Origin of the sequence: Piscibacillus sp. B03, from assembly GCF_052246295.1 — a bacterium.
Classification (GTDB): Bacteria; Bacillota; Bacilli; order Bacillales; family Alkalibacillaceae; genus Piscibacillus.
Map to the genome: position 1 here is coordinate 114,149 of NZ_JBQQCO010000003.1, position 56,954 is coordinate 171,102.

63 protein-coding genes, 1 pseudogene, 1 riboswitch and 2 other annotated features (2 of these 67 running past the window's edge) are annotated in these 56,954 nt (G+C 38.9%); of the genes and pseudogenes, 27 read left to right on the forward strand and 37 right to left on the reverse strand.

Annotated features, from left to right (window positions below; translation table 11 throughout):
* Positions 1-52, forward strand: partial view of a hypothetical protein gene (locus ACTWQB_RS03525; RefSeq protein ID WP_443137799.1) — the 3' portion only. The gene continues 122 nt to the left of window position 1, outside the view; only the last 52 of its 174 coding nucleotides appear in the window; its start codon lies off the left edge, out of view; the stop codon is at positions 50-52.
* A 144-nt stretch (positions 53-196) separates the two neighbouring features.
* On the opposite strand, the gene ACTWQB_RS03530 is transcribed toward ACTWQB_RS03525, so the two are convergent.
* The 5 genes from ACTWQB_RS03530 to ACTWQB_RS03550 form a co-directional block, all read right to left on the reverse strand.
* Positions 197-841 carry a permease prefix domain 1-containing protein gene (locus ACTWQB_RS03530; protein WP_443137800.1) on the reverse strand — a complete coding sequence of 215 codons (645 nt, stop codon included), beginning with the start codon at positions 839-841 and terminating at the stop codon, positions 197-199.
* On the reverse strand, positions 831-1,181 hold the full coding sequence (locus ACTWQB_RS03535; RefSeq protein ID WP_443137801.1) for a PadR family transcriptional regulator: 351 nt from the start codon (positions 1,179-1,181) through the stop codon (positions 831-833). Before ACTWQB_RS03535 ends, ACTWQB_RS03530 begins: the two co-directional genes overlap by 11 nt.
* 232 nt (positions 1,182-1,413) lie before the next feature.
* Positions 1,414-1,491 (reverse strand): putative holin-like toxin, encoded by a 78-nt coding sequence (locus tag ACTWQB_RS03540; protein ID WP_377327574.1) that lies wholly within the window; start codon positions 1,489-1,491, stop codon positions 1,414-1,416.
* Between the two features lie 105 nt (positions 1,492-1,596).
* Entirely contained in the window at positions 1,597-2,235 is a 639-nt protein-coding gene (locus tag ACTWQB_RS03545; RefSeq protein ID WP_443137802.1) for an HD domain-containing protein, read from the reverse strand.
* A 104-nt stretch (positions 2,236-2,339) separates the two neighbouring features.
* Positions 2,340-2,444, forward strand: a riboswitch (TPP riboswitch).
* Positions 2,445-2,525: 81 nt separating this feature from the next.
* A complete protein-coding gene (locus ACTWQB_RS03550; RefSeq protein WP_443137803.1) occupies positions 2,526-2,699 on the reverse strand; it encodes a hypothetical protein in 174 nt (57 codons plus the stop codon).
* Positions 2,700-2,810: 111 nt separating this feature from the next.
* Between ACTWQB_RS03550 and ACTWQB_RS03555 the strand changes: the two genes are divergently transcribed.
* The 4 genes from ACTWQB_RS03555 to ACTWQB_RS03570 are packed head-to-tail and all read left to right on the forward strand — an operon-like array spanning position 2,811 to position 6,343.
* Positions 2,811-3,398, forward strand: coding sequence for a YkoF family thiamine/hydroxymethylpyrimidine-binding protein (locus ACTWQB_RS03555; RefSeq protein WP_443137804.1), 588 nt, complete (start codon positions 2,811-2,813; stop codon positions 3,396-3,398).
* Positions 3,399-3,413: 15 nt separating this feature from the next.
* Positions 3,414-4,019 (forward strand): ECF transporter S component, encoded by a 606-nt coding sequence (locus ACTWQB_RS03560; RefSeq protein WP_443137805.1) that lies wholly within the window; start codon positions 3,414-3,416, stop codon positions 4,017-4,019.
* The gene (locus tag ACTWQB_RS03565) at positions 4,003-5,580 is read left to right on the forward strand and encodes an ABC transporter ATP-binding protein (RefSeq protein ID WP_443137875.1); all 1,578 of its coding nucleotides are present in this window, start codon (positions 4,003-4,005) and stop codon (positions 5,578-5,580) included. The genes ACTWQB_RS03560 and ACTWQB_RS03565 overlap by 17 nt, the downstream gene beginning before the upstream one ends.
* On the forward strand, positions 5,564-6,343 hold the full coding sequence (locus ACTWQB_RS03570) for an energy-coupling factor transporter transmembrane component T family protein (RefSeq protein WP_443137806.1): 780 nt from the start codon (positions 5,564-5,566) through the stop codon (positions 6,341-6,343). The genes ACTWQB_RS03565 and ACTWQB_RS03570 overlap by 17 nt, the downstream gene beginning before the upstream one ends.
* A 60-nt stretch (positions 6,344-6,403) precedes the next feature.
* On the opposite strand, the gene ACTWQB_RS03575 is transcribed toward ACTWQB_RS03570, so the two are convergent.
* The 3 genes and pseudogenes from ACTWQB_RS03575 to ACTWQB_RS03585 form a co-directional block, all read right to left on the reverse strand.
* Positions 6,404-7,051, reverse strand: a complete 648-nt coding sequence (locus tag ACTWQB_RS03575; RefSeq protein ID WP_443137807.1) for a class I SAM-dependent methyltransferase — start codon at positions 7,049-7,051, stop codon at positions 6,404-6,406.
* A 150-nt stretch (positions 7,052-7,201) separates the two neighbouring features.
* Positions 7,202-7,549 (reverse strand): nuclear transport factor 2 family protein, encoded by a 348-nt coding sequence (locus tag ACTWQB_RS03580; protein ID WP_443137808.1) that lies wholly within the window; start codon positions 7,547-7,549, stop codon positions 7,202-7,204.
* A gap of 2 nt (positions 7,550-7,551) precedes the next feature.
* Positions 7,552-8,506 (reverse strand): annotated as a pseudogene (locus ACTWQB_RS03585) (threonine ammonia-lyase).
* Between the two features lie 174 nt (positions 8,507-8,680).
* On the opposite strand from ACTWQB_RS03585, the gene qoxA reads away from it, so the two are divergent.
* From qoxA to qoxD, 4 genes are read left to right on the forward strand one after another with little or no spacing between them, the layout of a single operon-like run.
* Positions 8,681-9,613, forward strand: a complete 933-nt coding sequence (gene qoxA, locus ACTWQB_RS03590; RefSeq protein WP_443137809.1) for a cytochrome aa3 quinol oxidase subunit II — start codon at positions 8,681-8,683, stop codon at positions 9,611-9,613.
* Positions 9,603-11,555 carry a cytochrome aa3 quinol oxidase subunit I gene (gene qoxB / locus ACTWQB_RS03595; RefSeq protein ID WP_443137876.1) on the forward strand — a complete coding sequence of 651 codons (1,953 nt, stop codon included), beginning with the start codon at positions 9,603-9,605 and terminating at the stop codon, positions 11,553-11,555. Before qoxA ends, qoxB begins: the two co-directional genes overlap by 11 nt.
* On the forward strand, positions 11,539-12,141 hold the full coding sequence (gene qoxC, locus ACTWQB_RS03600; RefSeq protein ID WP_443137810.1) for a cytochrome aa3 quinol oxidase subunit III: 603 nt from the start codon (positions 11,539-11,541) through the stop codon (positions 12,139-12,141). The genes qoxB and qoxC overlap by 17 nt, the downstream gene beginning before the upstream one ends.
* Positions 12,142-12,441, forward strand: a complete 300-nt coding sequence (gene qoxD / locus ACTWQB_RS03605) for a cytochrome aa3 quinol oxidase subunit IV (protein ID WP_443137811.1) — start codon at positions 12,142-12,144, stop codon at positions 12,439-12,441.
* A 46-nt stretch (positions 12,442-12,487) separates the two neighbouring features.
* Here the strand turns inward: qoxD and ACTWQB_RS03610 are convergent, their stop codons facing one another.
* Positions 12,488-12,760 (reverse strand): hypothetical protein, encoded by a 273-nt coding sequence (locus ACTWQB_RS03610; protein ID WP_443137812.1) that lies wholly within the window; start codon positions 12,758-12,760, stop codon positions 12,488-12,490.
* A 146-nt stretch (positions 12,761-12,906) separates the two neighbouring features.
* Between ACTWQB_RS03610 and ACTWQB_RS03615 the strand changes: the two genes are divergently transcribed.
* From ACTWQB_RS03615 to ACTWQB_RS03660, 10 genes are all read left to right on the forward strand, one after another.
* Complete coding sequence (locus tag ACTWQB_RS03615) at positions 12,907-13,116, forward strand: hypothetical protein (RefSeq protein ID WP_443137813.1); 210 nt, start codon at positions 12,907-12,909, stop codon at positions 13,114-13,116.
* Positions 13,117-13,208: 92 nt separating this feature from the next.
* Positions 13,209-13,461 (forward strand) — a binding site (T-box leader).
* 234 nt (positions 13,462-13,695) lie between these two features.
* Positions 13,696-13,951: a binding site (T-box leader), on the forward strand.
* Positions 13,952-14,002: 51 nt separating this feature from the next.
* Positions 14,003-15,325, forward strand: coding sequence for an anthranilate synthase component I (gene trpE / locus ACTWQB_RS03620; RefSeq protein ID WP_443137814.1), 1,323 nt, complete (start codon positions 14,003-14,005; stop codon positions 15,323-15,325).
* The gene (locus ACTWQB_RS03625; RefSeq protein ID WP_443137815.1) at positions 15,326-15,937 is read left to right on the forward strand and encodes an anthranilate synthase component II; all 612 of its coding nucleotides are present in this window, start codon (positions 15,326-15,328) and stop codon (positions 15,935-15,937) included.
* Positions 15,909-16,937: an anthranilate phosphoribosyltransferase gene (gene trpD, locus ACTWQB_RS03630; protein ID WP_443137816.1), complete on the forward strand. Its 1,029-nt coding sequence runs from the start codon at positions 15,909-15,911 to the stop codon at positions 16,935-16,937. Before ACTWQB_RS03625 ends, trpD begins: the two co-directional genes overlap by 29 nt.
* A complete protein-coding gene (trpC, locus tag ACTWQB_RS03635) occupies positions 16,934-17,716 on the forward strand; it encodes an indole-3-glycerol phosphate synthase TrpC (protein WP_443137817.1) in 783 nt (260 codons plus the stop codon). Before trpD ends, trpC begins: the two co-directional genes overlap by 4 nt.
* 122 nt (positions 17,717-17,838) lie before the next feature.
* Complete coding sequence (locus ACTWQB_RS03640; protein ID WP_443137818.1) at positions 17,839-18,474, forward strand: phosphoribosylanthranilate isomerase; 636 nt, start codon at positions 17,839-17,841, stop codon at positions 18,472-18,474.
* Positions 18,453-19,640 (forward strand): tryptophan synthase subunit beta, encoded by a 1,188-nt coding sequence (gene trpB / locus ACTWQB_RS03645; RefSeq protein WP_443137819.1) that lies wholly within the window; start codon positions 18,453-18,455, stop codon positions 19,638-19,640. Before ACTWQB_RS03640 ends, trpB begins: the two co-directional genes overlap by 22 nt.
* An 18-nt stretch (positions 19,641-19,658) precedes the next feature.
* Complete coding sequence (trpA, locus tag ACTWQB_RS03650; protein WP_443137820.1) at positions 19,659-20,456, forward strand: tryptophan synthase subunit alpha; 798 nt, start codon at positions 19,659-19,661, stop codon at positions 20,454-20,456.
* Positions 20,457-20,540: 84 nt separating this feature from the next.
* Complete coding sequence (locus ACTWQB_RS03655) at positions 20,541-21,215, forward strand: hypothetical protein (protein WP_443137821.1); 675 nt, start codon at positions 20,541-20,543, stop codon at positions 21,213-21,215.
* Between the two features lie 151 nt (positions 21,216-21,366).
* A complete protein-coding gene (locus ACTWQB_RS03660; protein ID WP_443137822.1) occupies positions 21,367-22,104 on the forward strand; it encodes a sulfite exporter TauE/SafE family protein in 738 nt (245 codons plus the stop codon).
* Between the two features lie 34 nt (positions 22,105-22,138).
* Here the strand turns inward: ACTWQB_RS03660 and ACTWQB_RS03665 are convergent, their stop codons facing one another.
* Complete coding sequence (locus ACTWQB_RS03665; RefSeq protein ID WP_443137823.1) at positions 22,139-22,720, reverse strand: GNAT family N-acetyltransferase; 582 nt, start codon at positions 22,718-22,720, stop codon at positions 22,139-22,141.
* 93 nt (positions 22,721-22,813) lie between these two features.
* On the opposite strand from ACTWQB_RS03665, the gene ACTWQB_RS03670 reads away from it, so the two are divergent.
* Positions 22,814-23,182 (forward strand): hypothetical protein, encoded by a 369-nt coding sequence (locus tag ACTWQB_RS03670; protein ID WP_443137824.1) that lies wholly within the window; start codon positions 22,814-22,816, stop codon positions 23,180-23,182.
* A gap of 14 nt (positions 23,183-23,196) precedes the next feature.
* Positions 23,197-23,760 carry a DUF7010 family protein gene (locus ACTWQB_RS03675; protein WP_443137825.1) on the forward strand — a complete coding sequence of 188 codons (564 nt, stop codon included), beginning with the start codon at positions 23,197-23,199 and terminating at the stop codon, positions 23,758-23,760.
* 151 nt (positions 23,761-23,911) lie between these two features.
* Here ACTWQB_RS03675 and ACTWQB_RS03680 read toward each other — a convergent pair whose 3' ends face one another.
* A complete protein-coding gene (locus tag ACTWQB_RS03680; RefSeq protein ID WP_443137826.1) occupies positions 23,912-24,967 on the reverse strand; it encodes a C45 family autoproteolytic acyltransferase/hydolase in 1,056 nt (351 codons plus the stop codon).
* Positions 24,968-25,279: 312 nt separating this feature from the next.
* Between ACTWQB_RS03680 and ACTWQB_RS03685 the strand changes: the two genes are divergently transcribed.
* The gene (locus ACTWQB_RS03685) at positions 25,280-26,671 is read left to right on the forward strand and encodes an LVIVD repeat-containing protein (protein ID WP_443137827.1); all 1,392 of its coding nucleotides are present in this window, start codon (positions 25,280-25,282) and stop codon (positions 26,669-26,671) included.
* Between the two features lie 64 nt (positions 26,672-26,735).
* On the opposite strand, the gene ACTWQB_RS03690 is transcribed toward ACTWQB_RS03685, so the two are convergent.
* The 4 genes from ACTWQB_RS03690 to ACTWQB_RS03705 all read right to left on the reverse strand — a co-directional run bounded on the left by ACTWQB_RS03690 (position 26,736) and on the right by ACTWQB_RS03705 (position 30,601).
* Positions 26,736-27,881, reverse strand: a complete 1,146-nt coding sequence (locus ACTWQB_RS03690; protein ID WP_443137828.1) for a glycerate kinase family protein — start codon at positions 27,879-27,881, stop codon at positions 26,736-26,738.
* An 11-nt stretch (positions 27,882-27,892) separates the two neighbouring features.
* Positions 27,893-28,954, reverse strand: a complete 1,062-nt coding sequence (locus tag ACTWQB_RS03695) for a tartrate dehydrogenase (protein ID WP_443137829.1) — start codon at positions 28,952-28,954, stop codon at positions 27,893-27,895.
* A gap of 255 nt (positions 28,955-29,209) precedes the next feature.
* A complete protein-coding gene (locus ACTWQB_RS03700) occupies positions 29,210-29,854 on the reverse strand; it encodes a GntR family transcriptional regulator (RefSeq protein WP_443137830.1) in 645 nt (214 codons plus the stop codon).
* A gap of 261 nt (positions 29,855-30,115) precedes the next feature.
* Positions 30,116-30,601, reverse strand: coding sequence for a GyrI-like domain-containing protein (locus tag ACTWQB_RS03705; protein WP_443137831.1), 486 nt, complete (start codon positions 30,599-30,601; stop codon positions 30,116-30,118).
* An 83-nt stretch (positions 30,602-30,684) separates the two neighbouring features.
* Between ACTWQB_RS03705 and ACTWQB_RS03710 the strand changes: the two genes are divergently transcribed.
* Positions 30,685-31,059: a PH domain-containing protein gene (locus tag ACTWQB_RS03710; RefSeq protein ID WP_443137832.1), complete on the forward strand. Its 375-nt coding sequence runs from the start codon at positions 30,685-30,687 to the stop codon at positions 31,057-31,059.
* Between the two features lie 131 nt (positions 31,060-31,190).
* Here ACTWQB_RS03710 and ACTWQB_RS03715 read toward each other — a convergent pair whose 3' ends face one another.
* Positions 31,191-32,171: a nuclease-related domain-containing protein gene (locus ACTWQB_RS03715; protein ID WP_443137833.1), complete on the reverse strand. Its 981-nt coding sequence runs from the start codon at positions 32,169-32,171 to the stop codon at positions 31,191-31,193.
* 160 nt (positions 32,172-32,331) lie between these two features.
* On the opposite strand from ACTWQB_RS03715, the gene ACTWQB_RS03720 reads away from it, so the two are divergent.
* Positions 32,332-33,894 carry a lipase family alpha/beta hydrolase gene (locus ACTWQB_RS03720; protein ID WP_443137834.1) on the forward strand — a complete coding sequence of 521 codons (1,563 nt, stop codon included), beginning with the start codon at positions 32,332-32,334 and terminating at the stop codon, positions 33,892-33,894.
* Positions 33,895-34,016: 122 nt separating this feature from the next.
* On the opposite strand, the gene ACTWQB_RS03725 is transcribed toward ACTWQB_RS03720, so the two are convergent.
* The 4 genes from ACTWQB_RS03725 to ACTWQB_RS03740 all read right to left on the reverse strand — a co-directional run bounded on the left by ACTWQB_RS03725 (position 34,017) and on the right by ACTWQB_RS03740 (position 38,317).
* Entirely contained in the window at positions 34,017-34,244 is a 228-nt protein-coding gene (locus ACTWQB_RS03725) for a hypothetical protein (protein ID WP_443137835.1), read from the reverse strand.
* Positions 34,245-34,328: 84 nt separating this feature from the next.
* Positions 34,329-34,895 (reverse strand): histidine phosphatase family protein, encoded by a 567-nt coding sequence (locus tag ACTWQB_RS03730; protein WP_443137836.1) that lies wholly within the window; start codon positions 34,893-34,895, stop codon positions 34,329-34,331.
* A gap of 51 nt (positions 34,896-34,946) precedes the next feature.
* Positions 34,947-36,374, reverse strand: a complete 1,428-nt coding sequence (locus tag ACTWQB_RS03735) for a diguanylate cyclase domain-containing protein (protein ID WP_443137837.1) — start codon at positions 36,372-36,374, stop codon at positions 34,947-34,949.
* A 254-nt stretch (positions 36,375-36,628) separates the two neighbouring features.
* Positions 36,629-38,317: a bifunctional metallophosphatase/5'-nucleotidase gene (locus tag ACTWQB_RS03740; RefSeq protein WP_443137838.1), complete on the reverse strand. Its 1,689-nt coding sequence runs from the start codon at positions 38,315-38,317 to the stop codon at positions 36,629-36,631.
* A gap of 183 nt (positions 38,318-38,500) precedes the next feature.
* On the opposite strand from ACTWQB_RS03740, the gene ACTWQB_RS03745 reads away from it, so the two are divergent.
* Positions 38,501-38,851 (forward strand): DUF488 domain-containing protein, encoded by a 351-nt coding sequence (locus ACTWQB_RS03745; RefSeq protein ID WP_443137839.1) that lies wholly within the window; start codon positions 38,501-38,503, stop codon positions 38,849-38,851.
* A 129-nt stretch (positions 38,852-38,980) separates the two neighbouring features.
* Here ACTWQB_RS03745 and ACTWQB_RS03750 read toward each other — a convergent pair whose 3' ends face one another.
* The 8 genes from ACTWQB_RS03750 to ACTWQB_RS03785 form a co-directional block, all read right to left on the reverse strand.
* The gene (locus tag ACTWQB_RS03750; RefSeq protein ID WP_443137840.1) at positions 38,981-40,279 is read right to left on the reverse strand and encodes an alpha/beta hydrolase; all 1,299 of its coding nucleotides are present in this window, start codon (positions 40,277-40,279) and stop codon (positions 38,981-38,983) included.
* A 66-nt stretch (positions 40,280-40,345) separates the two neighbouring features.
* Positions 40,346-41,524: a cation:proton antiporter gene (locus tag ACTWQB_RS03755; RefSeq protein WP_443137841.1), complete on the reverse strand. Its 1,179-nt coding sequence runs from the start codon at positions 41,522-41,524 to the stop codon at positions 40,346-40,348.
* 41 nt (positions 41,525-41,565) lie between these two features.
* Positions 41,566-42,048, reverse strand: coding sequence for a DUF456 domain-containing protein (locus tag ACTWQB_RS03760; protein ID WP_443137842.1), 483 nt, complete (start codon positions 42,046-42,048; stop codon positions 41,566-41,568).
* 16 nt (positions 42,049-42,064) lie between these two features.
* Entirely contained in the window at positions 42,065-43,306 is a 1,242-nt protein-coding gene (locus ACTWQB_RS03765) for an ABC transporter permease (RefSeq protein ID WP_443137843.1), read from the reverse strand.
* Positions 43,303-44,013, reverse strand: coding sequence for an ABC transporter ATP-binding protein (locus ACTWQB_RS03770; RefSeq protein ID WP_443137844.1), 711 nt, complete (start codon positions 44,011-44,013; stop codon positions 43,303-43,305). Before ACTWQB_RS03770 ends, ACTWQB_RS03765 begins: the two co-directional genes overlap by 4 nt.
* Positions 44,014-44,026: 13 nt before the next feature.
* Positions 44,027-44,554, reverse strand: a complete 528-nt coding sequence (locus tag ACTWQB_RS03775) for a DNA topology modulation protein (protein ID WP_443137845.1) — start codon at positions 44,552-44,554, stop codon at positions 44,027-44,029.
* Between the two features lie 14 nt (positions 44,555-44,568).
* Positions 44,569-45,096, reverse strand: coding sequence for a short-chain dehydrogenase (locus ACTWQB_RS03780; RefSeq protein ID WP_443137846.1), 528 nt, complete (start codon positions 45,094-45,096; stop codon positions 44,569-44,571).
* 84 nt (positions 45,097-45,180) lie between these two features.
* Positions 45,181-45,783, reverse strand: a complete 603-nt coding sequence (locus tag ACTWQB_RS03785) for a DUF3889 domain-containing protein (protein WP_443137847.1) — start codon at positions 45,781-45,783, stop codon at positions 45,181-45,183.
* Positions 45,784-45,933: 150 nt separating this feature from the next.
* On the opposite strand from ACTWQB_RS03785, the gene htpX reads away from it, so the two are divergent.
* A complete protein-coding gene (htpX, locus tag ACTWQB_RS03790; protein ID WP_443137848.1) occupies positions 45,934-46,839 on the forward strand; it encodes a protease HtpX in 906 nt (301 codons plus the stop codon).
* Positions 46,840-47,303: 464 nt separating this feature from the next.
* Here htpX and ACTWQB_RS03795 read toward each other — a convergent pair whose 3' ends face one another.
* The 8 genes from ACTWQB_RS03795 to ACTWQB_RS03830 form a co-directional block, all read right to left on the reverse strand.
* Positions 47,304-47,951 carry a VC0807 family protein gene (locus ACTWQB_RS03795; RefSeq protein WP_443137849.1) on the reverse strand — a complete coding sequence of 216 codons (648 nt, stop codon included), beginning with the start codon at positions 47,949-47,951 and terminating at the stop codon, positions 47,304-47,306.
* A gap of 3 nt (positions 47,952-47,954) precedes the next feature.
* Positions 47,955-49,049: an ABC transporter permease gene (locus ACTWQB_RS03800; RefSeq protein ID WP_443137850.1), complete on the reverse strand. Its 1,095-nt coding sequence runs from the start codon at positions 49,047-49,049 to the stop codon at positions 47,955-47,957.
* Positions 49,050-50,312 carry an ABC transporter permease gene (locus ACTWQB_RS03805; RefSeq protein ID WP_443137851.1) on the reverse strand — a complete coding sequence of 421 codons (1,263 nt, stop codon included), beginning with the start codon at positions 50,310-50,312 and terminating at the stop codon, positions 49,050-49,052.
* 12 nt (positions 50,313-50,324) lie between these two features.
* Positions 50,325-51,257 carry an ABC transporter ATP-binding protein gene (locus ACTWQB_RS03810; protein ID WP_443137852.1) on the reverse strand — a complete coding sequence of 311 codons (933 nt, stop codon included), beginning with the start codon at positions 51,255-51,257 and terminating at the stop codon, positions 50,325-50,327.
* Positions 51,258-51,358: 101 nt separating this feature from the next.
* On the reverse strand, positions 51,359-51,994 hold the full coding sequence (locus tag ACTWQB_RS03815; RefSeq protein WP_443137853.1) for a response regulator transcription factor: 636 nt from the start codon (positions 51,992-51,994) through the stop codon (positions 51,359-51,361).
* On the reverse strand, positions 51,982-53,136 hold the full coding sequence (locus ACTWQB_RS03820) for a sensor histidine kinase (RefSeq protein WP_443137854.1): 1,155 nt from the start codon (positions 53,134-53,136) through the stop codon (positions 51,982-51,984). The genes ACTWQB_RS03815 and ACTWQB_RS03820 overlap by 13 nt, the downstream gene beginning before the upstream one ends.
* Positions 53,137-53,216: 80 nt before the next feature.
* Positions 53,217-54,632, reverse strand: coding sequence for a hypothetical protein (locus ACTWQB_RS03825; protein ID WP_443137855.1), 1,416 nt, complete (start codon positions 54,630-54,632; stop codon positions 53,217-53,219).
* A gap of 312 nt (positions 54,633-54,944) precedes the next feature.
* On the reverse strand, positions 54,945-55,511 hold the full coding sequence (locus ACTWQB_RS03830; RefSeq protein WP_443137856.1) for an NADPH-dependent FMN reductase: 567 nt from the start codon (positions 55,509-55,511) through the stop codon (positions 54,945-54,947).
* A 312-nt stretch (positions 55,512-55,823) separates the two neighbouring features.
* On the opposite strand from ACTWQB_RS03830, the gene ACTWQB_RS03835 reads away from it, so the two are divergent.
* Positions 55,824-56,333, forward strand: coding sequence for a sigma-70 family RNA polymerase sigma factor (locus tag ACTWQB_RS03835; protein ID WP_443137857.1), 510 nt, complete (start codon positions 55,824-55,826; stop codon positions 56,331-56,333).
* 369 nt (positions 56,334-56,702) lie between these two features.
* Here ACTWQB_RS03835 and garR read toward each other — a convergent pair whose 3' ends face one another.
* Positions 56,703-56,954 carry the 3' portion of a 2-hydroxy-3-oxopropionate reductase gene (garR, locus tag ACTWQB_RS03840; protein WP_443137858.1) on the reverse strand. Its footprint extends 609 nt past the window's final position, so 252 of the gene's 861 nt are visible here — the last part of the coding sequence; the start codon falls outside the window, past its right edge — the gene reads right to left on this strand; the stop codon is at positions 56,703-56,705.

Sequence of the window (56,954 nt, forward strand, 5' to 3'; positions counted from 1 at the left end):
AAACAAGCGTATTATAGAACTACTCGAAAAACAAAATAATCATATTACATAAAGGCTTCCAGCGGAACTGGAAGCCTTTTTTCATTTATAAGACATTCTTTAGAATTTATGAGACACGAATTTTGTCGAAAAAGGGTATTCAACTCGATTTATGAGACATAGAAGTTATAGGACATTGAATCCAAAATTTGAGACATTACTTCGTACGATCGGCTTTATTCGTTAACATTAACGTAACTAATAAGCCAATCCCGATGACAAGGAAGATCGTGCTTGATGAAAAAGCAATAAACATTTCACCCGTTGCAAGGCCAGACGTCACCCCAACAAAAGCTCCGAATAGCAAGACTCCTACGGCTAATGCATATAACACAGCACGAACTTGGTTCATCGCATATTTTTGAGCTGTTTCTCTAGCTAATATTGAGTAGGTTAAAATCGCTCCACCAATAACGATAAAGATACTCGTTCCGGACTTAGCTGGTCCTGGAACATCCATGAAATTCATACTAATAGTCATCAGAATACCAAACAAAATCAGCATAACGCTAATAACGATGCCACCTGTTGAAATTCGATTTGTCATCGAACTATACACCTCTCCTCTAGCCTCTTCGCGTCCTGCTTCACGCATATCATCAACTAATCCACTTAAATCACCCATTGACACTTTCGCTTCTCTAAAAGCTTCTTCATCTGACATCCCTAGTTTTTGATAGTCTTTAATTCGTTCATGCATATTGGTGATTAACTCTTGTTTTAAATCGAATAATTGCTGACTTTTACCGACATCCTTAAATAAATCATCAACATATTTTCTAACTTCTTCATTAAGATTCATTGGAATCCCCTCCTGTAATTAACTGATCTAACACATCTTTGGCAAAAAGCCATTCTTCTTTGTTTTGTTCATATTTTTTTAGACCTTCTTCAGTTATTCGATAATACTTACGACGTCCACCTTGCGTTTCATCGCCCCAATAGGATGTGATTAAATCATCCTTTTGCAATCGCCTGAATGCCGTATATAACGTGGCTTCTTTTAACTCATACTGTTGTTGGCTTAATTCAATAATCTTCTTGTAAATTTCATAACCATAACTATCGCCTTGTCTTAAAATGTTTAAGATAATCGTGACGGTATGCCCACGAATAAGGTCTGTTGATATGTTTGAACTCATTTTACTTCGCCTCCTGAATTATATCATAATACATATTACTGTGTGTGTCAAAGTAATACGTTAAACAAGTTAACTTTTTTTCATAAATGGTTATAATATATTTAACAGTTCTGTATAAAATAAAAATAACCGTTGGTGCAATCACACCAACGGTTACGTACAATAGCCCTTCTACGGGGCGGCTCGCTTTTAGAATCGTAACGACCCTAACGCTGACCAGGCACGAGGGTGGTTACTTTTTTTCTGACAGGATTAATGCCACCAATGATCCAAACGCAAGCATGATCATCATGGCTTCATACACCGTCATAGGCCTCACCCCCTTCTCATAGGAATAGGGGCGAGCCACCACCCTAAAAGCCTTATTGTACAATGTCTAGTCTACCCATCTTGGGTATGTTTTAGAATGCATCCTCTACTTTTCTCCTTCCCACTCTAAATAAAACTGATCTAAGTAATTTAACATGAATAAATGTCGTTGTTCTGCCATTTGATACCCTGTCTTGGTATTCATTAAATCTTTCAAGTTAAAAAGTTTTTCGTAAAAATGATTTATCGCTGTCCCATCACGCTTACTATATTCTTCTTTTGTCATACCCTCTCGAGGTTCCTCACCCGGGTGATGAATTAAGTTACCCTTTGATCCCGCATAAGTAAAACAACGAGCAATTCCAATAGCACCAATTGCATCCAATCGATCAGCATCTTGTACGACTTTTGCCTCTAAGCTAGTGAGCTCGGGGCCATGTCCTCCTTTATAGGAGATTGACTGAATGATGCTTAATATCTCTTTGCATTGATTTGAATCCACATCGACTTGATCCAACCACTGGTTAACTCGTTTTAAGCCTGCTTCTTCTGACTCATTTAATTTTTCATCCGCTAAATCATGTAAAAGAGCAGCCATTGTACAAATAAATGGATTGGCTCCCTCTTCTTCTGAAAGTCGCTCAGCCATTTTTGTGACGCGTTCAATGTGCCACCAATCGTGGCCTGTTCCTTCATTTTCAAGTTCTTTTTTTACAAATTCCTTCGTAAGATTTATAGGGTCCATATGTAACCCCTCCTTTATCTGTACATTAAATACTAAATGATTTTTTTAACTTTACAAATTATTTTTACATGTTATATTTTAAGTGTAAGAAAACTGCATAACCGAAGCAACACTAGGGGAGCTGCGAGTGAGTGGCTGAGAGGGCAATTGCCCGACCCTTGGAACCCGATCTAGATAATACTAGCGTGGGGAAGTGTAGGAGACTGTCTTAAAGTACAGGTGAAATTCGTACAGGTCAACTGCATTCCCACGGGAGTGCAGTTTTTTTATTATGCTTTGTTAATGGTGTTTTACTTTTGTGAATCGCTATCGGTGGACGCTTTCCGCGGGCACGGCTTCAACTTTCTTTGAATAAAGGATGCTCGGCTAAGTTCGCAACGTCCTGCGCCTGCGATTACTCGGCGCAAACTTAAGCCAAGTAGTAATGCAAGTAGCATTTGTTGCAACGCCGAACTGACCCACATCCTGTGGCCCCTCAGCTCGTGCTGTTCCCGCAGGAGTCGCCACCTTCGCTCTTCACAAAACAACACAGTCACCTTTACAAAGCTAAATATAAAAAATAGGAGGAGATTTTCATGACAAATCAATGCGGAACAAGCCGTATTGCGGGGTGCCAGTTCACCCTCTACCCTATGAGCGACAAATTCGTCGACATTATTTTATCAGCCTTAGAAGAAGTCGACACATCAAAGGTTTGGAAGGATACCGATGATGTAAGCACGTGCATTCGCGGAAAAATGGTTCACATTTTTGATGTGACGGAGGCTATTTTCTTACATGCAGCGAAAACGGGTGAGCATGTTGCAATGAGTGGGACGTTTTCCATTGGTTGCCCAGGGGACTCATCTGGAGATGTTTATATGGATGAAACGGATGAGCCACAGAACCAAGCAAATCTTCAAGACATTAATCAAGAAGCTGGATGTAAGTTTTCGCTATACCCAATGGGACGCGAGGATTATATGGAACAAATCATGAATCAAATTGATCTATCCAAAGAGCGTGGCGTGAAAGTCAGCGCATCTCATTATGCCACTCGATTAGATGGAGATGTAAAAAATATTTTTAAAACATTGCACGAATCATTTGATCAAGTTCAACAAGTCGTGTCACACGTGACCATGACTTTTACGATTTCGGCAAATAGCCCATCCAACCGATAAAGGAGTGTCTGAGAAATGAATCAATGGAAACTTAAAGAAATTGTTTTAATGTCGATTTTAGGTGTCGTTTTTGGGTTTATTTATTTAGCGTTTTTTGGCGTTGGAAAAGTTCTGTATAGCTTTTTTGCTCCGTTCGGTCTAGCTGACATGGGGTATGAAGTGATTTATGGAATTTGGTTTATTGTTTCTGTTATTGCGGCTTATATTATAAGAAAGCCAGGTGCTGCTTTTATGGCGGAAATGGTAGCCGCATTAGTGGAAGTTTTAGCAGGTTCCACAACAGGACCCCAGCTCCTCATTTCTGGTGCGATTCAAGGTCTAGGGGCTGAGCTTGTGTTCGCATTAACTCGTTGGAAGGATTACCGACTTCGCATTCTAATGTTATCAGGGGTTGGGGCGGCTTGTTTAAGCTTCCCATACCACTTCTTCGCAGGTGGATTTGACGCTTATGCAGACTGGGTTGTCGTTTTACTATTTGTAACACGCATCATCAGTGCCATTATCATTACTGGTTTATTAGGTAAATTTATTAGTGATCAACTTGCTAAAACAGGTGTGCTACGTGGTTATGCATTAGGAAGAGAAATGCAGCAAAGAAAACGTGATGATCATGTCGCCTAACCCATTAATTGAATTAATAAATTTCTCCTTTTCTTTTGAAGAACAAGAAAAGCCGGTGATTCACGATCTTAGTATGACCATTAATGAAGGGGATTCGATTTTATTAATGGGAGCAAGCGGCTCAGGTAAAAGTACTCTCGCCTTATGCTTAAATGGTTTATACCCTGAGGCAATTGAGGGATATGCTTCTGGAGAACTTTTCTTTAAAGGGACAAATTTTGTTGAGTTTGAAAAAGGTGAACTGAACCAGCGTATTGGTATCGTTTTTCAAGATCCTGAGAGTCAGTTTTGTATGATTAAAGTTGAAGACGAATTAGCCTTTACATTGGAAAACCTCTCTATCCCTCGTCATGAGATGGTGCGTAAAATTAATCATGTTCTTAACCTTGTTGGGATGTCAGATTTTAAACACAGTAAAATTCATGAGTTATCTGGAGGTCAAAAACAAAAGATTGCTCTTGCGGCAGTCCTTTTAATGGAACCAGAACTTCTGATTTTAGACGAGCCAACTGCCAATCTTGATCCAGTTTCGAGCATGGAGTTCATTGAGTTAATCGGAGAACTTCAACAAACTATTAATATGAGCCTGGTGGTCATTGAACATCAAGCTGACGACTGGATTGAGTTGATCAATCGCGTGATTATCCTTAATAAAGATGGAGAATTGAAGATTGATGACAAACCAGAGTCTGTTTTTCGTGAGCATAAAGAGACATTAAAAAATGAGGGTCTTTTTTTGCCAAAACCATATGATGATGTGTATAAACAAAAACCGTTACCTTCTGTTGTGCCAAACACACAACCTTGCATGACGGTTGAAGGCGTATCATTTTCTCGAAAAAAGAAAAAAGTGCTTACCAATATCTCGCTTGATATTCACACTGGTGAGTTGGTCGCGATTGTTGGTCAGAATGGTGCAGGGAAATCGACGTTACTACAGCTTATGTCAAGACTACTCAAACCTGATGAAGGTAGAATTTCTTTGTTGGATCGACCACTTGATGACTGGAATGAGAAAGACCTTCGTAAGCGAACTGGCTTCGTCTTTCAAAACCCAGAGCATCAATTTATTACAGATACCGTCTACGATGAATTGTCTTTTGGAATGAAGTTAAATGATCAGTCGGAAGACGACATTAAGAAGATCGTTCATCAGCTATTAGATACATTCCACTTAACTAATCATAAATGGAACAATCCATTTTCTTTAAGTGGCGGGCAAAAACGTCGTCTAAGTGTTGCGACTATGTTGGATGAAACACCTGATTTACTTTTATTTGATGAACCAACGTTTGGTCAGGATGCTTACACAACACTTGAACTGATGAACCTCATCATTAACCTAAAACGTAAAGGTACAGCTATCGCGATGATTACGCATGATATGGAATTAGTCGACCAATATGCTGATCGAGTGATTGTTCTAAATGAAGGAAAAGTTGCGCTAGACGGAAAGCCAGATGATTTATGGTCGAACGATCACCTGTTAACCCAAGCGCGATTACGAAAACCTTATCGTATTGAAAGAAATGAGGTGGATTCTGTTGGTATCCTCCATTAATCCAAGTGTCAAAATGATTGCAATCGTTATACCGGGACTAGTGCTAAGCTTAGCATTCGATGTGATGACACCTCTTGTGTTTTTTGTATTTTTATTGATTGTGACGTTGTTTTTCTCAGGCATACGACTTAAAAAATGGCTTATGTTCTTTATCCCCCTATCGTTATTTTCGTTAGGGTTAGCATGGACATCCATGCTTCACACAGATGAAAAATATGCTGGAGGGGAGTTGTTCGTTAACTTTTGGTGGATTGAAATCACAACAGGAAGTTTACAAGTAGGGATCAGCCTAGCATTAAGGTCGATGTGTTTCATCGCACTCACTCTACTATTCGCACTCACAACCGACCCAACGAAATTAATGCTTAGTATGATGCAACAATTAAAGCTTCCACCTAAACTGACTTATGGGATTTTAGCAGGATATCGATTTTTACCGTTATTTAAACACGAACTCGATTTATTACGTCAAGCACATCAGATTAGAGGTGTGAGCAGAACGAAAGGAATTAAAGGACGAATTCAGCGTTTCAAACGCTATATGATTCCGTTATTGGCTAACGCCATTCGGAAATCAGAACGCGTCGCCAATGCAATGGAATCAAAAGGATTTACTGGTAGTCGGGACCGGACACATTATCATGATATAAGGATTCAGAAACGAGATTGGGTGTTCCTGGCATCCATGGTCAGTGCACTAGCTCTAGCATTCTATCTATCTTACACGTTCGGTTATCTAAATATTTTTGGAAGAACCTTTTAGATTGAAAAAACGCGTCCGCGGACGCGTTTTTCCTTTTGGGTATCGGTCGGTTTTTGAGATTTATCGGTCACTTTCTGAAGTTGACTTTTGTGCAATGACTGCCCAATGATAAGGTCCCGTTTGCACCCAACGAACACCTTTGAAGTTAGCACTTCTAAGCACTTGATCCAGCTCGCCGACTATTGGATAATCTTCTGTTTCATCCCAGTACTTTCCTATAGATTGACGACCATCTTCTACAGCCTGAGCTGAAGCAAACATAATATCCAGAATCAAGAGCGTTCCATCTTCAGTTAATAAATTATGGGCAGTTTCTAAAGCTTGTTCTCTCTCAATTGGATCTACTTCATGAAAGCAAAAACTAGACACGATATAATCAAAAGTTAGCCCGTCTATATTAGGGGCTGTAAACGTTCCAACTTGCAGATGATATTGTGGGTGTTTTTCCTGACATTGTTCAATCATCCCTTCAGAAATGTCAACACCCCATACTTCTGTATCTTTATTGCTAAGAAGATTTGCAAATGCACCCGTTCCAATGCCAATATCTAATAACCTAGCATTATCTTTTACAGATAAAATCTCTTTAGCAAAAGCAAGACTCTCTTGGTAACCCAACAATGGACCAGAAGCATTTTCTAAAAACTCATCGTACGATGTAGCCCATTCATTAAATAATTCTTTCGTTTCCTTTGATGACCTTAACAATATATTTTCCTCCACTTTGATTATAATCTGAAAAACTTCTTACCTGTTTCATGGCGTTCACTCCTCTTTATTAATTAAATCTACCATAATAGATTAATAGCTATAATTCAATTTATAAGATAAAAAGTCATCCGCAGTGAATGCGGATGACTACCTTGTCACCGTCCCTTGGTGGAAGAACATTTGCCACTTCCCGTTGTATTCTCGCCAGATTGAACTTCTTAATGAGTACTGTTCTGTCTGTTCATTAAAAACTTTATAGGTTACATGAGCGACGTCAGCTGCCAGCTGCGTCATATCAAAGTTAGACAGTTGATAGACAACATGCCTTTCATGATTGTCACCTTTAAAAGCCGCTAATTGGTCTTCTTTATTATAGGTATTTCCAGAAGACCCGTACTCAAAAAAGTCTTCGGCTAATAACTCTTCAAAATCCTCTTTCTGCTTTAACAACAGTTGTTCCTCTAACCCTTTTAAGTATTTTTTTAAATCAGTCATATTTACTCCCCCGTCTTCACTAATAATTCTCCGAGCTTACTTAAGTCGACATTACCTCCTGAGATGATGCAAACGACTTTCTCACCTTGAATGCCTAGGTCTCTGTACATAGCAGCCGCTACAGTCGTTGCACTTGATGGTTCAATGAGCTGCTTCATTCGTTCCATCACAAAGCTCATAGCATACCTAATCTCATCATCCGTTACTAAGACGAGCTCATCCAAGTAAGTTTGTAATATAGGAAACGTTAAATCTCCTGGTTGGGTCGTTCTTAATCCGTCTGCAATTGTTTGGTCTGTTCCGTCCACAGGTGTAATCACGCCTTTTTCTAAAGAAACTTGCGTATCGTTTCCGAGTTCGGGTTCAACACCAATCACTTGAACACTAGGCTTTTTTTCTTTTATAGCTGTTAATACACCTGAGCTTAAACCTCCCCCACCAACTGGAACGATGACCGTATCTACATCCTTCTAAAATCTCTAATCCTACTGTTCCTTGACCTGCAATGATATCGGGGTGATCATAAGGTGGGATGAAGACCCCATCTAGCTCCTCTGCTAACTCTTTGGCACGAGGTATTCTTTCTTCTGAAGTCGTTCCGCAATATTCAATGGACCCACTGTACTGTTTGATCGCATTAACTTTACTTTCATTCGCATCAGTTGGAACAACAATGGTAGCTGGAATTTCAAGTTGGTTTGCAATGTAGGCAACAGCCTGACCATGATTGCCTGATGATGCAGCTGTCACAAACTTTGCGCCTTCTTCTTTCGCCTGGATAACCCGATTCGTTGCCCCTCGAATTTTAAATGAACCCGTTGTTTGTAAGTGTTCTGATTTTAAAAAAACTTGAGCTTCAACTTTTTCTGACAGCTGGTGTGATTTTAAGATAGGTGTGGTTTTGATAAGATCTATAATGCTCCCTCGTGCTCGCAAAATATCCTCTAATTGAACCATCGACTGCACCCTTCACTTAAGTTTCTTTATAATTTGGCCTTTTGAACATATTATGTCAACTCTTCAACAATATTGTGATGTTTATTTAACAAAAGAGTAAACCATATTTAAACGTGGTATAGCAACTATATACAATAGAGGAAAATTCGAAGCAAAGTCTTGGAGTGATTGCTCATGAAATATAAGAAAGTTTTATTACTGTTATTATCGGGTGTGGTTTTACTCTTAAGTGGGTGCAGTGAATTAACTGTCTTAGACCCTAAAGGTCCTGTTGGGCAAAGCCAAAAGGATCTCATTGTTTATTCTCTATGGTTTATGTTAGGGATTGTCGTGGTCGTTTTTGTACTCTTCGGATACATGATCATAAAATATCGTGACTATCCTGGACGTGGAGACAAAGATTATGACCCAAATATCCATGGAAGTTTGAAAATAGAAATTTTATGGACGGCAATACCTTTAATTATCGTGACGTTATTGTCTATTCCAACAGTTGAAACCCTTTTTGATTTAGAAAAACCACCTGAATCATCAAGTGATCAAGAACCACTTGTAATACATGCAACGTCAGCAGATTGGAAATGGTTTTTTAGCTATCCTGAACAAAATATTGAAACGGTTAACTACTTACACATACCTACAAATCGAGCTATTGAGTTCCGATTAACGTCAGCCGACTCAATGGCTGCGTTATGGATTCCTGCCCTTGGAGGTCAAAAGTATAATATGGCAGGTATGGAAACCGTCCTCTACCTTCAAGCGGATGAAGAAGGCGTTTATGACGGGCGAAACTCTAACTTCACAGGTGAGGGTTTTTCATTACAAACATTTGAAGTCCATGCAGAAAATGAAGAGAACTTTAATGCTTGGGTAGAGGACATTCAGTCGAATGAGCCTAAATTAACGCAAGAGCAATATAACAAACTATTAGAACCTGGCATTGTCGGTGAGATGGCGTTTTCTAATACTCATTTAGATTGGGTAGATCACAGCACGATGATGGATAGCGATTATGCTATACAGCAACATTTAGGTGCTTATGACAAACACCTTCACATCAAAAGTTTGACTGAATACGAGGAAGAAGGTGACGATGATGAGTCTTGATGAGTTTTTCGTAACTGGAGAACCTTTAATCTATGCGGGAATGGTTGCGATTGTATTAGTGACTAGTGCCATTATTTTTCTACTAACCTATTTTAAAAAATGGGGATGGTTATGGCGAGAATGGCTTACAACCGTTGATCATAAGAAAATTGGGATTATGTATATCTTAAGTGCCCTTGCCATGTTATTCCGAGGTGGGGTTGATGCACTGATGATGCGTGTTCAGCTAGCCTTCCCTGACTTAAACTTTTTGAACACACAGCACTACAATGAAATTTTTACAACGCATGGAACGGTGATGATTATATTCATGGCCATGCCGTTTTTAATCGGACTAATGAATATCATTGTGCCGCTTCAAATCGGTGCACGTGACTTTGCGTTTCCGTATGTTAATGCGCTTAGTTTCTGGTCATTCTTTTTTGGTGCGCTACTCTTTAACATTTCGTTTGTCATTGGTGGTTCACCGGATGCAGGTTGGACCAGTTATACACCATTAGCTGGTGCAGCAATGAATCCAGGACCTGGTCAAAATTTTTATCTATTAGGATTACAGTTATCAGGTATTGGTACCTTAGCAACCGGAATCAACTTAATGGTCACGATTCTCAAAATGAGAGCACCTGGCATGAAGCTATTCCAGATGCCAATTTTTACTTGGTCGACACTCGTCACTTCGTTCATTATCATATTTGCGTTTCCAATCTTAACGGTTGCGTTAGCATTCATGACGATTGATCGAATCTTTGGCTCACAATTTTTCACATTAACGGGTGAAGGGTTGCCAATGATGTGGGCAAACCTCTTTTGGATGTGGGGTCACCCAGAAGTTTATATCGTGATTTTACCAGCATTCGGGATCTTTTCAGAAGTCATCGCCACATTTGCTAAGAAACGACTATTTGGTTATAAAGCCATGGTATGGTCGATGATTCTCATTGCTGGGTTAAGCTTCTTAGTATGGGTTCACCACTTTTTTACAATGGGAGCTGGCGCCTTCGTCAACTCGGTATTCTCAGTTTCTACGATGTTAATTGCTGTGCCGACAGGGGTTAAGATTTTTAACTGGCTCGGTACACTCTATAAATCCAAGATTCAATTTACAACACCAATGATGTGGGCATTAGCCTTTATCCCAAGCTTTGTGATTGGTGGTGTCACAGGGGTCATGCTAGGTATGGCTGCCGCAGACTATCAATTCCATAATTCGTATTTCTTAATTGCTCACTTTCACTATGTATTAATTGCTGGTACCGTGTTTGCTTGTTTTGCAGGACTGGAATACTGGTATCCGAAAATGTTCGGTCATAAATTGAACGAAAAATTTGGCAAACTAAGCTTTTGGTTATTTGTAATTGGTTTTCATGTAACCTTCTTCCCTCAGTATTTCTTAGGGTTAGACGGAATGCCACGCAGGATTTTTGACACTGGACCTGAGTGGTTCACACTTAACTTTGTTTCGACCATTGGTGCATTCGGAATGGGACTAGGCTTTGCGATCTTTGTCTTTAATATCTATTACAGCTATCAAACTAGTAAACGTGAAACAACTGGTGATTCATGGGATGGTCGTACACTTGAATGGGCAACACCTACGCCAATTCCACATTATAACTTTGCAACTCTACCAACGATTAGAGACATAGATGCATTTATCGACATGAAGGAACGTGGCGAAACGACTTTTGATCAATCAAAATTAGAACCTATTCACATGCCGAATAACACAGGACAGCCGTTTATCATGATGGCCCTCCTGTTTATGTCTAGTTTTGCATTAGTGTTTGAATGGATTACATTGTCCGTGTTGTTCTTAATAGGCGTGTTAGTTATGATGGTCGTTCGCTCGTTTGATGAAGACGAAGGCCACCATGTTGAGGTAGAAGAAATTAAAGAAACTGAACGTCAATTGAGGGGGGTAGATCATGGAAGCAAAATTTAAAGATGCCCCATTAGAATATCAAACTGAGCATAGTCAAATGAGTATACTAGGCTTCTGGATTTTCCTAGCAGCAGAGGTTGTGTTATTTTCAACCTTATTTGCCACCTATGCCGTGATGTTTGGTCGAACAGCTGATGCTCCATTACCAATTGAATTGTTTGAATTAGATATTGTTCTTGTCATGACGTTCTTGCTGTTAACAAGTAGTTTTACGTGTGGAGTTGCGATTCATCAGATGCGCCAAGGTTCGGCAAAAGGTTTGATTACTTGGTTGATTATTACTCTATTATTAGGGCTTGGATTCTTAGGTTTTGAAATCTATGAATTTATTCATTACACGCATGAAGGTGCAACATTACCTTCTAGTGCCTATTGGTCTAGCTTTTACATTCTAGCTGGAACGCACGGGTTACACGTGACTTTAGGAATTGGTTGGGCGATCCTCCTCATCATACAATTGTTTAAAAAGGGGCTCACGCATGTTACGAGTCGAAAAGTGTTTATTATTAGTTTGTATTGGCACTTTTTAGATGTGATTTGGATTTTCATTTTCACAGGTGTTTATCTAATTGGGATGGTGATTTAAATGGCAAACCACGCTAAAAAAATACCAACACAGCATATCATTGGATTTGTCTTATCACTTGTTTTAACAGTGATCGCAGCTTGGACAGCAGTTGGTTCAGACTTATCAACAAATTGGATCATTATAATTATTATGCTACTTGCGGTTATTCAGGCAGGTATTCAATTAATCATGTTTATGCACATCGTTGAACGCGAGAGTCAAAACGGACATGTCCCTTGGAATATGATGTTTCATGGATTTGTCGCCGCAGCGATTGTTGTGGCAGGATCATTATTTGTGATGGTCTATGCATTCTAATAAATATCAAAAATCCCTCATCTCAGTGAATACTGAAATGAGGGATTTAATAACTTAAAGTTGTTTTTTCTGAAGCTTTTACTTCGCGGATAATAAACATAATCCACGCGACTTCGGCTAAAAGAAAACTTAGATAGAAAGATGACCAAGTTAATGAGAACATACCTGGATTAATCCCGAGCAAATGTGTATTGATCGCATACAACCACATGCCCATGACTAAAATAGTTTGCACGCCAGCAAGCCATCTTTTATTTAATTGGTAAAACAAATACGGTGCAACGCTTGCTAAAATCATGAACATTAAAGCAACACCCATCTGACTCACCTCCGTACTGTATCTTTATGTCCATTGTAACAAATCATCCACAACTTTGACACAAAAAAGACATTTTTAATTATTTTTGATATACGAAATAAAAGTCATTCCGCTTTAGCGAGATCTCAGCCCACTTCGGCGAGATCATGCTCCGCTTTGGCGAAATCTCAGCCTACTTCGGCGAGATCATGCTCTACTTCGGCGAAATCTCACCCCACTTCGGCGAGATCATGCTCCGCTTCGGCGAAATCTCACCCCACTTCGGCGAGATCTCACTCCACTTCGGCGAGATCATGCTCCACTTTAGCGAGAACAGCGCCATTTCGGTTCATTTAAATGGATTTTCATTATACTAATACTTCAAATTGCTGAATATAATTAAGTACATAAAAAAAGTCTTGACATTTTTTCTGTACCGTCATATGATAGTCAATAACAAATTTACAACGGTTCGGCGTTGATGAAGAGGAGTACTTTTACAGAATTCTTCAGAGAGCTAGTGGTTGGTGTGAACTAGCGTAGGACGTGAAAGGAATGGACTTCTGAGCCTCTAGCCCAACGTAACTAAACAGTTATTAGTATGGCTAGCGAAAGTCTCATCGTTATAAGAGACACGTATTCAAGCAACTCGCTTCGATACGACTAAAGTGGACTGTTCAAGCAGTCAACGAAGGTGGCACCACGGGTTTCCCGTCCTTTATGAGGATGGGGAACCCTTTTTTATTTGGGTAAAGAAAAGTGGTGCAAGCGTTACAGGCAAGCGAAGGTGGCGACTCCTGCGGGAACAGCACGAGCTGAAGATCCACTTTTAGAAGAAAGAATTTCTTCTAAAAGTTAGCTGAACTCGTGCCCGCGGAAAGCGTCCACCGAAAGCGAACCACGAACAAAACTAATTTTGGAATCCTTCTAATAAAGTCGAACCAAAACAACAAAAATCTAAATCTACGAGTAAGAGGAGTAAGTATAGCGGATTCGTTACAGAGAGTTAGCATTGGTGAGAGCTAGCACGATACGTTATACCGAATGGACTTACGAGAGGTGACCTGAAAGCTAAGCAAGTATGGGAGCCCGGCCTCCACCGTTATCAGGATAGGGTATCGGAAATTGTCCCCCTTCAGTTTCCCGTACCTGAATGAGAGGGAAAGTCTATACTTTCCAACTGAGGTGGCACCGCGATCAATCGTCCTCTGCATACACAAGAGTTGTGTTTGCAGGGGACTTTTTTTATGAGGAGGAACGATTATGATCCAAATGAGTTACAGAGTCATTGAAGGTGACACGCTGACTCCAATATCAATTTTTTTAAAACTGAATGGCCAAAAGAAATTTTTACTCGAAAGTTCATTAAAACACGAAAAGACAGGACGTTATTCCATCGTTGGCTCAGATCCTTTTTACGAGATTAACGACGAACAATTATCAATAGATGACATTGAATCTTACTTAATGACGGAGCTAGAACTACCGATCGACATTCCCTTTCCAGCGGGTGGGGTTGGCTATGTTGCCTACGATGCGGTTAGACAATTCGAATCAATTGGAGGACCGCTTCAAGATCCGTTAAATATGCCGGATATTCACCTGATGTTTTATGAGAAGGTGGTTGTTTACGACCATTTATTTCAAAAGATATATCTAGTGGCGATGGATCGTTGGATTACTGGTGAAGATTTGGACTTAACCAAAACGTTGGATGAGTTGGAACAACAAGTTACACAAGGCGATGAACAGGACCTGGAAAAATTCCACCTCTCCCCTTTTCAATCAAATATAGATCAGGCTCAATACGAAAAGACGGTTTCACAAATCAAAGAGCGTATTTTAGAAGGTGATATCTTTCAAGCTGTGTTGTCTCAACGTTTATCAGCCAATTACAGAGGAGATCCGTTTAGTTTTTACCGAAAACTAAGAAAAACGAATCCGTCACCTTATATGTTTTACGTCGATTTTGAAGATTACGTTGTTCTTGGAGCTTCGCCAGAAAGTTTAATAAAAGTGCAAGGGCGCTCAGTTACAACCAATCCTATTGCGGGTACCCGAAAACGCGGTGCAACGGCTAATGAGGATCACGAGTTAGAAAAAGAACTCTTAAACGACGAAAAAGAAATTGCCGAACACAACATGCTCGTAGATTTAGGTAGAAATGATTTAGGACGAATTTGCCAGCCTGGCACGATTGAGCTCACCAAGTATATGGTCATTGAACGGTACCGTTATGTAATGCACATCGTCTCAGAAGTATCTGGACAACTAGCAAGTGACCAAACATCGCTTCAAGCCTTGAAGGCGTGTCTTCCAGCGGGAACCGTGAGTGGAGCTCCAAAGATTAAAGCGATGCAAATCTTAAACCAATTAGAGAACGTCAAGCGGGGTGTTTACTCAGGTGCCGTCGGATATATATCGGTCAACGGTAATCTAGATTTCGCCTTAGCTATTCGTACGATGGTAATTAAAGATAAACAAGCGCATGTTCAAGCGGGTGCTGGAGTGGTTCATGATTCCATACCTAGCAATGAATTTGAAGAAACTCTTAATAAAGCACGAGCACTACTGGAGGTGAATTAGATGATTTTGCTCATTGATAACTATGATTCGTTTACCTATAACTTGTTTCAATACGTTAGTGAGTTAGGTGTCAACGTCGTTGTTAAGCGTAATGATGAGATTACCCTTGAAGAGGTTAGAAACCTATCACCTGATGCAATCATCATCTCACCTGGACCTGGAAGACCTGAGAATGCGGGGATTTGCGTATCAATGGTTCAAGCATTTTATAAAACCATCCCTATTCTTGGTATTTGTTTAGGCCACCAAGCGATTGGAGTTGCATTTGGAGCTAACGTAAAAAGAGCTCTACACGTTAAACATGGTAAAACCTCACTTGTTCGCCATAATGGTGCTGGTCTTTTTCAATATTTACCACAGCCAATAAAGGTTATGAGATACCACTCTCTAGTGCTTGACACTGCGACCCTACCTCCAGTGATGAAAAAGGTCGCGACCGCCATGGATGACGGAGAGCTAATGGCTATGAAACACCGTGATTATCCAGTTTATGGCTTGCAGTTCCACCCAGAATCCATCGGTACGTCTGAAGGCAAAAGAATGTTAAACCAATTTATATCAACGTTACGAAAGGAGCAAGACAATGAAAGAATTGTTAATGAAGCTAACTAACGGAAAACAATTAATGAAAGATGAAATGAGGCAAGTCGCTCAAGCACTATTTAATTACGATACATCCGATAGTGAAATTGCATCTGTTTTAACTGCTTTACGTGTTAGAGGTGAATCAGCAGATGAAATAGCCGCCATTGTTGAAGTTTTACGAGAAAACGCGATGACGGTCCACCCTAAGGCCACAAACGTCATGGACAATTGTGGTACAGGTGGCGATGGTTCTAGTAGCTTTAATATCAGTACGACATCCGCATTTGTATTAGCTGGAGCTGGAGCTAGAATTGCGAAGCACGGTAATCGTAGTGTTTCAAGTAAAACAGGTAGTGCGGATGTTTTAGAACAACTTGGAATCGCTCTTGATTTTACAAGTGAGGAAGTTGAAGACCTGCTTGAGTCAAATGGCATTGCGTTTTTATTCGCACCATACGTTCACCCAAGACTCAAACGGATTATGAAGGTGCGTCAAGACCTTGGGGTTCCAACAATCTTTAATTTTATTGGACCTTTAACAAATCCGGTTGAATTAGACACACAATTTCTAGGCGTATACCGTCGTGACATGTTAATGAAGATGGCTGCTGTTCTAAATCAATTAGGACGCTCGCGCAGTATCGTGATCAACGGAGCAGGTTATATGGATGAGGCTTCACTTGCTGGTGAAAACCATCTCGTATTACTTGATCAAGGAGAACTCATTCCGTTTACGCTAAAGCCAGAAGAAGTCGGGCTCAACACTTACCCTAATGAAGCCATTCGTGGTGGAGACGCTAAAGAGAACGCAGAAATTTTGTTAAAAGTCCTTACAGGTGAACCTGGTGCTTATTTAGACACGGTTCTACTAAATGCAGGACTCGGATTATATTCATGTGGCATTGCATCGACCATCAAGGACGGAGTTGAGCGCGCTAGAGAAAGTATTGAGTCTGGCCGTGCACTCGATAAGCTTAATTACCTTGTTGAGTTCAGCCAATCTCGAAAGGAGGCGATGTCTTCATGACTATTTTAGATAAAATTTTAGATAAAAAACGTGAAGAAGTTCGTCAACTTAAGCAAATTGGTTTGAATTACGATGTTGAGACAGTTAAACACGGGGCATCACTTTACAAAAACTTTCTTAACATTAACACATTATCCGTAATCTCAGAAATCAAACGTGCCTCACCTTCTAAGGGCGACATCAATGTTGGAATGGAGCCGAATGAGCAGGCGAAACTTTATGAACTCGGTGGTGCATCAGCAATATCAGTATTAACGGATGCCCCGTTTTTCAAAGGATCGGTAGAGGATTTATCAAGTGTCAGGGAGACGGTTAACCTTCCAATCTTAAACAAAGATTTCATAATTGATGAGATTCAGATTGACCGCGCACGTCAAGCTGGCGCAAAAGTGATTTTACTAATCGCAGCGGCACTTGACCTTGATCGGTTAAAAGAACTTTACCATTATGCGTGTAGATTAGGCCTTGAGGTGTTGTTCGAAGTCCATAACGAAGTTGAACTAGACATGGCATTTGAAGTTGGGGCTAACATCATTGGCATTAATAACCGTGATTTAAAGACGTTCGAAGTTGATCTAGCTGTGACTGAGAAGTTGGCTAGAAAGGTAACGGATCCAAACACAGTTATCATTAGTGAAAGTGGCATAATGACACGAGATGACGCTAAGCGCGTGGCTCAAGCTGGTGCTCATGGAATCTTAGTCGGTGAATCTCTAATGCAAAGCGAGAACGTATTGGAGTCACTGAAGGATCTGCAAGTTGAACTTGCTCGGACGTAGCTTTTTTACTAGACAATTTGGCTGTTTACTAGAAAACTTTGTGTTTTACTAGACAAATCTACTGCTTTACTAGACAAAACTGAAGATTTACTAGAAAAAACTTGGAAAAGGAGGTCACACGAATGACTCAGGTCAAAATCTGCGGCATAAAAACTCTGGAGCATGCCTTAGCTGCAGCAAAATCAGGAGCTGACACGATAGGATTCGTTTTTGCAGAGAGTAAGCGGCAAGTCTCAGTAGAAGAAGCTGCGCGGATCGCAGAGCAACTGCCGAAGCACATTAAAAAAATCGGTGTTTTCGTAAATGCTAGCGAGGTTGAACTAGAGAATACGTTCCATCAAGTTGGCCTCGATTACGTTCAATTACACGGGAGTGAGTCGCCTCAATTTTGCGAACGCCTCTCCCTCCCTTATATTAAAGCATTACGAGTCAAGACGGAGCAGGATTTAGAAGTTTTAGAGTCTTACCGTCAAGCCAGCTACTTTTTACTAGATAGCGCAACGGGGCCTTATCAGGGTGGAAATGGCACGACGTTTGACTGGCGACATTTAAAGCGTGCCAGCATCGACCGCAAAAAGCTTATTCTAGCAGGCGGCTTAAACGAAACGAACATCGAGGACGCAATAATCCAAACAAATCCTGCTATGGTCGATGTATCTAGTGGTGTTGAAACCAACGGAACGAAAGACTCTGAAAAAATTCAACGCTTTATACAAAAAGTAAAGGAGCGATCAACATGTCATACGCACAACCAATAAATGGACATTATGGGCCGTACGGTGGTACTTACATCCCAGAGACGTTAATGGGGGCTGTTACAGAATTAAATGAAGCTTATGAGGAAGCAATCCGTGACCCTGAGTTTCACGAACAACTAAACGACTTACTGAAGGATTACGTAGGGCGCGACAACCCACTTTATTTCGCGAAAAATCTAACCGAAAAACTCGGCGGTGCGAAAATTTATCTAAAACGTGAAGACTTAAATCACACAGGGGCACACAAAATCAATAATACCATCGGGCAAGCACTTCTCGCCGAACGAATGGGTAAGAAAAAAGTCGTCGCTGAAACGGGTGCAGGTCAACATGGTGTTGCAACTGCCACTGTTTGTGCTCTCCTCAACTTGGACTGTGTCATCTTCATGGGAGCTGAAGACATTCGTCGCCAGAAGCTGAATGTCTTTAGAATGGAACTGCTTGGCGCACGTGTTGAGAGTGTTGAACAAGGCAGTGCGACACTGAAGGACGCAGTTAACGAAGCGTTAAGGTATTGGGTGACAAACGTGGAAGACACGCATTACATTATGGGTTCCGTCCTTGGCCCGCATCCTTTCCCGAAAATGGTGCGTGATTTTCAAAGCGTCATCGGCCAAGAGACCAAAGCTCAAATGTTAGAAAAAGAACAATCGTTACCTGATGCCATTGTGGCCTGTGTGGGAGGCGGAAGCAATGCGATGGGCATGTTTTACCCGTTTATTGAAGATGAAGACGTAAAACTATATGGGGTTGAAGCAGCCGGAAGTGGTGTTGATACGGACCGTCATGCCGCAACCTTAACCAAAGGCTCTGTTGGAATTTTACATGGGTCGATGATGTATCTTCTTCAAGATGAAGCTGGTCAGATCCAAGAGGCTCACTCGATTTCTGCTGGCCTTGATTATCCTGGAGTTGGCCCAGAGCACAGCCACCTTAAAGACATTGAACGCGTTGAATATTCCTCCATTACCGATAAGGAAGCTTTAGAAGCTTTTCAACTGCTTTCAAGAACAGAAGGTATTATCCCAGCTTTAGAAAGTTCTCACGCTGTTGCTCAGGCGATTAAACTTGCTCAGGGCATGTCAGAGGATGAAACGCTTGTTATTTGTTTATCTGGACGCGGTGATAAAGATGTCGAATCAGTGAAACAGGCGTTAAATAAGTAAAAAACAGGAGGTTATCTTATGTCTAACATAATCACTAACGGTCGTGATCACCTTGAATCAGCTTTAAACGACACATTAGACCAAGGAGATAAGGTTTTTGTTCCCTACGTCATGGCAGGTGACGGTGGTCTCGATCAATTAATTCCTAGGTTAAAATTTTTAAGTGAATCAGGTGCAACAGCGATTGAATTAGGTATTCCGTTTTCTGACCCAGTTGCTGATGGCCCAACGATTCAAGAAGCAGGCATACGTGCACTTGAAGAGGATGTCACACTAAAGTCTGTTATTGATTTGTTAAAACAAGAACGTCATCAAATTAATGTCCCTATTATTTTCATGACCTACATCAATCCAATTTTTAAATATGGAATTGATTATTTTGTTCAAGATGCAAAGGAAGCAGGCGTAGACGGGTTAATTATTCCCGATTTACCTTATGAACAACAGTCACTAATTTCAGACCAACTAGCTAAAGCCAATATTGCGCTCATTCAACTAGTGTCTCTGACCAGTTCCACAGAACGAATTCAGCAGTTAGCTCAAGCATCACAAGGGTTTACATACGCTATTACAGTAAACGGGATTACTGGTGCTAGGTCGCAATTTGCAATAGAATTAAAAGAACATTTCGAGCAACTTAAAAATGCGAGCAACGTACCTGTGTTAGCCGGCTTTGGTATTTCAACACCCGAGCACGTTAAACAGATGAGTAACATAGCTGATGGCGTCATCGTTGGTAGTAAAATTATCAACCTTTTACAGCAGAAAGATTTAAATTCAATCAAACGTTTGATTGAATCAACTAAATTAAAATAAGTCTAAAGCCTACGTAACTAGTCTCGATATTTTTTCCAAAATGTGTTACCTTTAAGTTGAATATAACTTTAGGTGGCGAGATTAATGAAAAAATGGTTCATAGTAGGACTCATTGGAAGTTTCGTTTTATGGGGAGGCTATCAGTTCTTTTTTTCTTCTGAAGAGGACGTCACCGCTGTACAAGATGAACAAGAAGTTCCTCGTGTCACACAAAATATTGATGCGTTAATTCAACAAGCACTGTTAAACTATGAGGAAATTAAATCTCAACATGATCATCTTACAATCAATCAAGAAAAAGTTGAGATTGAAGACCCTAATGTTAAGAATTGGATCATTCACACGCATATTCAGTCTGCTGTGATTAAAAATGAGGAGCTTGAAGGCATTCAACTAGTGAGTCAAGCAATGGAATATAAGCATAACAATGAAGCTATTATAGAATGGGCAAAGATTGAACACGACATTGAAGTTACTGAAGACGAAATAGATGAATACATTGAAACTCAATTACACTATATTGAAAAAGGCGAACAATCACACCCATTTTTCGTAAAAATTAGCAAAGCACTAGATTTAACAGAAGACGAATACTTATATGAATGGGAGTATGAGCGTTTAAAACAAAACCTCGTTCAAGAAAAATTATTTGCCTATTATAAAGAACAGAACCCACAATTAGAGAATGAGTCGTTAGAAGAATACGAACGACGAATTATATTACTAATGGAAGAAGACTTAATGGAATATGGTCAATAAGAAAAGCGCAAGCGCCTGTTTAACCACGCAGTGATTGGACGCATTGCGCTAGACAAAAATTACCATAATAAAAAACTAAATTTTTTTGTATAAATTATACTTTAAAAAATCCGCCGTGGCGGATTTTTATCATGTTAGAGGGGATGAAGACTTGGAATTTGTATTAATATTTTTTGTTGGTGTCATCGCAACTACTCTCGGCACACTTGCTGGAGGTGGTGGTTTAATCAGCTTACCAGCTATGCTAGCACTTGGCGTACCCGTTCATTCCGCGATCGGTGCTAACAAAGTTTCTAATACGGTCAGTTCATTACAAGGATTTTTACTCGTTTATAGACAAAAAGGCGTTACCATCAAAGAAGGAATAAAAATCATTCCCGTTAGTCTTGCGGGTGGTGTAACTGGGGGACTTGTAGCCGCTTCCCTATCCCCTGACAGAATGTATCAATTGGCTCTAGTACTACTCGTATTAGCATTTATTTTTTCATTCATTGGTAAATCGAACTTCACGGGTAACCAATCCTTCCAATTAACGAAAAAAGGCACGCCATTATTATACGGGATCGGAATATATGATGGCATGTTTGGCCCAGGCCAAGGCACTTTGATGCTTTATTTATTCTCATATCTAAACATTGCCTATTATCGAGCAGTTGGATTAATGCGAATCGCCACATTTTCCAGCTGCTTTGGGGCGGCCATCAGCTATATTTCAACAGGGCAGATCCTGTGGCCACTTACGTTCGCACTTATGATTGGTTCCTTAACTGGATCACAAATGGGCGTAAGAATTGCAGGAAAACTCAAGCCTCACCAAGTCAAGCCATTACTGCGACTCGTTACAGCGGCTTTAATTATTCATATTATTATAGATAATGTCATCATGTAAAAAACCGAGGAATCCACCTCGGCTTTTAGATATTCTAAATAGTTTTGGCATATACACATGTATCTCTTAGTTCTGTACCGTCAGGGTTACGGTCTTCATTTTTAAGAATGCCTTCCAATTCATAACCCAGACGCTCAGGAATGTTTCGTGATTTGGTGTTCTTTGAATCGCAAGTAATCTCAATTCTTCTAAAACCCAGCTCTTCAAGACCATAATGAGTAAGCTTCTCAACGGCTTCAGACATAAACCCTTTACCAGAATAGCGAGTATTGACCCAGTAACCAATTTGAGCCTTCGGAATCGTCCAATTAACATTTTCAAAACTAACCGACCCTACTAATACTTCTGAATCCTTCTCAAAAATTAAGTACTGGAACCTTTCTTTTCTAAAAAATTGAGCAATAGCTTCACGAAGATAAATTTCAGTATCCTCAACCTCTGGTGTGGTCTGAGCAAAATCTAACCATTCCCTCAACTCTAGAATTGAATAACGAACGGCAGAATTCACCTCCACGCCATCTCCTGGCTTTGGTGCACGCAAAAACAAACGCTCCGTTTCTAACACACTATCAACATCATATAAGATCGGATTTACATCACTAATGGTTTTATTCAAACGAAACACTCCTTTCTCCTTATATCTTTTCTAACTCTACCTACCTATTTCCTTTAAATTCCGTTATACTTTTAGAAAAAGGAGGTAAGTTGAATGAGTCAAACCGATTTTCAAGAGATTTTTAATCAGCTTAAACCTTATTTAAAGAAATACGAACAAGAATTAGTCGTTACGACCGACCAAAATCAATTATACTATCTAGATTCCAATAAAATCTTTCCAAGAAATAACAAACCCTACTTTTTCGGCTCTGTATCCGTTAAGAAAAATTACGTTAGTTACTACTTAATGCCTGTCTACATGTTCCTCGACCTCTTAGAATCAATCTCACCATCTTTAAAAGCTAGAATGCAAGGTAAATCATGTTTTAATTTTAAAAAGTTTGATTCCGAATTATTTAATGAACTTGAACGACTGACAGATGAATCTTTTAACAGGTTTAAAATAGAAGAGCTAATATAAATGGAGGACTTAAAGTGTCTATAAATGAGTTAAGATTTGACCTTTCTATTAAAGGTAAAAATGGCATTGGTTTCTTGTTAGCGGGCTCTATCATTTGGATTGTTATAACTATTATATTTTTATTAGATTTGGATATCTTCACTCAAAATATTTCTTTATTCTTTGCATCAGGTGCAATGTTTCCTTTAGCGTTATTGTTTTCTGAATTGATTAAAGCCGATTGGAAAATGGATGATAACCCATTAAGTACTTTAGGGTTAATTCTAAATTTAGCACAACTAATCTACTTTCCACTAGTGTTTTGGGCTTTTGTTCAAGAGCCTACTATTATGATGATGGTATATGCTGCGATTACGGGCGCACACTTTTACCCTTATGGCTGGTTTTATCAAGCAACAAGTTACTACATAATAGCACCTATCTTAACTGTTTTAGTTGTTGTATTTCAAGCAATCCAATTCCCCTTATGGTCCGTTTCACTCTTGATGGTTAGTGGATTACTTATTCTTAGTTGTTTTTTATATGTAGATTATAAAAAGAAGATTAAATTTTATTCAAATACACGACTATCTGCATAAAAAAGTAACCACCTTTTCTTTTTTATAAGGTGGTTACGTGTTAGAAGCGAGTTGCCCCCCTTTATTAAGGGCCTCAACTATGCTTGACTATAAAAGAGTGACCGAACACTCATAGTTATCATATTATATGCAAATTTGAAGAATTTATACCTCATGTACGTAATTTTGCGTCCATATTCGCAAAACCTAGATCTGTATCAACATCACCGTACATGCGCTGTAAAGGAATGTCTTCACCCGTGAACCATTTTTTCGCATCGAATACAACAGGGTCACGGTCTCCACCAAGAGTGAACCAAACTTCCATTTCGTTAGGTAAGTAAAGTGACGTATGAATCGTTCCTGCCCAGCTTTTATACTTATCTGCAAATACACCTGCTTCCGAGTCATTGAAAAATTGAAAAGCCGCTTCAGGTTCTATTAATTGATTGCGATTGTCTTCGATTACATGCTTGCGTTCTAAGGAGTCTTTTAAGTAGCGACGGTTTTCTTCAGTTAAAATTTCGAAATGATTTGTGCAAACATTTGCTTCTCGAACTTCAACCGCTCTCGGCCCCGCTTCAATCACAAAGGTCTTCCCGTGTCTATCTAAAACATTATAACTAAATGCCCCACGATGAGGAACAGACTTGACTAGCTCGATTGCCTCTTCCACCGTTGCACACGTTTCAAGAATCATTCGTCCTACCATATAACAGACAAATCCATCTGCTGTCTTTCTACGATGGGTGAAATTGTATCCCATCACGAGTCCTTTTTCATTCATGCCATCCATTCGTCCCGTTATTCTTGAAGTCGGCCCAATAACCGCGTAACCTTCATCTGTTGGTTGATAAAGACAGAACATACCATCATATGTGAACGGGTGAAAATCATAATTACGAACCATAAAGCGCTCTGTCGTGTAAATCGAGCACCCACTTTTGTCAGGCTCTACTCGGTAGCCACCAAAATCTCGTAGAACCTCTTCCATCGGTAACTGCAATCCATCTCGCAGTCCTTCCATCTCTGACCAGATGGATGGTGCGTAACGTTGAAATTGAACTCTAGCCTCATCAACATCTATTTCAAACCTAGGACGCTTCAACTTCCAACCTTTTTGACGATTACTTACAACAAGTGAATCTCTTAAATTCTTACCCAGTTTATATCCAAAATCATAATGCGAACCTCTAAATTGAACAATATCACTATGTATACGTTTCATGTTTGATCATTCCTTTTTTCATTAACTACAAGGCAATTTTACATAAAAAAAGAGTTAAAGAGAAACTAAAAACTCTTATTACATTAAAACTTTATCTCGATATAGTGATGAAGTAGGAGTCTATTCTATCTGTCTATTCTACTATAAAAATTAAACATAGCCCGGCACAACTTCATTTACAAGTATAGGTTATTTTTACCATAAAAGTTAGTGTGTCGAAATATTAATCCACTATCCCTATTTACCATACTATTTCTCCTTGATTATACTCTTTATAAGAATCTTCTAATAATTTAAAAGGAGGAATGCTAGTTGAATAAGAAAAAATTATTACTAGCGACGACGTTATCAAGTGTACTAGCCTTTTCATCGTTTGCTCCAACCACTTTGGCTCATGATGATCTGGATGATAGCGGAGCAGAAAAAGGTGAACGAACAGTTTTTACACCTGAGCAACTTGAACAATTAGGTGAACCATTAGAGGATGGGTCTAAAAACCTGAATTTCCTATCTGAAACTGCAGCTGTACAAACAAAGGAAATCTATGAAGGGATTCAAAACAATACTGCAGATGTTTACGCTCACAAAGGATTCGCCTACTTAGGAACCCACACTGCTAATGGCGGAAATGGTGGTGTACGCGTTTTCGACCTACAAGATCCGGAGAACCCGGAAGAAGTTGCCGTCTTCGCTCATGATGACGTACCTGGCACTTGGCATGAAAAAGTGATTGTAAAATCAATTAACACACCGCATTTTAGTGGAGACTTGGCGGTTGTGAGTGTTCAGCAGCTTAATAGAAACGCAGATACATCGGGCGGTTTCTTACTATATGATGTTACTGATCCGTATAACCCTGAAAAATTAGGTTTCTGGGAAGTGTACGACAATACAAACGGAACACATGAGCTTTATTTAACTCAACAGGGAAATAAAGCGCTAGTATTAACTGCTAACCCTTATGCTGACTATTACAGCCATGGGGAAGAGAAAGATTTTCAAATTGTAGATGTAACGGATCCAACTAACCCAGAGACAACATGGCAATTCGACCCTCGTGACTTGCCAGAGGTTTCGGATGACTTTAATGGCTATCACTGGGAATCGCCAGACGGTAAGACTCGCCCAGTTTTTTCTCATAGTGTCATAGCCGATAACACTGGTAAATATGCTTATGTCTCCATGTGGGATTTAGGGACGATTTTATTTGATATAAGTGACCCTGAAAACCCTGAGTACTTAGGTCGAACTGACTTCGCCTCTGATCAACAAGGTTCTGCGCACTCTGCAACTCTAGCAAAAGGTGGCAACGTGTTAATTGAAACTCGAGAGGTATATGTACCTGTTCGTGAAGGTTATGAAGAGGCTTATGGTTATACTAGAATCTTTGACATAAAAGATAAATCAAACCCTGAACTTCTAAGCGAGTTCAAAACTGATTTAGTCGATAATGTTGAAGATGGTGTCACGTTCGCTAATACAGTACATGACCCGAAAGTACGTGGTAATACGCTTTACCTATCACATTATGCTGGTGGTGTATATGCAGTAGATATTTCCGATGCTAGCAATCCAGTTCAAATTGGACAATACACTCCAGATCAAGGAAATGTATGGGGAGTTTTTGTGGATCGAAACTACGTACTGGCCTCTGACATGGGACAGGGATTAAAAGTTTTACAGAAGAATAATAAAGGTAAATAGTTTCAATATAAAACCTAAATAGATAAAAGACCGTACTACGACTAAAATATCGTAGTACGGTTTTTTACTTAAATTTTTTAACTTGCAAAACCAAATGAGCGACTTGTCGTGCGGTGAACTTCAAATTTTGGTATGTCCGTTCTCTCTCCATCGCATCTTCTAAAGACAATGGTGATTGTATGATTGAGAAGCAGGCAATTCCTTGGTCATTTAACTGAAACTTTTCTTGCTTAATGGCACCAGCTAAAGCGACGACTGGAACGTCATATTTTTTCGCCAAATTAGCAACTCCAACAGGTGCTTTTCCCATTGATGTTTGACCATCAAGCATTCCTTCCCCTGTGATGACTAAATCGCTTCCGTCTAAATACTTTTCCATTTTTATTAAATCTAATACTAAACCTATTCCTGACTCTAATGTCCCCCCAAGGAACCCAGAAAATGCAGCACCTAATCCACCTGCTGCACCAGAGCCTGGTTTAGAATGCAAATCGATTCCGAGCTCTTTTTCCACAACATCAGAAAAATGTCTTAATCCACGGTCTAATTCAACAACCATCTCATCCGTTGCCCCTTTTTGTGGGCCGAAGATATAAGCAGCACCCTTTTCACCGTATAAAGGATTATTGACATCACAAGCAACTCGAAATACACACTCATGAATTCTAGAATCTACTTCAGATAAGTTGATACCTTCTATTTCATTTAAAACGTGGCCACCTAATCCTACCTCATCACCTTGTTGGTTTAAAAATTTCACCCCTAATGCTTGCAACATTCCAACCCCTGCATCATTTGTCGCACTACCACCGAGGCCGACCACGAAATGTCGGCAACCTTTTTCAACGGCGTCTAAAATTAATTCACCGACACCATAGCTCGTAGTTTTAAGCGGGTTTCTGTTCTCATCAGGCACAAGAGGTAATCCACACGTCTCTGCTACTTCAATGACGGCTGTTTTACCATCACCAGTAAGACCATACTTAGCACGAACATGTTCATGGAGCGGTCCCGTAACCTTTGTTTCAACAATTTTACCAGACGTGGCATGCACAATAGCGTCAACCGTCCCTTCCCCACCATCAGCAAGTGGCAGAGTGACAATCGTTGCATGATGATTAATCTCACGAATACCATCTGATACTGCTTGACTACCTTCTATTGAAGATATACTTCCTTTAAACGAATCCATTGCGATGATGACTTTCATTATTGACACTCCTAAGCCTTAGCTCTAAGGCGTTTAATAATTTCCTGCGTCACATCTGTAGTTGAATGTTGACCACCTAAATCAGGAGTCACAATGCGGTCATTTGTCGTCTCTTCAATAACATCTAATAATACTTGTCCAATTTCTTCCTCACCATGATGATCTAACAACATTTTAGCTGTCCAAATTTGACCGATTGGATTGGCAACCCCTTTTCCAATAATATCAGGTGCTGAACCATGGACAGGTTCAAACATGGATGGGTATTTACCATTCACATTAATATTTCCTGCTGGCGCGACTCCAATACTACCCATAATTCCCGCTCCAACATCTGATAAAATATCTCCGAATAAATTACTTGCTACTACAACATCAAATCGACTAGGGTTCGTCACAAAAAATGCTGACAACGCATCAATGTGTTGCTTATCAGTTTTAACATCTGAATAATCTTTTGAAACATCTTTAAATACTTCATCCCAAAATGGCATGGAGAAGACGATACCATTTGACTTCGTAGCACTCGTTACATGCTTACGACGTTTCGAAGCTAGGTCAAACGCAAAACGCATAGCACGTTCAGTCGCCTTTCTAGAAAATACGTTGTTTTGGATCGCAATCTCATCTTCACCGCGGTAAATTCGCCCACCGACTGAACTGTACTCACCCTCACTATTTTCACGGACGACCATAATGTCAAAGTCATTCGGGTTCACTAATGGTGACTGAATCCCTGGCAACTGTTTGGCTGGACGAACATTTATTGTTTGTTCAAACTCACGACGAATTTTAATGAGAAGTCCCCATAGCGAAATATGGTCTGGGACAAGGTTTTCATTCCCTACCGCACCAAGGAAAATAGAATCAAAGTCTGAGAGCCGTTGCATTCCATCCTCTGACATCATCTCCCCATGCTCTAAGTAATACTCACAGCTATATGGGAATTCCTCAAAATCAAACTTTAATCCACCATGCATATCTGCAACTGTATGTAGGACATCAATCGCTGCAGGAACAACTTCCTTCCCTACTCCATCACCTGGGATCGATGCAATTTTAAGCTTTTTCATAATGATTCCTCCTATTTGAGTCGACAGTCGACTGATTACTAGTTAATTCAAATATACATTATTTTCTGACATATAGCAATTACTCATTTGAGACTCGTTACCACTATATTTATGGGGAAAAATATTGTTTTATGGGGAATTTTTCGATTTTTATGGGGAAAGAATCTGATTTATGGGGAATTTTTTTAATATATGGGGAAAATTTTAAAATTATAGGGAAATCGGTCCCACCGTAAGCTATAGCCAACCGTGAGACTACTCCAATACTTCAAGTAAATGCTTTACATCTAAATCAAGATGCTTCATCATCTCATCCGCAGCTTGATCGGCCTTCCGCTTCTTCATATAACTAAATATCCCTCGATGCTGATCTAGAATATCATGCGCACGGTTAGCACCCGTGAAATTTAAAATTCTAAAATAGTGAACCAAACTGTTTAAGTCTTCTACCTGCTTTTGTAGTCTTGAGTTTTTCGTAAACTCTAAAATTAAACTATGAAACTGTTCATTTAAGGTAATGATTGATTTTGATTCGGCCCCTTCATTTAGAGCCGATTCCGTTTGATCTAAAACATCTTCTATTTTTTGTAACTCGCTATCTGATGCAATCTCGGTCGTTAAGCGAACCGCAAATGATTCAAGCGCTTGTCTACAAAAATAGACTTCTTTAACATCCTTTATATTAGGCTCATAGACGACGACTTTAGATTTTTCTACGACTAGCAATCCTTCTTTTTCTAAAATACGAATGGCTTCACGTATTGGACTTTTACTCACCTGATGTTCACGAGCTAACTGAGTTTCATTAATGCGATCACCTGGTTGATACTTTCCATCGAAAATCATTTGTTTAATCATATGATAAAACTGCACGTAATACGGCGCTTGTTTTTCTAACATATCCTGTACTCCTCTGTGTCTCTTATTGTGGTTTTACTATAAACAAAAACGCTCGAATTATCAAACTTCATTCTAATTAAGCCGATTCAACCAGACGACGAATTTCACTTGTTATTACAGTTTATTTAAGATGAAGGCTTTAAGGTCGCAGGTGATGCAATTGAACGCGCAATTATCGACCACTACATTAGTCATGATGAAAAAGAGCACCTGTCCGAAATACAAGTGCCCGTTTTATCATAACCGCCTATTTTGGGCGGTTTATTTTTTTGTCACTGGAAAATGTACTTCCAATACTGATTCAGGACTGTCTCCTTTAAAACCTTCACCATAATACTCATACTCAAAGGCACCTGATTTCTGGTAGTCAGATTGAGGTAACCATTCATTATAAAAATAATTAAACCCTTTTCCGATCTCTTTTATTTCACCTTGGTAACGAACAATCGCGTACTCCTGCTCTGGAATTTCCTTCACGACCATTCCTTCTGGTACATCATCCACACTCGTTACCACTACTCCAGCTGTATAAAGGAAACGGTTCCCTAGCTGCCAACCTTTTGGAAACTCAATCAACCCATATCCTTCATGCTGATTCTTGACGTTAGGAATGCGTTCCGTAGATTGATTAAATTCCTCCCAAAGACCTGGGATTGAATTCGGTTCACTCTTTTTCATAATGCCGTATGTTTTAATCTCTATTCCAATCAGGGTAACCTTGTCCCTTTTTTCAACACGTACGTCCATAGCTACCTCCTGTGGTCCTTCTTTTTGACTCTATTATAACAGTTCTTTAAAATGTAAGTAATAACCAATAGGAGGTATGGCCAATGGGACTATTTGACGGCATGATGGGTAACGCTTCTGAGATGGACACCCATAAGGTACAGGATGAACTTACCGAATTGCTGGCACCAAGCGAGCAAGTCGAACATGCTTATAAATTGATTCGGGATTTATTTGTTTTTACAAATAAACGACTAATCTTAATCGACAAACAAGGGATGACAGGTAAGAAGACGGAATACCACTCCATCCCTTACAAAAGCATTACCCACTTCTCTATTGAAACAGCTGGCACCTTCGATTTAGACGCTGAACTTAAAATCTGGATCTCCGGCAGCTCAACACCACTCGAGAAGACATTTAACAAGCAACTTAACATCTACAAGGTACAATCCGTATTAGCTGAATATGTTTTATAAATGGTTGCGGGACTTCTGATTGAGGTCCCGCTTTGTTTTATGGGGAATTTTTCTGATATATAGGGAAAAATTTTAATTTATGGGGGAAAATTTCATTTTATAGGGAAAAATCTAATTTTATGGGGAAATTTTTAAATATATGGGGAATTTATTAATTTCCCTATTTGATATTTCATCCCTTTCCCCACTCCTGCCTTTGGAACATTTAGTTGACCTAATAAATACTTAGAAACCTCCCTATTTTCAATCCTTAAAAAGTCCCTTGCCTCCTTATTCGTAATCCACTCATCAACTAGTAGTGCGTAATCCCGGAGTCCTGACAAATGGGCGTCCTTGCTGGTTGCAGAGCACTGACACATCCAAGATGCATGCTTTCGTTCCATCCCCAGTCGTTTACAAACAGGACATCGAACACCTTTCTTGAGGTCGTTTAGCGTTAATCCAAACTGTTTCATGACATCTACTTGTACTGGAGTGTGTTCGCGTAGTAGTAATTCTTGAACTGCTTGTAAATGCGAATCGTTCCATAATGGTTGAGTGTTCGCGTTATTAATTTTTTGGTATTTAAATATAAATTCTTGGATGTTGATGACGTTTCCTAAGTGGAATGTATCGTTAGGCTTGATGTGAAGGATTCCTTTTCGGGTGGCAAAAACGACTAACGTATAAATTGGGATATCGGGAAAGCGGTGCGCTTTTAAGAATTGCTCGAGTTGATGCTTTTGTTGTAAAACTTGAAGTACAGGATTGGGGAATTTTTCGGAGATACCGTTAAGCACTCGAATTATCTGCTTCGTTTCGAGATCAAAATAAATATCTCCAGACAAGTTCTTGACCTCAACTAAGAGTATGAATCTCGGGGTCAATAGCGTGGTATCAATTTGAAAGAAGTAATCACCTCTAGGAAGACGCAGGTCATGGAAACACAGCAAGTCAGGACTTTCGATTAAAACAATGTAATAATCAAGAGACCGCTCGCCTCTGTCGCCAATGCTAACAATCCGGAGTGACTCTTCTATCTCGGGAAAAACCTGCAAACCATTTCGAGCGCGTCCTACGAGTGATTCTAACTTCCATAGTTTTATAGGTTCATCGTGGTCCTTACAGATCAATCATTACACCTTCCTCCAATGAGTGTTTCAAATAAATTATAAAAATTTCTCCAAATTTAGACAAGTACTTTTGACCCACCTAAAAAACACATCATTTGCCTCTAATAATTACTAGTTCAAATCATAGATAATTAGAGTAACTAATATTTAGGAGGTCATTATGTATAAAAAATTTTCTGTATTAACTCTATTAATCTTCTTTATTTTTGGAAGCGTTTCCATCTATGCGCAACCTCAGCCTGATACGCCAAAACTTGTACAGCAAGAAAATAATGGATTTACCATCATGGGGAAAGCAAGTAATGGGAATGAAGAAACTCCTGGTGAATGGTACATTGGTTCTACGCCTACAAACCTCGATCCAAGCAAACCCATTCTACTCTTCGTCCATGGGCTTAACAGTACAGCCCAAGTGTGGTGGGAAGACAATAACATGTACCAAACAGCCTACAACGCTGGCTACCAAACGACTTTCCTTCAATTACATGATGCAGGCGGCTACAACGAAGACCCCTGGGATAACGGTCAACTACTAGCAGAAAAAATCACTGAAATCTCCAACCATTTTAACGGAAAGCCAATCACGATTGTCGCACATAGCAAAGGCGGCGTTGACTCTCAAACAGCACTGACATACTATGGTTCCCACCAACTTGTCGATAACGTCATTACGCTATCAAGTCCGCACCATGGTTCGCAGTTAGCTGATCTTGCTTACAGCTCATGGGCTAGCTGGTTGGCTGATTTAATCGGAGCTAAAGGCGATGGCACCTACTCGATGCAGATGGCAGAAATGGAAGATTTCCGTAACCAAACAGACCCGCAACCACTTGCTTATTATAATGATTATTACACATTAGCTGGTACCTCATGGGGCTCGGCTTTTTCATCCACCTGGTATGGCGGCATGTACTTATCACAGTACGGGTCTAATGACGGTGTTGTGACCGTTGACAGCAGTCGCTTACCCGGCGGAACAGAAGTAGCCGTTGGTGATTGGGATCACTCCTCCATCAGAACAGGCACCACTTTCTCTGTCTTTGAAAATTACTTATCTGACCAGCAAACCTTTAGTACCAACAAACAATCCAAAGGTAAGAAAAACAACAAATTACAATCGAATAAATGGTATCACGGTGGAGAGCTAAGTGAGGGCCAAGATGAAATTAAGATGTCTGTAGAGGATGGTGTTTCTGAGCTCAGTATCAACCTAATGACTTCTCAGCAACCACAATCTATGAAACTAATCGACCCAAACGGTAATGAGTATGAAACATTTTTCAAATCTACTACGATAGACCATGGAGTTTTCAAAAATGCCAAAAGTCATATGACTAGCTTGAAGAATCCACCCCCTGGTGAATGGACTTTAAAAGTTAATTCCAACAAACCAGATTCATATTTACTAATGAATGATTACCGTACAGAGCATAAATTCAACTTAAATAAAACAGTGAAGCGTAATGGGGACTTAAACATTACGTACAACATGCAAGGTAAGAGTCACATAAACCAAACAACATACACAATTACGGAATCTAATAACCCAAATAACAAAATGACATTCTCGAATAAAAAGAACCATACACGTAACATTCACTTAAATCAACCGAACACCACTTATAATGTCACCATCGATATCGAAGGTGTGACAGAAAAAGGTTACCCATTCACACGCACCATTGTAGAATCCGTTAAAGTTCCTGGCCCTCCTCATAGATAATAAGATTATCCCTCGAAAATTTTTCGAGGGATTTTTTGTTATAATTGCAACAATTACATAAGTCGTTCGTTAGATAACCAAAAACCTTCCATTCGAGCTAACTCGCTCTATGGAAGGTTTTTTTAATAGAATATTCGATTACGCTTCTTTAATTTTTTATGTAACGCGTAACCAATGACTAAACCAATTAATCCTATCACCCAAAATCCTCTAGCACCTGATTCAAACAGGGTATAACTCAATGTTTCTTGTAAGCCATTTGTACTAGGGAAGTCAACTAATAGCAAACCAACCCCAATTAAAATGGCAGCAACTCCTAATACAAAACTGATTTTAGCCGCAACTTTCATCATAATCCCCCAAAAATCTTATTATTCCGACTTTTTCCTTATTCTAACACAAATATTTATTTCGGGGTATGATGTTACACAATCTTAAAGATGTTTTGTGCAATTGATTAGCTCAACATCCCAATCGTCACCTTTGTGGCGTAGTATTGTTAGAGAAGTATTATCAAATCGTTGCTTTTTCTCGCTGCCATAGATTTTATCCACTAATTGTCTTATAAATGAACCATGAGACACTACCAAAATTTTGTCTTTTGGATGCTGTTCTATCATATCATTTAAAAAGTCTAATCCCCGACTCAAAACACTCTCATTACTCTCAATACCTAAATCTTCTTCAAACCACTTTTCTCCCCATCGTTCAACACGCTCAGCCTTAGTTGTTCCTTCTATTTGACCACCATAGGCTTCACGTATGCGCTCGTCAGTAATAACTGGAATTTCCAGCTTTGTTGCAATAATTTCAGCTGTCTTATGTGCCCTTTTCAAATCACTAGAATAGACTATATCCCATTCTTCATCTTTTAACCGATCAGCAAGCTTCTCCGCATCATGAATCCCTGTATCATTTAAAGGAATATCAGAACTACCTTGCGCTCTCTTTGCCAAATTCCAATCCGTGATTCCATGCCTAATGATCCCAACGACCGTCATAAAATTCCACCTTTCGATATAATAAAAATGCTGCCGAAAAACAGCAGCATTTTATATACTCATTTTAGAAACGTACCACATTAAGCGGTTCTTGCCTGACTCTTTTGCTTTATATAATGCTCGGTCAGCTTTCCTTATTAAATCATCCACATCTTCACCGTCATCTGGAGCGATTGCCACACCAATACTTAGTGTCACATGATATATCTTCCCACTAATTTCCCATGGTTTTGATGAAGCGCGATCTAATCGCTCCGCAACCTTTAAAACATCATCTTCATCTTCAACATTGGTAAGCAGAACATTAAATTCATCCCCACCAATTCTTGCAATTGTATCTTCTTTTCTTAAGCAATTCCTTAATCGCTTTGCCAGATGTAAAAGAAAATCATCACCAGCATCATGACCTAAATCGTCATTTATTTTTTTGAAATTATCACAATCAACATATAACACAGCTATTTTCTCTTTAGAATCTTTAATTCTTACTAACTCTTTCTCTAACTTTTGCTTAAAATATCGACGGTTCGGAATTCCTGTCAACGGATCGTTATTTGCAAGATAGAATACTTTTTGTTCAGCCTCTTTACGGTCCGTGATATCTATTAGCACACCTTCTATATATGAAATTTCACCGTCTTCATTCCTTGTTACTGTCGTCCGATCGTCAATCCAACGAATTTGTCCATCAGCTGTAATCAGCCTATACTCTTGTTTATATTTATTTACACCACGACTTAAGTAATCATTTACCTCAGCTTCAATACGTGGTAAGTCCTTTGGGTGTACAATCATTGAAAAGTCAATTTGCTCTTTTATAAACCAATCAGAAGTATAACCAAACTGCTTTACGTTATTTGACACGTAGTCAATTGGCCAACCTTGATCAGCACTCCATCTAAAAATGACTGCAGGACTGTTTTCAATTACACGGTTTGCTAGTTGTAATGCTTCTTCAGATTGCTTTTTATTGATGATGACTGCTGCCAACTGACTGAACTGCTCAGCAATTTGAATCTCTTCTTCAGTTGGTTTACGATACTCATTTGGGTAAAAGGCTAATGTTCCAAATAACTCTTCATTTGCTGAAACAATAGGTAGAGACCAACAACCTTTAATATCATACTTTTCAGCAAGATCATGATATTGTTCCCAAAGAGGATCTTTTTTGGCATTTTCAACTGCCACTAACTTATTTATGTATGCGGAAGTCCCACAAGAGCCTGAGTTAGGTCCAACCATTAAGCCGTCCATATTTTCTAAGTAAGCCCTCGGAAACCTAGGGCCTATAGGGTTCTCCAGACTATGTAGTTTCCCATTATATTCAGTGATTGTTGCACGAACATCTGGAAAAACCACTGCTATCGTCTCAGTTAATCTCTCTAATATTTTACATAGGGGCAGGTGATCTGCCGCTAACATCTCTATAATTCTACTTTGTTCTTTTAAAAAGTGTTGGACATTAATCTCTTGACCCATGTAGGTGCCCCCGCTACTAAATTTTAGATATCGCTATATATAAAATATAACGATATTTATATTTTATACTATACCACTCTTTAGAAAAATTTAAAGTAATTCGACAAAATATTTACAAAATTTCCTTAAATATATTTTAATGCCTGTGAGCCCAATTAGATCAAGCTTTTAAACTATTTATATTTGTTAAGTTTTTCAAATTAATAGGAATTAAATTGTAAAAAACTGCTGACCAATTTGGCCAGCAGTTTTCATTAATTATTTTTATTTTTGAACTTACCTTCTTTAGCTAATTCTTTAAGTCTTTCTTTTGCTTTTTCAGATGCATTTGGGTTACCTGTAAGTGGTGTTACTAATTCGACCTCTTGAATACGACCCTCAGCATAATATTCAATTGGTTCATCAAAAGATTTAATGTAATCAACCGTTGCATCTAAGTCTGTTGGTCCGACTTCTGAACTTATAGCTAGATCTTCAATTCCACTATCGTCATCACCAAACATATAATTGTTTACAACAACTGTGTACACTTCATTTGGGTCGATTTCAGTGCCGTCAGGAAGATAAACCTCAATCACTTCCATCGCATCAAAATTCCAAGTGTAATTAAATCCTGCAACACTATAGTCAGGTCCATATGGTTCACTTAACTGATTATTTAATACTTGAATAATAGATTCACCCGTTAACTCTGCTTTCACTAGTGTATTTCCAAACGGTTGGACTGTGAAAACTTCACCGTACGTAATTGGGCCTTCATTAATATCAGCACGGATTCCTCCGCCGTTCATCATGGCCATGTCAGCATCCATTGCCCATTTCATACCATCCGCAATTAAATTACCTAAAGCGTTGTCACCTTGTTCACCACGCTCAGCATATCCACCTTCAAGTGGCATTGCTGCTTCACCAATTACTTCATTTTTAATTTCATCTACTAATGTTTCATATTTTTCTAAAATCGCACCTACCTCTGGATCTGGCTCCATGCCATGTTGAGCCACTGTTACGATTTCAGCTGTTTTGTCTACAATGTCACCAGTTGCTGGATCAATTTTAATATCAACATCTGAAAATGCTGTCCCATAAGCATAAGCTTGTACAATTAATTTACCATCTACTATACCATTATTCTCAACATGGTTGTGACCAGCGAAAATAATATCCACTTCATCGTCTACATTTTCTGCAATGTCAGCTGCATCGCCTGTTATAACATCACCATCCTGGTAACCAGGGTTATGTGCTAACACAACAATAGAACGAACGCCTTGTTCTTTGATTTCAGGAACGTATTTATTGATAGCTTCCGCTTCATCTGTAAATTCAACATTTTCGTTTCCTTCTTTTATTACCATGCTAGGCGTTTCAGTTGTTGCTACACCGATGAAGGCTATTTTTTGTCCGCCTACTTCTTCAATAACATATGGATCTACTAATAGTTCTTTAGTATCTTTATACTGAACGTTTGCTGCTACTACTGGGAAGTTCATGCCATCGTAACCTTCTGTACCATCTGGATGATCGCCACCATGAATCATACGAAGAAGCTCATCAACGCCTTCGTCAAACTCGTGATTACCTAATGTACCTACATCCATTCCCATTGCTTCCATAATTTCAACTACTGGTTCATCTTGGAAAGAAGCTGCAATTAGTGGGCTTCCACCAATCATGTCACCTGCATGGACTAGTAAAGTATTCTCTGGATTAGTTGCTTCACGTTCTTTTAGATATGCTGCTAGATAATCTGCGCGACCAGCCGGGTCATTCTCCCCATCTCCATCAAAGTCTGCAAAATAATCTTCATAATCAATTTGACCATGCCAATCGTTTAAACCTAGTAACTGCACCTCTACTAAATCTTCCTCTGCAGCTGTTAAGCCACTAAATGAAGGGACTAGTAAAGACAAAGATACTAGAATAATAGCTAACTTTCTCATTAGAATTCCTCCTTATGTATGTTTCAATCACAATATATCACAAAAATAGTAGGTACATTTTCTTAAATTACGACATGCTATTATTAAGATTTTGTAAATTGCGAATTTATTCGCAAAAATTGATAGAATTCTCGTTTACGCTTTATAAATAACGGTCATAGTTTTAATAAGAGGTGATCAAGAATGTCCATTCATTTAAAACGCATCTATGATGATGCAAATCATAATGACGGAAAACGTGTGTTAATTGATCGGGTATGGCCAAGAGGGGTCTCTAAAGAACAAGCACAGCTTGATAAATGGTTGAAAGAAGTCGCACCTAGCTCCGACTTAAGAAAATGGTTCAACCACGATCCCGATAAATTTGATGAGTTTAAAAAGAAGTATAAGAAAGAACTAAAAGAGGACGATGAACAAAAAGAAGCGTTGAATCAATTGAAGGACTTGTCATCGGAAGGAAAAGTGACACTGCTATATGCGACAAAAGATGAAAAATACAACCATGCGCAAGTGTTAAAAGAATTGTTAAGTTAAACCCATTTATGAGGAAAAATCTGAGTTTATGGGGAACTTTTTAATTTTATAAGGAACTTTTCTGATTTACAGGGAAATGAACCCAAAAGCAGCAAAAAGCTTGCCCAAGTCATCAGGCAAGCTCTCTTTTTACTTCTCATCACTTAAGAAATCTAAAATTCCATCCATTAACCCTCCTGATAAAGGCAACTCTGGGTTAGTGTAAGTGTCAAAATTACTCATTCTGTCTTCAGGCGCATCTTTCAATACGTGATTCATGTCTTCAATAATTAATTTCTCTGCATCTAAGTTGGCATTAGCTAAGTTATTTGCGTTTGATTCAGCTATTTGTAAATCATTCGTTCCTTGTACGATTAAAATAGGTTTACTGATCTCTCGAATCTCTTCAGTCGGATCATATTGCATCCATGAAATCAAGAATGGTTGAAGCTCTGGTGCAAGCAGGCTTTGGAGTTCTGTACTTACATCCTCAACCGTCTCGCCTTGCTTTAATTGGTCTAGCACGGATTTGGCTTCATTGAATTGTTCTTCATTTAGCTGATCCGTTAATTGATCAATCATGACCTCATCAATCGACTTCCCAGCCCCAGCTAGTGAAACAAAGTAATCAGCACCAGCTTCCTGCATGGCTAGCATACCTACTAAAGAACCTTGACTATGACCAATAACACTCACTTTTGTAAAACGTTCATCTCGATGAATCTTATGCAACCATGCTTTAGCATCATTGACAAAATCTTCAAATCGCAGTTCGTTTTCAGGGATGATGGCTTCCTGATTTTCACCTGCACCACGCTTACTATAACGAATAGAAGCAATTCCATTTTCAGCAAGTGATTCAGCGACCATTTTGAGGCTATTATTTTTACCTGGTAAAGTCGTCGTGTTACCGTCACGATCAGTTGGCCCTGACCCTGGAATAATAAGAGCAATTGGGTAAGGTCCTTCCTCTTCAGGTAATAATAGCTCGCCTTTTAACTCACCATGATCCGTTTCAACACTCAACATATGATCAGGTTGTGCCCTATCACCCGTTTGTCCAGCCAATTGACCACGTTCTAAATAAAACGGATACTCCTCTCCGTCCTGAGTATACGTCCCTTCTATTTGTTCTTCATTTTTAAGTTCACCGTCAAACGCAACCTCTTGTCCAGGAAGACCCATTTCAAAATGAATCTCCTCACCATCAAATTTCAAATTTGTAAGTGGGAATTCATTTAAACCTTGGATAGGGATACTGATATTTCCGGTGAATTCTTCCTCATTGTCTAACTCAATAACAATATTAAGTGGGTCCTCTTCCACTTCGATCGCACCGTTCCATGTTCCAACAACCTTATCTTCAATTGGTGCCCCCTCATTATCGTCAGAACAAGCAACTAAAACCAACAATGACACTGTTAACATTAATAAGATAATTTTCTTCATACCGTACACCCTTCAGTGGTTTTACTAATTAAGACGAAATAACATTCCATCAAGTTTCATATATGATTAAATCCTTTTGGATAGTGGATAAATCGTCAGACTTTGTATGACCATTGATAAAATAATAACACCTATTGAAAGAGATAGAAAAATATCTGCCTCATTTGAATACTGATCTTTAAACATTAGAAGCAAGGCCACTGACATAGTCCCTTTAATTCCTGACCACGTCATAATATGGAGATCTTTACGTTTAAAATGATGGCGAAAGTTAGGAATGATTTGATACATAATAAAAAGAACTACTTCTCTAGCTAGAATTGATAGCATGAAAATGACTAGCATAGCCCACCACTCATTAACGTTAAGTAAATCTCTCGTTTCTAACCCCATAACTATTATCAAAACAGATAATATGACTGGATTTAAGTTTTCCCAAAAACCTTTCAAATAATTTCTTGTGTTATTTTTATTTGTTTTCTCTAATTCAAACGACAACATCAAACCTGATGTAACAGTCGCTAACACACCAGATACACCAAAATGTTCTGCTATAAGAAAACTCCCATAAGCTAAAACGATACTTACCATAACTTGATACTCTCTATGATTAAGCCAAAAAATAACCTTGCTAAATATAAAACCAAAGATTAGCCCTATAAGTATCCCACCAATAGACACGAGTAAGAACTCTTGTATGAAAGATCCTATTTGAAATCCTTGTTGATTTGAATATAAACCTGCAACTACTGTAAATAAAACAACACTCGTCCCATCATTAAATAACGATTCACCTTCTACTACATCTGCTAACTCTTCTTTATTTGTGGACGTCTTTAATATGTTAACAACTGATACTGGGTCAGTTGGCGTTAAAATAGAAGCGATTAATAATGCGCCTAAAAATCCTATAGATAATGTGGGGCCAATTATGGCATAAATCAGTAATGCAAACAGAAAAGCCATTAACAGCATCCCTATTGTACTTAAAGAAACAAAAGTCTTGTAATACTTCTTAAAGTCTTTTAAAGAAAATTCGTATGCTGTTATGAATAATAAAGCAGGTAAAAACCAATGTAAGATCATTTTCTCGGTCAGTACAACGTTGTCATAAAAAGGAGTTAAAGATAAACCTATTCCTGCTAGCAACAAAATGATTGGTACAGGGAAGTATTCTTTCTTTTTATCTATAGCAAATACAATCATTCCTATGAGAATAAAGGAGACGACTTGGTAAGCATTCAACGTTTTCACCTCTTACCAATACCATACCCTTTTTTTCAATACTAAAATGCTACTGTAGCAAAAAACCATACAATCATAACTAACTGAATGACGACTTTAGCAATCGAGCCACTTAGAAAACCAATAAATGACCCTATTGAAGCTCTAACTGCCTCACTTGCTGTTCGTTTTTGAATCAATTCTGTTACAAACACTGCGATAAATGGAACGACCAATATACCAAATGGAGGAATGATAAATGACCCAACAATAACCGCAATAGCCGCTACCTGTTCACCACGTTTGGAACCTCCAAATTTCTTAACAAAATAACTATTAGCAATGACATCAGCACCAATTAAAATAATCGTAAAGATAATCATAGCGGTGTAGAAAACCCAGCCTAGTTCACCACTATCAATAAAGAAATGATAAGCTAAAAAGCCTAGCCATAAAACGAGTACAGAAGGGATAATCGGAAACAAAATCCCTATAAAACTAAGAATAAAAAAGGCTATAATCAAAATCCAAATAATAATATCCATAGTGTCCTCCACTTCTCTAACGTTCTAACTCTATTATAACCTTCTGACTGAGGAGATTGGCAGTTATCCTAGTGAGAGCTAAACCCACCACAATCATTACAATGATTCCCATAAACGAAAACAATGTATACCCTAATATAAGACTTAGGATTAAAAAGCTTGGCAACAAAAAAAGTTTAAACATTTTTTGTGACACATTTGATAGATTCACTACTCTCCATTTGAACAGGTCTAAAAATTGAGCCGACATAATCTGATTCCAATAAGACCTCGCAAGCTGTACAATGATGAAAATGAGTATAAAATAAATAAGTACCTTATACCAACTTGGAAATAATATTAGCAATCCAACACCGACAAATGTAAACTGCAGATACATGAACATCCAATTTCTACGTCTTAAAAACGTCTTTATGATTAGCTCTTGGTATGCATTTTCCGGGGTATAACCAGGGTATATTTTTTGGGATTTTCGATAAATCCATGGTCTACTTGATGATAGACTATTAGATTGTGTCATCCAATCAGGTGCACCAATATGCGCAGCCTGCATTAATACTAGTTGAGACACTTTATTTCGTTGATCAACATCTAGAGAAATTTCACGTTCAAGGTTTTTGCATTTACTTATCATTATGATGAACAAGCTAACCATAACACTAGACACAAACCCTAACACAATCCAAAAATTCAACCATAAGTTTATATAAAGCATCATATATGTGATTGAGATTAGTGTAAAAAAAGTAAATCTAAATTTCCATTTTGATAACCCAACTTTTGCCTTGCGCTTTAAGATTACCATTATAATCAATAATAGATAAACTAACACTGACAATTCAAAGAATGCTTGTAAACTTAAACCAAGATATTTTATAACTAGCGGAGATAAAATAGCTAGAAAGAGACTCATTTTTAACAATTGAACCAATGCCATGTAAACAATACTCATTTTACTTAATGTTTGAATCAGCCGTCTCTTCTGCCATAAGTATAAAACATCTGCAGGGTACAAGAATGAATAATACTGACTTGTAAATATGTAAAGAACAAAAAACATTAACAGATGATTAATCGTAAGGAGTTTCGGCCATGTGGGAACCTCATTCCAAAGGTCGATATAAACACTAGCCCCCACGATAAAGAAAGGAATAATTATATATACCCAAACCGTCCAATCGACCGTGACCGTCTTTAATCTTTTATAAAACCTATAATGTTGATTTAACCTTTTTTGAAACAACTCAAACCCAGTCATGACATTGACCTCTCCATCAATAATTCAAAGCTATCAAGTAACGTCGCTGCCTTCATATTCGACTCTTCATGTATATCATCTAATGTACCTTGAACCATTACCTGCCCATTCATGATAAGCACAAATCGATCACAAATCCGTTCAGCTGTATCTAACATGTGGGTAGACATAAGGACCGCAGCTCCGCTTTTCCGTTTTTCTTCTAACATACGGAGAAAATCTTTCATCGCTTTAGGATCTAGCCCAATAAACGGTTCATCGATGATATATAGATTAGGCTTTGTTAAAAATGCTAAGACCATCATTAATTTCTGCTGCATCCCTTTGGAAAAGGTTATAGGATATTCATGAATGACCTCCTCTAGCCTAAAGATTTTTAATAAAGGCGTAACTCGCTCGTTCATCTCACGCTCGGTAAGTTCACAAATAGAGGCCGTAAACTGAATATGCTCAAGTAATGTCAACTCGTCATAGTAAACAGGTTGTTCAGGGATGTATGCGTAGGTCATCTCGTTATTCTGAAACTGCACGTTACCTTGAATATAATCAATGCTATTTAGAATTGATTTAATGGTCGTGCTTTTACCAGCCCCGTTCGGACCGATTAAACCAATCAATTCGCCTTCATTGATCGTAAAATGAATGTCTTTAATAACAGGCTCGTTTTGATGATAACCCGCTTCTTCTAATCTAACATCCAAAATCATAACTCACCCCTCCTTAACTCGCTTGATAGTTATGTTTTTCTTGGCTGATTTGTTTCATAAAAGCTGCTACCTCTCGCCTAATCTTAAGAATAATAATTTCTTTTTTAGGATACTGTTTAAGTTTTTCATAGATTGACGGACGATTAGATTTTCGAAAATCCCATACGTACTTGACAAATTCCCAATTGAATTTCTCAGTACCAGCATTAAAATCAGGACGCTTTTGATTACGATACTGAATCATTCTCTTAAAAATCCTTACCATACATAACCACCTTGGAAGATCAAAGAACACAACAAAATCAGCACGTTCCAACCTTAGTTCCAACGTGCCATTATAGTTCCCATCAATCATCCATTCTTCTTTTTGAATAAGGTCCTTTGTGATGCTTATTTGTTCTTCTTTAGATGCCATAATCCAACCCGGACTCCAAAACAAGTTGTCCAAATGATACAGTTCAAGATTTAGTATTTGAGCTAGTTTCCTAGACATCGTTGACTTCCCTGAACCCGGTGAACCTATTAAAATGACACGCTTCATAACTTCCCCCTATATTAAGGTCTTTTATTCCATGGTTCTAACTGCCCCACAATATAAGTTGTTTTCTTATGAGTTATAGCCTCAATAACCCCATCTGAAATTTCTCGATTCGTAAGCCACCTAGAGTATTCTTTTTCCAACTTAAAACCAAGTTGAACTTGATGATATGTACAATTATTGGGAGTCTTAATCACTCTTCTTATGTCCTCTAAATTAGAACTACTCCCTAAAACATGATAAAGTTCGCAAGTTAACTCTTGTTTCGATAACGCATCTAATAATACGTCCATTGGCTTTTCCGGCACATTATGAATCCAAGCCACAATTAATGACCAATCAAACGTTTGATTGATTTTAACCTTAAAGTCACTTAAGTTACGATAATCTGTATATAAAGGGATGGTCCGCTCCGTTTTTTTCAAGGCATTAGCCATTTTGCTTTTAGTACGTCCAACAACATAAACCTCATATCCTTCATTCTCTAACCAATGGCAAACGTTTGCCAACATCCCAGAACCGCCTATCACTAAAGCACGCTTCACCGAAATCACCTCTGTCAGAATATTATATCACTTCATTCCATTATTTACTAAAAACGAAGCCGCAGTTTTTGCTGCGGCTTCTACTCATTGCTCTAATTCAGTTAGATCAAAAGAAATTACACGATTCGTATTTGGATTATAGACGACAGACCCTCTTACTTGGATTGTTTCTCTCGGAGATTCCAAAGTATACAGATACGTCTCTCGTGTGCGATTTGAAGACACTTCTTCACTACCCTCAAAATCATAGTTTGTAACTTGATACCCTGGGTAACCCACTTGAACTAACTCAACCAAATACTTTCCAAACTTCTCTTCTTCTAGTTCAGGTGACGGAGTAATCTCAACATTGATGACACCTACATCTGGATTTACACCTAATGCTTCAAAGGCTCTTTTGTGTAAATTAATACGATTGGGTGGGTTATTGGGAACTGTATCTACAACCTCTACCAAAATTTCGCGTGTGTTCTGGGGATTTAGAACCTTTAACGTCTGACCACATTGAAAGCCTGCTCTCGGGCTCACGGCTACTGTCATATATTCGTTATCAGACCAAGGAATATTACATTGTGTGACTTGTCCTCCCTCTGTCCAAGTCGCCTGACCTTGGATTACTTGTTGGCGGCCATCAAAAAAAGGGGGCATCGGATTGGGTTGAAAATGATTACGATAATATGGATTCATCATTCTCCTCCTTCTTGACCATATTCTATATAACATATGCCTATAATAGGTTGACCCGTTACAATGTCACATCGAATTCATTTTATCAGGGGGTGTTTCGTGGTATAATAAAGACTGAAAATTACATCAAACAAGCAGGGGGAAAATAGATTGGGCAAACGAATATTTTACTTTTTATTAACAAACATTCTAGTCATGACGACCATCGTAATCGTTTGGTCTATTATTACATCATTCTTTGACGTTGGTAGCATCAATGGAATTAACGGTGTTGGTGGATTAAATTTTGAAGCCTTAATGATTTTTAGTATCGTAGTCGGTTTCACTGGTGCCTTCATTTCACTAGCTATGTCACGCTGGATGGCTAAGAAAATGATGGGCGTGCGCGTTATTGATCCTAGTAAGTCAATGTCACAACGCGAAAAAGATTTAGTAGATCGTGTGCACCGCTTATCTCGTGCAGCAGGTCTTATGCATATGCCAGAAGTCGGAATCTATAATTCACGTGAAGTAAACGCATTTGCAACAGGTCCATCTAAGAAACGTTCTCTTGTAGCGGTTTCTTCTGGATTACTAGATTCGATGGATGATGATGCCGTAGAAGGCGTATTAGCACACGAAGTTGCACACGTTGCCAATGGCGATATGGTTACGATGACCTTACTTCAAGGTGTCGTAAACACATTCGTTGTTTTCTTATCACGTGTCGTTGCAAGTATCGTATCTAGCTTTGTTAGAGAAGAAATGAGATTTGTCGTACACTTTGCTGCGATTATCATTTTCCAGATACTATTCTCAATTCTTGGTTCAATCGTCGTCTTTGCTTACTCTCGTTACCGTGAGTATCATGCAGACAACGGTGGGGCTGATTTGGCTGGTAAAGATAAAATGATTCACGCACTTGAATCACTAAAACAACAAGTCAATCGTGTACGCGACCCACAGCACGATGACAATGCTGTACAAACATTAAAAATTAACAATAAAACAAAAATGAACCTATTCTCTTCTCACCCTGATTTAGACGACCGTATTGCTAGATTACGTGCAAAATAAATTAAAGGCAGTAAGAGGTTGAGATAATAGCAAGCTGCTTATCAGAAAACGAATATTAAGTATTAGTGTAGCGTAGTCAAAATGCGCAGACTCCAGGTCGGCTAAGGGCGGCCACGTCCTGCGCCTGCGATTACTCGGCGCAAACTTAAGCAAAGAAGTAACGCAAGCAGCATTTGTGGCCAACGCCGACACTAGTTCGTCCAGAACGTCGCAGAGCAGCACGAGCTGAGGGGCCACAGGATGTGCGTCAGTTCGGCGTTGCAACACGGATGTTGCGAAATTAGCCGAACATCCTTAATACCCGAACGACAGTGCGTTTGGGGAAGTTGAAGCCGTGCATGCGGAAAGCGAAGCATTTTGACGTAGCTAAAATTATAGACGAATGTTAGGAGTGATTTAACTCCAAACATTCGTCTTCTTTATACTTAAGATATACTTTTTACTTAGAATAGAAACTTGGCGTATTATGCTTGAACTTCTGTACTTTTATCAATTTCTTTTTGCTGTTCCACAAATTTGTTGATCTTATAACCGATGTAAAAGAACCCTGCCGTGATAATCCCTCCGAAGATCCAACCTGTTATTTTTAAATAGATCAACACCTGACTATAACCATCCACTCCATAGACTTGAAGTAACCAAGATTTAAAATAACTTTGAAAGATCCCGCGAATGAAAAATATGGCTGTTAACAACTGGTATAATATGAAAATCCCCTTGGTCTTAAACAATTCCATACTGTTTTTACGTTTATAGCCTTGTAAGTAAGCAAAATCAACTGCTAAATACAGTGCTAATGGTTTTTTAATTAACATCGAAATTAAGAACACACTTGCGAAAGCATAACCGAGATAAACTTGATTCCAAAGCATTGTTTCAGCATCTGGCGATAAAATATCCACCATGGTTGAAATCAGTAAAGTAGATATGACAAACACTCCAGTAAGATTAATTTGCCTTTGCTCAATAAATCGATAGATCGTGTAAAGAAAACCTGGAATGGTAGATAATAAAATGGCATAATAATCTCCCATTAAGTCTCTACCATAATTCCAGATAAGCAAAGGTATTACCAGATAAAATAAAATGTCATAGCCAACGTGCTTATTCATAACCTAAGACCTTCTCTCCATTAAGTTGATGCCGATACCAATACACAAGACCCCGATAAAAATTAAAATAGCAAGTGAGTCGTAAATATCAGTTATTCCATGACCGAACATCGTGATGGATTGAAGGGCTTCCATGGCATAAGCTATAGGATCTATTTTTGCGATCGCTAAAATAAAACGATTACTTACAATATCAAGCGGCCAAAATGCACCACCGATCATTGCCATACTTACGGTCACAATGGGGATGACCGCATTTAGTTGTTGATAATTTTTAACCAAGCCAAGCACTAACATGGCTAACGAGACGATGGCAAAGACAAAGCAAGCAACCGTCAAAATGATTGCAGGCATGTGATTTCCAACTTCAAAACCAAATAAATACTTAAACAACAATATGACTGAGACAATTTGAACAAATCCTAACAAATAAGAAAAACTCATATAGCCTAAATATACTTGCCACTTTTTAATAGGTGACAAAATGATACGATTCATCGTGCCAGTTTGTTTCTCAAGGGCAATTTTGCCTAAGCTAAACATGATAGTATATAAAGAAAAGAACAATGTCATTCCAAATAATGTTTGGAGTTGCTGATTATATCCATCCGAGTCCTCTTCACCTTCAATAACTCTGTTAACCGTTAAAATGGGTTCAACTTCGTTTATCTTTTGAACAAAGGGCTTAGGGTCTTCAACCTGCGTGGCCACTTCACTCAGTAAATTCTTACTGGATATATATTGATTTAACACTTGATCGAGAGAATACAATTGGTTATTCTCTGCCATCATCAGTATACGGTAGTCTCCTGGCATGAGCTTTACTGCGTAGTAATATTCACCAAGGGCCACGCCTTCAATAGCTGCATTTTCATTTGTTTTAACAAATTTGAATACTTCCGTCGATTCGTTTAGCTCTTCAACCCACTTGTCTGGATGATCTATATCACTTTGAAAATACACAGGTACCGTTACTTGACCTGTCGCATTAAACCCTCCCATGACCATGATAAATACAATCGTCATCAAGACCATTGATCCAGTGAGGAGTGGTTCTCTTTTTAACCGTTGCCATTGTAATTTAAAAATCGCTTTCACCTAAACCACCCTCTTCCTCGGATAGATCACAATACTTATGAACGTTATCACTAGAGATATAATGAAAATTTTGATCAGTGGTGTCGCAATATATTCAAACCCTAACCCCTGCGACCACTGTAAGTAAGCCGTTAACGCAAGGCCATTAGGTGTCCAATTCCCTATGGAGTTTATAATGTCAGGAAGTTGAGTCTTCGGAACAAAGCTACCACCTAAAAAGGCAAAGACACTAACGACGGCTCCCGAGAAAAAGCCTGCTACATTAACACTATTTGTACTCATGACTATGGATGTTAGTAATATTCCGATCGCTCCAACACTTAACGCAAATACAAAAGTAATGAGTGCGATTCCTAGCATATCCACAACCGATATAAAGTTAAAAGATTGATATACAAAAACTGATACCATTAATAATATTGCTAGCTGAATCATCACCAAGATCGAACTTGATATCCCTTTTCCAGATAAGTACTTTATAGGACTTCTACCTGCTAAAATAATTCGACTAAAGGTATGGTTACTATTTTCATTAAAGGCTTTTGTGGCTATTGTTGATGCGATATACAAAGCAAACATCACAGCCATGGCAAATGTATAATACTTTAATGCTGACATCGTTGGGCGGTCGGTCACATTTTCAGTGCCACCGATTTTCGTTGAACTAGTTTCATACTCAATGGAAACACCGCTTTCGGCTGCGACTTTTTCAACTGCAGAGGTCAAATTGAGCTGAGCGACAATTAACTCAATCACATCTTGAAAAATGGTACTCGTAAAAGCACTGTGATCCCCTGATTTAATTACTAATTCCCCACCAGAACCTTGATTTAGTAAAAGTTTATTTAACGTCTGGTACGTAAAATCTTTTGGTATGGTCAGAATAGCAACGACTTCTTCATCACTAAGAGCCGTCTCCGCTTCTTCTTTGCTTAGATCACTAATCTGGTAAATATCAGTCCCCATTATTGCGCTCTCAATAATGGAAGTAGGGTTAAATGTTTGAGCCGCTTCTGACAACTCATCGATAGCTTGAGTTGGTAATCCCTCTAACTCATTAACAAATCGTTCAGAACCTTCTTCGACTTGATCTTCTTGAACAATGGCGATCTTGGCTTCAATCGATTCCGTACTCCCCCCCATGACACTTCCTAGCGCGAACCCTAAAATAGCTGTCAAAATCAGAGGCATTAAAAGTAGAACGGCCAATTCTGTACGATCTCGCAACAAGACAAGGATGTCTTTTTTTAGAAAATTCCACATAGCGTTCTCCCCTTAGTCCCTTAAGTTTCGGCCAGTTAAATGTAAAAAAACATCCTCTAACGTTGGCACCTGAACATTAATACTACTAATCTGAGCTTCTAGTTGTTCAGCTAGTTGAAAGATAGTTCCGAGCATTCGTGATCCTTTAGGAACAATTAATTTAATTGCTTTTTCTCGTTCGATCACTTGAAGGATTCCGTCGACACTCTTCAGTTTCTCTACTAATTCAGGTTCATCACGATCAAGTTCAATAAGAATCGTTTCTTCACTTGATAAAATACTCGTCAGTTCATCTTTAGTTCCCGTTGCAATGACTTTTCCGTAGTCCATAATATATATACGATCGCAAAGCTTTTCGACTTCCTCCATGTAATGACTTGTATATAGAACCGTCATTCCCTTTTCCTCATTCAGCTTCCGTACCATTTCAAGAATATAATGACGTGATTGTGGATCAATACCGACAGTCGGTTCATCCATCATAATAATGTCCGGTTCATGAAGGAGAGCGACGGCTATATTAATTCGCCTTTTCATTCCCCCAGAATAGGTTTTTACTAACTCCTTCTGCCGTTCTTTTAACCCCACGATCTCCAGTACATCATCAATCTTTTGATCAAGCTGTTTACCTTTAAGGCCATATATTTTTCCGAAAAACTTCAAGTTTTCACGTGCTGTCAACTCTTCGTACAGTGCAATTTCTTGGGGAACCACACCTAGCACGTTACGAATTAACGAGGGGTTCCTAATGACACTCTCACCATGCCACTTCACTTCACCAGCTGTTGGTTTAAGTAAAGTTGAAATCATTGATATTGTTGTCGATTTGCCAGCTCCATTAGGTCCAAGAAGACCTACTGACTCCCCTTTATCTAAATAAAGATTGACATCATCTGCGGCAATATTACGTTTATATACTTTTCTCAAATCCACCGTTTCTAACATGTTCCACTCTCCCTATAATTCAGCTTAACTTTAATATATAAAAAAGAAGACAGTGTAAACACTGCCTCCAGTCACAAATCATCGTGACTTAAGTCACTTTATTAAACGATGTCATTTTTTATCGCAAAAATAGCCAATTGAGTCCGATCTCTAAGATACAATTTATCTAGCAAAACGCTTATATTATTTTTAACGGTCCCTACTGATAAAGCGAGCTCCTCAGCAATTTCTTTATTGTTTTTACCTTCACCTATACGTTTTAAAATGTCTGTCTCTCTTGGGGTTAACTCATGCTGTAATTTGGGTTTCGCTTCTTTGTGGTCAAATAATCTAGGGACGACTTTTGCTGCCACTTCACCTTGAATCTGAAGCCCGCCACTCAGACAACTTTTAATAGAACGAATAAGCGATTCTGCATCGGCATCTTTTAACATGTAGCCATGTGCACCAATTCTTAAAGCCTCTAAAGCATATTCATCATCATTAAAAGTTGTAAGCATTAACACCTTCATGTCAGGCCATCGTTCACGAATAATTTTTGCCGCTTCAAGCCCATCCATCACAGGCATTCTAATATCAAGTAGGGCCAAATCAAACCATTGTTTCTCACAGAGCTCTATAACCTCTTTTCCATTACGAGCTTCACCTGTGACTTGGAGGTCTTTGTCCGTTTCAATCATCATTTTTAAACCTTGAACGACAAGTGACTGATCCTCAGCAATGACTATTCGGGCCATTTCACTCCACTCCCTTTTTTCTTCAATGGTACTGTACCACGTAATAGAAAACGATTTTGGTAGATTCGCACGTCTAACTCTCCACCTACGCTTGAAAGTCGTTCACGCATCGACTTAAGTCCAAACCCTTCTTGAAAATTATCCTGTTCATTAACCGGGTTACTTACCTCAAATTTAAACACACTCTCACCAGGCGACTCGAATAGAATTGACACTTCCCTTTGTGCGCTATGTTTCATCACATTCGTTAACGCTTCCTGAATCGAACGGTAGACAACGATAGCTTGTTCCGCCGTTAAATTAGAGCTAAATGCTTTATGTTTTGCTGAAAAGTGAATCCGTATATAATTCTCAGCTTCTAGCTTTCTTATAAGCCTAACAATAGCTGTTAATCCGCCGACATCTTCATGATCCATCGCCTTTACAGCACTTCTCGTCTCTTCTAAGCTATCTTTTGCGAGCATTTTAAGTTCGTTAATTTTTGTTTTAGTATCACCGACTGACTCCATACGCGTAACCTCTAATTGCATAAGTAAATTGGTTAACTTATGGCCAACCCGATCATGTATTTCACGGCCAATTTGTGTGCGTTCTTCTTGTCGGGCAAACTTTTCATCTGTCGCTGACTTAAGTTTAATTTTTCGATACTCATGCAAAAGGGCTTGGTACCTGGAGTCCGCATCATTCAATTGAGTCAGTTTTTGATAACTAATAAACGAAACAACTAGTGCAAAAACGGCATAAATGATCGAAAAAGTAACCGAAATTGGCGATAACAGAATGATGTTAACTGCTATTAAACTTCCAGCTATATAAACTGCCCGCCCTTTCAAACGATAGACTGTCTCTCCTAATAGATATGTAAACGTTAAGATATGTAGTGCACTGACCTCTTGCCAGAAAACAAGTGTCGTAATGACTGATGCTGTCATGATTCCGATTACAGTTAAATGTTTATGATTTTTTAATGCCGGCAGTAAAAAAATAATAGCAAAGAAGCTCGCACTTCCCAAATATTGATAAGCATTAACTTGAGATAATTCCCCTAAGCTAACACCCCAAACGACTAATAGCATTCCAATCCAAAGCCATAATAAATGTTTTTCCATTTGATCACCTAACCAATTTATTACATCTATCATATCATTTTTATGGTTAGAATTTCTGAAATTTTTTAAACAAATAAAACTACCCGAACGAGTCGGGTAGTTCAGATGGTTATCTACCAAATCCATAGAGCTAGTAACGTTGAAACGATTAGCCCCAACATAACTGGTATGAAGTTTTTCCTGGCTAATTCAAGTGCAGATACTCCACAGAAACCTGCGACTGCAACAAGCGATGACCAAGCGACAATCGTTCCTCCACCAGTCCATATAGAACCCATTTGACCAATAGCGGCTAATGTTGATGAATCGAGTCCGCCATTAGCCAATGCTCCGGATAAAGCACCTGTTAATGGAAGGCCTGAGAATCCAGAACCATCGAGGCCTGTGATAATCCCTATGATGAGGATTCCAAACGCTGTTAAGAAGGCACTTTCAGGGATCGCATTTTGCCCTGCTTGAACTAAGTCAAATAAGAATGCTGGCGGTTCAGCTTCTCCCATACTTAAAATACTGCCAGCGAAATCACTACTTCCTAAGAAGAAGAAACCTGCGATTGGTATGACGGGCCCCATTGCTTTAAAAGCAAATACAAAGCCACTAACTATATGCTCACTGACTCGGTCTAGTGCTTTTACCTTGCCGTATGCCAAGGTTGCGAAGGCTAGTAAAATGACAGCCACTCCACCGATTAATGCTGCTCCATCTCCACCTTCAAAACCACCGGAACGCCCACCTTCAAACTTGGTGTAAACCATAAAAACCATAACCCCAAGCATTGAGAGAGGTACTAAAACAGCAAAGAACTTTTGCCATTTCTCACTGTTTGGTACAACATCTGCCTCTTCTTGGCCCGGCAACTTCTTAACATTATCAGCATTGACTGGGTCGTTTGGTTTACGAATTTCCTTGCGAATCATGAAGTAGACAAACGTAATCGCAACAGCACCCGTAATTAATGACAGAATGAGTGCTTTGTCTGCAACGACTGAAGTCTCAACTCCAGCAGCTGTCGCACTTAACATTGGAGCGACTTGAATGACATAGTCTGATGCTAGCGCCATTCCTTGCCCAGCGAGTGCCATGACCATGGCAGCTCCCATAATTGGCATCCCTACTCTTACTGCAGCTGGCATAAGTAGCGCACCGATTAAAGGTACAGCTGGTGTTGGCCAAAAGAATAACGATATAACAAATGTGATTCCTACTAATACGAAAAAAGCGACGTGTCCATTCGTCATGATCCTCTGAACAGGTGCAATCATTTGTTGGTCTGCTCCAAGATCCTTTAATGAATGTAACAACGCAACCATGAATGTGATGATTAAGAATATACTAAACAACTCTTTGGCTGCCGTTAAGTTTGCATTAAAAACGGCGGTAAAACCCGTCACTAAGCTACCTTTGTAAATCCAAGAGACGAGAAATGTTCCAAGAAGCGTCGGGAGCACAACGCCTTTACGAAACACCATCGTCAAGATGACGACTAATGTGACTAACGCATATAGCCAATGGGCTAAAGTTAATTCCATATTGATGTCCCCCTTTTGGAGCATCATATGCACAACCGCCTATATTGGTGCGAGTACATAATAGGAGAGCTTCCTGTTTTAAGAGTGATCAACCCCAAAATATGAAATATCGACCGAGAAGTTTTCGACGCAATAAAAAAGACTATTTTATCGACCCCTATTCCGGATTTATCGACCCCATTTTTCAATATATCAGCCGCGAATTTTGTCGACGGAGTAAAAATCGCTCTTTTATCTACCCCAAAACACAATTTATCTAACGATCTACAAATAAAAATCCAACCGCCACTTGTGCGGTTGGACTTTTTACATTTAAACAGATACGGTTTCTTTTTTATAAGCCTCTGCCATTTCAATCAAACGTTTGATTAAATTTTGAGTCGTTTCTAGATCTTTTCCTTCAAGGTTAAAACGCCCATCTTTCATTTTATCACCCGCAAAACTGCACATTAAGCGTGGTTGACCTGGTACATCAACGTCCATGTGGCTTAATACTTCACGTAAATGCAGCTGTGCTTTTAGAGTTCCACCTTGTCCAGGTGCTGCTCCCATGACGCCTGCCACTTTACCTTTTAGTGAACTCTGACCAGCAGGACGTGACAGCCAATCAATGCCGTTCTTTAAGACACCCGGAATCGAGCCATTGTATTCAGGTGTTGAAAATAAAAGAATATCCGCTGACTCTACTTTTTGTTTGAAGGCTTTCACACTCTCAGGTACAGGCTCTTCCTCGTCCTGATTAAATAAAGGAACATCTGAGTAGTCCACATACTCATATTCAACATGACTTGGTATCTGTTCTGATACAAAATCTAGTAATTTCTTATTAATCGATTCTTGTCTATGACTCCCACTTATACCAACTATCTTTAGACTCATAAAAACTCCTCCTGATGAAAATAACTAGTTTCCATCGTAATCAATGAAGCTAATAAAAAGCAAGCTTTTTGCTTAATTTTAATACACCCTCTATCCCAACTACTCTTTCACACAATTGATTTTTCCATTCGATTATATGTTTGAAAACTAGTTTTCAATTTTTAACTTTTCTCGCGTTTTTTGGACGTTTTTTATTCATTTTCGTCGAGAAAATTTAATTTTCTACTATAAAGATCAATTTTTCTCCTTATAAAGAAAGATGACAACCGTGTGCTGACACTCTATCTTATGGTTATAAGAGGAGGCGGGGGTATGAGAGGTATTGTTCAGGAACAGACAACAGATTTTAGTGAAATCCTTTCTAAATATGAAGGTATGATTTATCACTTAATTCATAAGCTCAATATTCAAGACAAAGACGGGGAGTTTTACCAACATGGGTTAATCGCATTATGGGAGTCTTATCAAAAATATCACGGACGAGATTCATTTCCGAAGATTACATACATCACGATTCGCAGTAGACTCATCGATCTAATTCGTAAGAAAAGCCGTTTGATTGAACATGAAACCATTAGTGATTTCTTCAAGGAAGAAGCTGTGCTCGATGCCAACATTGAGGGGTTTGATCCATTATTTTGGGACATGGTACGTGATGCTTTGACAGAGAAGCAATGGATTTATGTTAAAAAGAGAATCATACAAGGCAAAGAGATTAAAGAAATTGCTCAAGAGGAGCAAACGACAACTGATGCGGTGAAAGGCTGGGGTAAAGAAGTTAAACGAAAGCTAAAACCAGTGCTCGAACCGTATTTAACATAGATTACGGCCGGCATTTGTCGGTCGTTTTTCTTTGGTTTCCTAATGGTCTGATATCAAAATCCGACCAGAGGTGGATGTGATTTCAACCTTAAATACGTTTTGCCGGACTATGAATACGGGTAAACTATAAGTGAACAAAGAACAAAAGGAGGCCAAAGATTATGTATTTATTTGACACTCAGTTACACAGTGTTATGTACAAAGAGCGCTATCGACGATACGAAAAACAACAAGAGCAAGCTCGCAAAGCCAAAAATCATCGCTAATTCGAACTAATATTTTAGAACGAGAGGAGTTAAAATGTGATTTCTATTGTCGATTGCATAACGTAAAAGTCCCTTCAACCCATATAAGAGTTGAAGGGACTTTTTATGCATGCATGTTTTCAAAATATCTTAGTATAGCTGAGTGGTCTTCTTGCCCAAACCCTTCGTTTGATAAGGTTTCCAGTGCATCCTGCATGGATTGTGTTAACGGTAGAGATACACCCAACTCATCAGCTGTTTCAAGTACATTATTAAGATCTTTAAGGTGTAAATCAATCTTAAAACCTGGCTTAAAGTCACGCTCAATCATCATGGGACCCTTTGCATCTAACACCGTGCTACCAGCAAGCCCACC

Excerpts from the sequence above, each read along its gene's own strand:
- ACTWQB_RS03530 (WP_443137800.1), bottom strand. The coding sequence starts at position 841 with ATGAATCTTAATGAAGAAGTTAGAAAATATGTTGATGATTTATTTAAG.
- ACTWQB_RS03535 (WP_443137801.1), bottom strand. The coding sequence starts at position 1,181 with ATGAGTTCAAACATATCAACAGACCTTATTCGTGGGCATACCGTCACG.
- ACTWQB_RS03540 (WP_377327574.1), bottom strand. The coding sequence starts at position 1,491 with ATGACGGTGTATGAAGCCATGATGATCATGCTTGCGTTTGGATCATTG.
- ACTWQB_RS03545 (WP_443137802.1), bottom strand. The coding sequence starts at position 2,235 with ATGGACCCTATAAATCTTACGAAGGAATTTGTAAAAAAAGAACTTGAA.
- ACTWQB_RS03550 (WP_443137803.1), bottom strand. The coding sequence starts at position 2,699 with ATGTGGGTCAGTTCGGCGTTGCAACAAATGCTACTTGCATTACTACTT.
- ACTWQB_RS03555 (WP_443137804.1), top strand. The coding sequence starts at position 2,811 with ATGACAAATCAATGCGGAACAAGCCGTATTGCGGGGTGCCAGTTCACC.
- ACTWQB_RS03560 (WP_443137805.1), top strand. The coding sequence starts at position 3,414 with ATGAATCAATGGAAACTTAAAGAAATTGTTTTAATGTCGATTTTAGGT.
- ACTWQB_RS03565 (WP_443137875.1), top strand. The coding sequence starts at position 4,003 with ATGATCATGTCGCCTAACCCATTAATTGAATTAATAAATTTCTCCTTT.
- ACTWQB_RS03580 (WP_443137808.1), bottom strand. The coding sequence starts at position 7,549 with ATGACTGATTTAAAAAAATACTTAAAAGGGTTAGAGGAACAACTGTTG.
- qoxA (WP_443137809.1), top strand. The coding sequence starts at position 8,681 with ATGAAATATAAGAAAGTTTTATTACTGTTATTATCGGGTGTGGTTTTA.
- qoxB (WP_443137876.1), top strand. The coding sequence starts at position 9,603 with ATGAGTCTTGATGAGTTTTTCGTAACTGGAGAACCTTTAATCTATGCG.
- qoxC (WP_443137810.1), top strand. The coding sequence starts at position 11,539 with ATGGAAGCAAAATTTAAAGATGCCCCATTAGAATATCAAACTGAGCAT.
- qoxD (WP_443137811.1), top strand. The coding sequence starts at position 12,142 with ATGGCAAACCACGCTAAAAAAATACCAACACAGCATATCATTGGATTT.
- ACTWQB_RS03610 (WP_443137812.1), bottom strand. The coding sequence starts at position 12,760 with ATGGGTGTTGCTTTAATGTTCATGATTTTAGCAAGCGTTGCACCGTAT.
- ACTWQB_RS03615 (WP_443137813.1), top strand. The coding sequence starts at position 12,907 with ATGCTCCGCTTTGGCGAAATCTCAGCCTACTTCGGCGAGATCATGCTC.
- trpE (WP_443137814.1), top strand. The coding sequence starts at position 14,003 with ATGATCCAAATGAGTTACAGAGTCATTGAAGGTGACACGCTGACTCCA.
- ACTWQB_RS03625 (WP_443137815.1), top strand. The coding sequence starts at position 15,326 with ATGATTTTGCTCATTGATAACTATGATTCGTTTACCTATAACTTGTTT.
- trpD (WP_443137816.1), top strand. The coding sequence starts at position 15,909 with ATGAAAGAATTGTTAATGAAGCTAACTAACGGAAAACAATTAATGAAA.
- trpC (WP_443137817.1), top strand. The coding sequence starts at position 16,934 with ATGACTATTTTAGATAAAATTTTAGATAAAAAACGTGAAGAAGTTCGT.
- ACTWQB_RS03640 (WP_443137818.1), top strand. The coding sequence starts at position 17,839 with ATGACTCAGGTCAAAATCTGCGGCATAAAAACTCTGGAGCATGCCTTA.
- trpB (WP_443137819.1), top strand. The coding sequence starts at position 18,453 with ATGTCATACGCACAACCAATAAATGGACATTATGGGCCGTACGGTGGT.
- trpA (WP_443137820.1), top strand. The coding sequence starts at position 19,659 with ATGTCTAACATAATCACTAACGGTCGTGATCACCTTGAATCAGCTTTA.
- ACTWQB_RS03655 (WP_443137821.1), top strand. The coding sequence starts at position 20,541 with ATGAAAAAATGGTTCATAGTAGGACTCATTGGAAGTTTCGTTTTATGG.
- ACTWQB_RS03670 (WP_443137824.1), top strand. The coding sequence starts at position 22,814 with ATGAGTCAAACCGATTTTCAAGAGATTTTTAATCAGCTTAAACCTTAT.
- ACTWQB_RS03680 (WP_443137826.1), bottom strand. The coding sequence starts at position 24,967 with ATGAAACGTATACATAGTGATATTGTTCAATTTAGAGGTTCGCATTAT.
- ACTWQB_RS03690 (WP_443137828.1), bottom strand. The coding sequence starts at position 27,881 with ATGAAAGTCATCATCGCAATGGATTCGTTTAAAGGAAGTATATCTTCA.
- ACTWQB_RS03695 (WP_443137829.1), bottom strand. The coding sequence starts at position 28,954 with ATGAAAAAGCTTAAAATTGCATCGATCCCAGGTGATGGAGTAGGGAAG.
- ACTWQB_RS03700 (WP_443137830.1), bottom strand. The coding sequence starts at position 29,854 with ATGTTAGAAAAACAAGCGCCGTATTACGTGCAGTTTTATCATATGATT.
- ACTWQB_RS03705 (WP_443137831.1), bottom strand. The coding sequence starts at position 30,601 with ATGGACGTACGTGTTGAAAAAAGGGACAAGGTTACCCTGATTGGAATA.
- ACTWQB_RS03710 (WP_443137832.1), top strand. The coding sequence starts at position 30,685 with ATGGGACTATTTGACGGCATGATGGGTAACGCTTCTGAGATGGACACC.
- ACTWQB_RS03720 (WP_443137834.1), top strand. The coding sequence starts at position 32,332 with ATGTATAAAAAATTTTCTGTATTAACTCTATTAATCTTCTTTATTTTT.
- ACTWQB_RS03725 (WP_443137835.1), bottom strand. The coding sequence starts at position 34,244 with ATGAAAGTTGCGGCTAAAATCAGTTTTGTATTAGGAGTTGCTGCCATT.
- ACTWQB_RS03730 (WP_443137836.1), bottom strand. The coding sequence starts at position 34,895 with ATGACGGTCGTTGGGATCATTAGGCATGGAATCACGGATTGGAATTTG.
- ACTWQB_RS03735 (WP_443137837.1), bottom strand. The coding sequence starts at position 36,374 with ATGGGTCAAGAGATTAATGTCCAACACTTTTTAAAAGAACAAAGTAGA.
- ACTWQB_RS03740 (WP_443137838.1), bottom strand. The coding sequence starts at position 38,317 with ATGAGAAAGTTAGCTATTATTCTAGTATCTTTGTCTTTACTAGTCCCT.
- ACTWQB_RS03745 (WP_443137839.1), top strand. The coding sequence starts at position 38,501 with ATGTCCATTCATTTAAAACGCATCTATGATGATGCAAATCATAATGAC.
- ACTWQB_RS03750 (WP_443137840.1), bottom strand. The coding sequence starts at position 40,279 with ATGAAGAAAATTATCTTATTAATGTTAACAGTGTCATTGTTGGTTTTA.
- ACTWQB_RS03760 (WP_443137842.1), bottom strand. The coding sequence starts at position 42,048 with ATGGATATTATTATTTGGATTTTGATTATAGCCTTTTTTATTCTTAGT.
- ACTWQB_RS03765 (WP_443137843.1), bottom strand. The coding sequence starts at position 43,306 with ATGACTGGGTTTGAGTTGTTTCAAAAAAGGTTAAATCAACATTATAGG.
- ACTWQB_RS03770 (WP_443137844.1), bottom strand. The coding sequence starts at position 44,013 with ATGATTTTGGATGTTAGATTAGAAGAAGCGGGTTATCATCAAAACGAG.
- ACTWQB_RS03775 (WP_443137845.1), bottom strand. The coding sequence starts at position 44,554 with ATGAAGCGTGTCATTTTAATAGGTTCACCGGGTTCAGGGAAGTCAACG.
- ACTWQB_RS03785 (WP_443137847.1), bottom strand. The coding sequence starts at position 45,783 with ATGAATCCATATTATCGTAATCATTTTCAACCCAATCCGATGCCCCCT.
- ACTWQB_RS03795 (WP_443137849.1), bottom strand. The coding sequence starts at position 47,951 with ATGAATAAGCACGTTGGCTATGACATTTTATTTTATCTGGTAATACCT.
- ACTWQB_RS03805 (WP_443137851.1), bottom strand. The coding sequence starts at position 50,312 with ATGTGGAATTTTCTAAAAAAAGACATCCTTGTCTTGTTGCGAGATCGT.
- ACTWQB_RS03810 (WP_443137852.1), bottom strand. The coding sequence starts at position 51,257 with ATGTTAGAAACGGTGGATTTGAGAAAAGTATATAAACGTAATATTGCC.
- ACTWQB_RS03815 (WP_443137853.1), bottom strand. The coding sequence starts at position 51,994 with ATGGCCCGAATAGTCATTGCTGAGGATCAGTCACTTGTCGTTCAAGGT.
- ACTWQB_RS03820 (WP_443137854.1), bottom strand. The coding sequence starts at position 53,136 with ATGATAGATGTAATAAATTGGTTAGGTGATCAAATGGAAAAACATTTA.
- ACTWQB_RS03825 (WP_443137855.1), bottom strand. The coding sequence starts at position 54,632 with ATGGAATTAACTTTAGCCCATTGGCTATATGCGTTAGTCACATTAGTC.
- ACTWQB_RS03830 (WP_443137856.1), bottom strand. The coding sequence starts at position 55,511 with ATGAGTCTAAAGATAGTTGGTATAAGTGGGAGTCATAGACAAGAATCG.
- ACTWQB_RS03835 (WP_443137857.1), top strand. The coding sequence starts at position 55,824 with ATGAGAGGTATTGTTCAGGAACAGACAACAGATTTTAGTGAAATCCTT.